This window comes from Actinacidiphila cocklensis (genome assembly GCF_907177275.1).
Taxonomy (GTDB): Bacteria; Actinomycetota; Actinomycetes; order Streptomycetales; family Streptomycetaceae; genus Actinacidiphila; species Actinacidiphila cocklensis.
Window position 1 is genome coordinate 1 of the sequence record NZ_CAJSLV010000095.1, and the last position, 40898, is coordinate 40898.

Sequence of the window (40898 nt, forward strand, 5' to 3'; positions counted from 1 at the left end):
GGCATCGGCGGCGGGGACGCCGGGCGCTGGGCGCCGGCGGCGGGGAAGGGCGCACGGGGCGGCTGCTGGTAGCCCTGCGGAGGCTGCTGGGCCTGCCCCTGGTGCGGATACGGCGGGGACTGGGCACGCCCCTGCTGGCCGTACTGGCCCTGCTGCGGTCCCTGCTGGCCCTGCTGTCCCTGCGGGAACTGGGGCTGCTGGGACTCGCTGGAGGCGAGGGTGCGGCTGCGGACCCGGTAGAGGCCGGTGTCGAGGTCGGCCGCCCGCTCCAGGTGCACCTTGATGGTGCCCATGAACGTGTAGCGCTGCTGCTTGGCGTAGTCGCGGACCATGCCGGCCAGCTCGTCGCCCAGCTGCACCGCGTAAGGGCTCAGCCGCTCGAAGTCGGGGGCGCTCAGCTCCACGATGAAGTCGTTGGGCACCACCGTGCGGTCCCGGTTCCAGATCGTGGCGTTGTTGTCGCACTCGCGCTGCAGCGCGCCCGCGATCTCGACGGGTTGCACCTCGCTCTTGAACACCTTGGCGAAGGTGCCGTTCACCATGCCTTCCAGCCGCTGCTCAAAGCGCTTCAGTACTCCCACGGGGCACCTCCCTCCTCGGGGCCTTCCTCCGAGTCGAATCCGATACTGCTTACTGATCGTATCCACGCGCGGGAAAAACCTGTGGTTCCCCGATCGCCCTGGACAGGCGGGTGTCACCCCTCACACGGCCGCGCTTCCCCTCCCGCTGCCCACTGCGATGGTAGATGCGGCCGGGGCGCCCGGCGTTCCCAGTGTCGCGCACCGCCGGGCACGCCCGTGCCGTCTCAGGCATCCTGCCCGCCCGCCGTTCCGCCACCCCTCCCTCCTGCTTCCCGGCCATGTCGGCCCCGGCCAAACGGATGTGATTCCACCCCGCGCACCGTGCTAATCTTCTGCATGTCGGAAGGCACTCACGCCACGCCGGACCGAGCAGTCCACCGGATGTGTGAGAATCGAACGGCAGCACCCATGCGCGGGTGGCGGAATAGGCAGACGCGCTGGATTCAGGTTCCAGTGCCCGAAAGGGCGTGGGGGTTCAACTCCCCCCTCGCGCACACAGGGCAGCACCGAGGTCAGGTGCTTCCGAGAAGTGAAGGAACGGCCCGCATCGTGATCACGATGCGGGCCGTTCTGCTGTGCCGTCGTGCGGGCACGGCCATGGCGCCGCCACGACGCCGATTGCGTCGGGCAGACGCGGGCGCCCCGCAGTAAGGCAGTACCGGGAAGGTGCCGCTCCCCGATGACCTTATTCATTGGGAGCGGCACCTTCCGTTTTTCTGCCGGCTCCGGCTCATTCGGGAGAATTCCGACCAGCCAAGTTCCCACCAAGTGCGGCGCCCTACAGTGCCCACCACTTCGTGGCCGAGCCGCCCCGGCACCGAACAGGTGGACGACATTATTCCGTAATCGGTTGATCGATCAGAAATCGACCAGAACAGGAAAACTCCCGCATGATGAATGATGCCCGCGCACTCGACGATGCCGCCCGGCGCAACCTGTGGCTGCACTTCACGGACCATTCGGAATTCGGTGACACCGAGGTGCCGATGATTGTGCGCGGAGAAGGCGCGTACATATACGACCAGAACGGCCGCAGATACCTGGACGGGATATCAGGGCTCCTTGTGACGCAACTGGGGCACGGCCGCACCGAGTTGGTGAGTGCGGCGGCGAAGCAGGCCCAGGAGCTGGCGTTCTTCCCCCTGTGGTCCTTCGCCCACCCGACGGCCGCGGAACTGGCGGGGCGAATCGCGGACCTGGCTCCGGGAGACCTGAACCGGGTCTTCTTCACCAGCGGGGGCAGCGAGGCGGTCGAATCCGCGTGGAAGCTTGCCAAGCTCTATTTCAAGCTGACCGGGAAGCCCTCGAAGACGAAGGTGATCAGCCGCGCCGGCGCCTACCACGGCACCACCCACGGCGCGCTGTCCATCACCGGGATCCCCAGCTACCGGCAGCCGTACGAGCCCCTGGTGCCGGGCGTGGTCAGGGCTCCGAACACCGACTTCTACCGGTCGAAGGAGGTGACGGGCGACCTCGCCGTCGCCGCCGACGAGGAGGCCTTCGGCCGCTGGGCCGCCGAGGAGGTGGGGCGGCTCATCGAGCGGGAAGGCCCGGACACCGTCGCCGCCGTGTTCGTCGAGCCGGTCCAGAACTCCGGCGGCTGCCTCACCCCGCCGGCCGGGTATTTCGCGCGGCTCCGGGAGATATGCGACACCTACGACGTATTGCTGGTCTCGGACGAGGTCATCTGCGGCTACGGCCGTCTCGGCACGATGTTCGGCTGCGAGAAGTTCGGATACGTGCCCGACATCATCACCTCCGCCAAGGGACTTACCTCGGGCTACTCGCCCATCGGCGCGATGATCGCCTCGGACCGGCTCTTCGAGCCCTTCACCCGCGACGGCACGATCTTCACCCACGGATACACCTTCGGCGGGCACCCCGTCTCGGCCGCCGTGGCGCTGGCGAATCTGGACATCTTCGAGCGCGAGGGAATCCTGGAGCATGTGACGGCGAACGAGCCCGTCTTCCGCGGAATTCTGGAACGGCTGTACGACCTCCCGATCGTGGGCGATGTGCGGGGCGCCGGATACTTCTACGGCGTCGAACTGGTGAAGGACAAGGAGAAGCGCTCGGTCTTCACCCCCGAGGAGTGCGACACGGTCCTCGGCGGGCGTTTCTCCCGGGCACTTCTCGACGCGGGGCTTTACTGCAGGACCGCGGGCGACCAGGGCGACCGGGTGGTTCAGCTGGCTCCTCCGCTGATATGCGGAGAGGAACACTTCGAGGAGATCGAGGGAGCCCTGCGGACCGTCCTGACCGAAGCCTGGAAGATGCTGTGAGGGCGGGTGCGACGAGCGCGCGGCCCGGCTGGGAGGTGCGCGACACGCTTCCCGAGCGGGTGGCACCGACCTGCCTCTTCGACTCCGAGGGCTGGCTGGGGCGGTGGGCCGCGACGCCCATCGAGACGTTCGGCACCGTCGAGTACGTGGTGGAGCGCGCCGACGGGGACGCACCCCGCCAGGCGCTGCCGCTCTACACGGTCAAGTTCTCGCCCTTCTGGCAGGGCTACGAACTGCAGACCGAGGTGGCCCCGCTGTGCCCGGGACCGATCGTGTTCGCGGGGTCGGTGTACTCGATGTACACCAAGCGCGGACATGTGCCCGAGGCCCTGGTGGCCGGCGCCTTCCAGGAGGGGATGAGCCGGATCGCACGGCAGGAGGCAAGCCTGCTGGTCGTCCCGAACCTGACGGAGGAGGGCGTCGCCGACTGGGTGCGGACGGCGGGCGAGCCGACCGGCCGGGTGCTGCTCGACCTCACCTACCACTGCTACCTCGCGGGCGATTTCGAGGAGTACGTGCGGCGCCTGGACACCAACGTCCGCAGGGACGTGGGCCGGCGGCTGCGCCGGGCGGCGGAGCGCGGACTGCGGCTGCGGCTCCTCCCGCCGGAAGAGGCCGAGCCCCTGCTCGACAGGGCACTCCAGCTCACCGTGGGCACCTCCGACCACCACAGCTGGCCGGCGCTGTACGACCTGCCGACCCTGCGGCTGCTGCTCTCGGTGCCCGGCTCCGTCACGGCGGTGGCCGAGGTCGACGGCAAGATCCTGGGCGTGTTCTTCGGCTTCCGCCACGGGGACGACGAGATCGTCTTCCTCACCGGCGGTGTCGAGTACGACAGCCTGAGCACCTACAGCACGTACGTGGCACTGATGTACCGATGTATCGAGTGGGCCCACGAGAACGGGATCCGGAGAATCGAGTGGGGCCGTGACAACTACCGCTTCAAGGAACGGCACGGCCTGACCGCCGTCGAACTGTGGGGCCTGGTCTACGGGCCTCCGGGCGACGCCGGGACGGGCCGGAAGGTCGCGCACATGCACGACTTCCTGTCCGACTACATGGAATCGTCCAGATGACGCGGCCCGCCCGGTTACGGGTCGGACTGCTCCTGGCGGGCATCCTCAGCGCGAACGCCTCGTACACGGTGCTGATCCCGTTCGTTCCTGAACTGGAGCGGCGGGTCCACATGGACGGGCTCGGCCTGGCCCTCACCTTCGCGCTGTTCGCCGCGGCCAAGGCGCTGTTCCAGCCCGTCGGCGGGGTGTGGAGCGACCGCTGGCAGGCACGTTCCGTCGCCTGGGTGGGACTTGCCGTCGTCGCCCTGTCCGTGACGTGGCTCGCGGTCGCCACCTCGCAGTGGGAGGTGCTCGGCGCGAGGATCGCCTGGGGGGCGGGGGAGGGAATCCTCACCCCGGCGCTCTACCACGGGGCGACGCTGCTGTGCAGTGCCCACGACATCCCGGACCACCGCATGATGGGGTGGTTCGGGACGGCGTCCTTCAGCGGATTCCTGCTGGGTCCCGTCGTCGCCGGAGCCGGTTCCTCGCTCGGCCTGACCACGCTGTGCGTTCTGGGGGCCTCGGTCACGGCCCTCACCGCGTTCGGTGTCTTCCGGGCGATTCCGCCGGACCACCCGGCGGACGAGGCGGTCCAGCAGGAACAGGAGACGCCCGCGCGCGGCCCGGACGACGCGCGGAGTCCGGTGCAGCGGCACTGGATGATGCTGGTCCTGGTCTTCGGCGTCCTGGACCTGGTGGCAGGACTGACCTACTCGGCGCTCGAACCCACCATCCCGCTGTACATCGCGTCCACGGGGGAGTCCGCCGTCGCGATCTCGTCGGTCTTCGCGGTCGGCCTGGCCACCTTCGCGCTGGTCTCCACCGTCCTCGGCCGTATCGCGGAGAAGTGGTCGGTGGAGACCCTGGTCACCGTCGGGCTGGTGGCGGGCACGGCCGGAACCGCCGGGCTCTCGCTGAGCAACCGGCAGATCCCGCTCATGTGCTGCTTCGTCCTCATCATGACCGGCCAGCCCAGCGTGTACATCGCCGCCCGCAAAGGGGTCGCCGCACTGCGCTCCGCGGGCGGGCGGCTGGGGATCTCCTTCGGGGTGTTCGGCGCCGTTTCGGACATCGGCGAGGTCCTCGGCCCGCTGGTCGGGTCCGGACTCTACGCGCATGGAGGCCGTCAGGGCTTCATCTGGCTGGCGGTCGTCGGCATGACTCTTCTGACCGGCGTCCTAGGTATCTACCGAAAGTGGTCGGCGGCGGCCCAGCCGGTCACCGCCTGAATTCAGAACGGGGTTCGAGCATGCCGTCAGGACAGCAGGAACAGGAGAGTCCTTCCTGGTTCACAGGAGAATCCGTCCCCTATCCGGTCGACAGTACGGTCCTGCAGCTCTTCGAGAGAGAGGCGGCCGCGGCTCCCGAGCGCGTCGCGCTGACCTTCGGCGACGCGACGCTGACGTACGGCGAGCTGAACGGGCGGGCCAACCGGCTCGCCGAGCGATTACGTGCACTGGGCGTCCGGCGCGGCGATTTCGTCCCGCTCGTCATGGGGAACTGCCTGGAGCTCCCGCTGTCGATGATCGCGCTGATGAAGCTGGCGGCTCCCTTCGTTCCCGTGGACGAGACATGGCCCAGGGAGCGCTTCGAGGAGGTGATCGAGGCGCTGGCCCCGCCGGTGGTCCTCCAGGCCGGGAAAGTCGATCCGCCGACGGACGACGCGCGGCTTTTCCTCGTGGTCGACGCCGCCTCCTTTGACGAGCTGCACTCCAACCTCCACGGACCCTCGGCGGGACTCGACGACCTCGCCTACGGCTTCTTCACCTCCGGCTCGACCGGCACACCCAAGTGCGCGCTGAACGTGCATCGCGGCCTGCTCAACCGCTTCGTCCATATGACGCGCCGCTTCGGCGGCGGCTCCGACGTCGTCCTGCAGAACAGCCGGCACGTCTTCGACTCGTCCCTGTGGCAGCTCCTGTGGCCCCTGACCAACGGCAGCCGCGTGGTGATCCCCGAGCGGTCGGGAATCCTGGACCTCACCGCGACGGTGGAGGTGATCCGCCGGCACCAGGTGACGATGACGGACTTCGTGCCCTCCATATTCAACGCGCTGGTGGACCTGCTCCGCGCCAGGCCGTCCTATGTCGAGGACCTCGCGTCGCTGCGCCAACTCCTCGTCGGCGGCGAGGAGATCAGCGTTCCCGCGGTGCACGCCTTCCGCGAGCTGCTGCCGAAGGCCGGCATCACCAACACCTACGGGCCCACCGAAGCGGCGATCGGCTCGATCTTCCACGACGTCGGCGACGACGACGTCGAGACGATCCCGATCGGGACGCCCATCGACAACACCTACGCCGTGATCGTCGACGACGACATGCGCCCGGTGGGGCCGGCCGCCGTCGGCGAGATCTGTATCGGCGGGGACTGCCTGGGCCTGGGGTACCTCGACGATCCCGCCAAGACCGACGCGGCCTTCGTGCCCAACCCCTTCGACGGGATACCGGGCTCCCGGCTGTACCGCACGGGCGATCTGGGCTTCCTACGTCCCGACGGGCTCATCCACTTCGTGGGGCGCCGGGACCAGCAGGTGAAGATCGGCGGTGTCCGTATCGAACTGTCGGAAGTGGAGCACGCGCTCGCCACGCACCCGGGTGTGCACGAGGCCAAGGTGATCGCTCTGGACAACGCGGGGAACAAGGTGCTGGGCGCCTTCGTCACCGGGCGGTCCGTGCTCACCGCGGAGATCCTGCGCGCGCACGCCGAGCAGGTGCTCTCGCCGAGCCTGCGGCCCAAGCGGTACTTCCTCGTCGACGCCTTTCCGCTGACGCCCAACGGCAAGCTCGACCGCAAGGCGCTGGCGGCCCTGGCCGCACCGGCCCGGAAGCCGGCCGGGGACGTGGCGCTGACACCGGCGGAGCGGGCGATCGCCGACATCTGGCTCAGCCTGCTGCCCTGCGACGAGGTGGACGCGGCGGACGACTTCTTCGCCTGCGGCGGAGACTCGCTGGCGGCACTGCGGCTGACGCTGGCGCTGGAGGTCGACTCGGGGGTCAAGCTCTCGGTCAAGGACATCGTCAACGCACCGACCCTGCGCGGACAGGCGGCACTCGTGTCGGGAGCAGGCCCCGCCGTCGCTCCGTCCACCGCCCCGGGCCGCGACCTCTTCGAGTCCGACCTGCGCCTGCCCGCCGACATCCAGGTGACGGGCGCGGTACGGCGGGGTCCCGTCGAGAACGTCCTGCTGACCGGCGCCACCGGATTCATCGGCGCCCACCTCCTGCACGAGTTGCTGGCGCGGACGTCCGCGACCGTCTACTGCCTGGTCCGGGGCACGGACCAGGCCTCGGCCTACGACCGCCTCATCGAGAACCTCAGGGAACAGCGGCTGTGGGACGACGGGGCCGCGGGCCGCGTCGTCGTGGTCAACGGAGATCTGGCGGAGCCCCGGTTCGGGCTGTCCGACGCGGACTACGACGCGCTCACGGAGCGGGTCGACACGATCGTCCACAACGGCGCGCTGGTGAACCTGCTGCTGTCGTACCAGGCGCATCGTGCGGTCAACGTCCTGAGCACGCGGCAGATCATCCGCTTCGCCGTCACCGGCCCGGTCAAGCGCCTGCACTACGTCTCGACGCTGGGGGTGTTCGCGCCGGAGACCGCCGCGGGCCCCGCCGTGGCCCCGGTCGGCGAGGCGTCCGCCGTCGGCTCGCCGCCGCCCGGGCGCGGCTACGACCAGTCCAAGTGGGTCGCGGAGCACCTGCTCGAAGCGGCCGCGGAGCGGGGACTGCCCACCGCGACCTACCGGCTGGGAGAGGTGATGCCGCACTCGGTGCACGGTGTCCCCAGCCGGCGCGGGCTCGCCGACGGCCTGGTGAAGGCGTGCATCCGCACCGGGCTGGCGTTCAAGAGCCCGATCAGGATGGACTACACGCCCGTCGACTACGTCAGCGCCTTCGTCGTCGCGGCCGTCCAGCGGTACGAGACCGGCTGCTTCCACGTCCTGCAGCCGCGTGCGGTCGACTTCGACGAGCTGCTGGAGGCGTTCACCGACCATTTTCCGCTCCGATGGGTCGACTACCGGGAGTTCTGGTCGGCCATCGACGGACTGCACGACGCCGGTTCGGACCCGGGCGGGCTGGTGAGGCTGCTGTCGGCCCTGCCCAGGCCGGACGAGGCCTTCGCGCCGTCGGATCTGGAGGCGCTCTTCTCGGACAGCACGGCCCACTTCTCCAGGGAGCGCACCCGGAGCTTCCTGGACCGGGAGCGGATCAGCTGGCCGGAGGTGGGGCGGGAGGTGTTCGAGCGGTACGCCGCCTACTACCGGGCGTGAGCGAGGCGGGCGCGGACCCGGTCGGGGTAGCGGGCGGTGACCAGGGCGGGGACCGTGAAGCCGGCTATCTGGAGCGGGACGGACACCGCGTCCCCGAGGTGGGCGGCGCTCGCGGCGGCGAGTAGGGCAGCGGTCACGGTGAAGGCGGCGGCCCACACCCGGGTCAGCACGACGTTGATGCGCAGGAAGACCGGGGTGTGCCACAGCTCGGGCGGGGTCTGGCGGCGGGCTATGCCCAGGGTGAAGGGGCGGCCGGCGGCCAGGCCCGCCCAGGCGGTGGCGGCGAGCCAGCCGAGCGACAGCGCACCCGTGTAGTGCTGCACCGGGCTGTCGGGGCGGGCGAAGGAGAAGGCGGTCAGCCCGGCGAACCAGACCACCGTGCTGTGCTCGAGTACCAGCGAGTCGGCGGCGACGCCCGCCCTGCGGTCCCGCACGACCAGCCACAGGCCGAGCAGCAGGCCGGCCAGCGCGCCCCACTGCCGGCCGGCCGACGACACGACGGCGAAGGCGATCCAGGGGATGAAGCCGCGCAGGTAGTTCATGGGAGTCCCTCCGTCGGCCCGGACGTGCTGCCCGGGTCTGCCGTGTTCCAACAGTGACATGTCTAGAGTGGAAGGTCAAGGATTGACCTGTCAAGAGTGGAAAGTAGGATGGCTGTCATGACACTTCGCCACGCGGTTCTGGGGCTGCTCGCCGATCGCACGGCCAGCGGCTACGACCTGATGAAGGTGTTCGACACCTCGCTCGCCAACGTCTGGCCCGCCACCCAGAGCCAGGTCTACGGGGAGCTGGGGAAGCTGGCCGGTTCGGGCCTGCTGGAGGTGTCCGCCGAGGGGCCGCGCGGCCGCAAGGAGTACACGATCACCCAGCAGGGCATCGACGAGCTGCGCAGCTGGCTGATCGACACCGAGCCGGACCGCACCCGGCGCAGCGAGACCCTGCTGAGGGTGTTCTTCCTCGGCGTCCTCACTCCGGTGGAGTCGGTCACCTACCTCAGTGTCGAGGCGGCCCGGGCGGCGGACGAGCACACCGAGCTGGAGCGGCTGGAAGCCCAGGTGGACTGGGGGGACGACGATCTGTCGGTCTACGGGCGGCTCGCCCTGGAGTACGGCCTGCGGCTGACCGCCATGCAGGAGGAGTGGGCGAGTTGGGCCAGGGACCAGGTCGCCGGGCTGACCTGACCCCGGCGGCGGCCGGCCGTGAAGGGTGGCAGCCGACCGGGAACCGGGGCAGGGTGGTGTCCGTTGGAGCCATTGGGCAAAGGAATCGTCAAGTGGCGCAGCCCGCGCCGAATTGAGCAGGGAGATCCACCATGGGTGTCAGCCTCTCCAAGGGCGGCAATGTCTCACTGACGAAGGAGGCCCCCGGACTGACGGCGGTCACCGTCGGCCTGGGCTGGGACGTCCGCACGACCACCGGTACGGACTTCGACCTCGACGCGAGCGCGCTGCTGCTCGACGCCGCGGGCAAGGTCGTTTCGGACAAGCACTTCGTGTTCTTCAACAACCTCAAGAGCCCCGACGGCTCCGTCGAGCACACCGGTGACAACCTCACCGGTGAGGGCGAGGGCGACGACGAGGCCATCAAGGTGAATCTCGCCGGAGTGCCCGTCGAGGTCGACAAGATCGTCTTCCCGGTCTCGATCTACGACGGCGAGACCCGCCAGCAGAGCTTCGGCCAGGTGCGCAACGCGTTCATCCGGGTGGTCAACCAGGCGGGCGGCACCGAGATCGCCCGCTACGACCTGTCCGAGGACGCGTCGACGGAGACCGCCATGGTCTTCGGCGAGCTGTACCGCAGCGGGGCGGAGTGGAAGTTCCGGGCTGTCGGCCAGGGCTACGCCTCCGGCCTGCGCGGCATCGCCCAGGACTTCGGCGTCAACCTCTGACGTAGCCCCGGCGCTCGTAAGCCGCCGTCCGCCTCCGTGCACCACGGCGGGCGGGGCTCACGGGCGGGCTGCGCCTTTGGACCAGGGCTGCGCCTTGGACCAGGGATGGACCGCGGATCAGGGATGGACCGCGGCGTCGGCGTTGTAGCGGACCAGGTAGCGGGCGAAGCGCTCCAGGTCCTCCGGGTCCCAGGCGGCCAGCCGGACCTGGATGGACTCCTGCCTGCGTGCCCGGGCCGCGGTCAGGATCTCGATACCTCCCGGCGCCAGATGCAGCACCTGCACCCGGTGGTCGGCCTCGTCCACCCGCCGCTCGATGAAGCCGAGCTGCTCCAGCGACGCCACCTGCCTGCTGACCGTGGACTTGTCCAGCAGGTAGTACGCCGCCAGGTCGGTGGCCCGGCAGCCCTGCTGCTCCTCCAGGTGTGCCAGGATCGTGTAGGCCACCAGCGACAACTCGGGGTGCATACGGGCCGCGGCGGCCCGCGCCCGGCGGGCGAACGCGGTCAGTTCCCGCTGGACGGTGTCCAGGGACGACTCCCGTGCGCTCATGGCTGCGACTCCTCACGCCGGTGCTCGGTCGGCCCGGGTGGGCGACCACCTGCGGAAACGTTGTGTTGTAGAGTGCAACAATATCAGCTGGGCAGTGGAAGTTCGAACCACACCACCTTGCCCACCGCCTTGCGGCTGGTCCCCCAGCGCCTCGACATGTGCGACACCAGTGCGAGGCCCCGCCCGCGGACGTCATCGGCCTCCGCACGCTGCAACTGCGGCAGGTTGTGGTTGTCGTCGCTGACCTCGACCAGTAGCTTGCCCACCCGCATCAGCCGCAGCTCCACCTCGTAGGACGCGGCCCTGAACGCATTGGTGACCAGCTCGCTGACCAGCAGTTCGGTGGTGTCGCTGAGCCGTTCAAGACCCCAGGCGGCAAGCTGCCGCCGGGTCAGGTCGCGGGCGCGGGCCACCTCGGAGTCGTCCACCCGCAGCCGCCACTGGGCGACGTCCTGCGGCGCGATGCCTTCGAAGCGTGCGACGAGCAGGGCCACGTCGTCCCGCCGGTCCTCGGAGTGCACCCGGCTGAGGATCTGCGCGCACACGTCCTCGGGAGTCTGCTGAGGCTCGATCACATGAGCGCACAGCGCGGCGAGTCCCGCGTCTATCCCCTGGCCGCGCACCTCCACCAGGCCGTCGGTGCACAGCACCAGCCAGCTGCCGTCCGGCGCCGGGATCTCCACCGTCTCGAACGGCACCCCGCCCACGCCGATCGGTGCGCCGCCGGGGATCTGCAGCAGCTCGCCCCGCCCGTCGTGGCCGGCCAGCACCGGCGGGATGTGTCCGGCGTTGGCGAGCGTGAGGGTGCGCTGGATCGGGTCGTAGACCGCGTAGACGCAGGTCGCGAGGTGGTCGGTGCCGAGCCGCTGGGCGAGGTTGTCCAGATGCCGCAGCAGCTGGGCGGGCGGCAGATCCAGCGCGGCCATGGTGATCACCGACGTACGGAACTGGCCCATCACGGCCGCCGCCTGCAGCCCGTGGCCCATCACGTCGCCGACGATCAGCGCGACCCGGCCGCCGGGCAGCTGGATCGCGTCGAACCAGTCGCCGCCGACCTGCGCCTGCCGGTCCCCCGGCATGTAGTGGTGCGCGATCTGCACGCCTGGGATGCGGGGCGGCTTGGTCGGCATCATCGAGCGCTGCAAGGTGGCGGCGGCGCGGGACTCCAGGCGGTGCAGCCGCGCGTTGTCCAGGTGGACCGCCCCGCGGGCGGCGATCTCGGCCGCGGTGGCGGCGTCCCTTGCGTCGAAGGGGCGGCGGCCGGGGCTGCGCAGGAAGCAGATCCTGCCCAGCACGGTGCCGCGCGCGGTCAGCGGCGCGAGGATCAGCGAATGCCCGGCCAGCAGTCGGCCGACCGCGGGCACGCCCAGGTCGGCGGCGATGTCGGGGGCCAGCGCGCTGTCGACGACCGGCAGCAGGACCGGGTCGCCGAGCCGCGGGATCGCCTCCTGCCCGGGCAGCGTCAGCAGCTCGCCCTCGGGCAGCGCGGCGTCCCAGCCCGCCCCCGGCCCCGACCGGTCGGCGACCGCGACCCTGCGGACCAGCACGGTGTCCGCGACCCTGTCGTCCTTGGGCGGCTCGGTGTCGGAGAAGAGCTGGTCCACGACGAGCACGGTGGCCAGGTCGGCGAACCGGGGCACGGTGACCGCGCACAGCTCGCGGGCGGTGGTGTGCAGGTCGAGGGTGGAGCCGACCACGGAGCCGGTCTCGCGCAGCAGCGACAGCTGCTCGTCCAGCGCGCTGCCGGGCAGCGGGCTGCGGGAGCCGTGGCCCGCCACGGCGGGCGCGGGACGACCGGGGTGCGCGGCCGTCTCCGGCAGGACCGGTGCGGGCGGGGTGGCGGCGGGGTGCGGAGGGAAGGCGCCGGCGGGGCCGGAGGGTCCTGCGGTTCCCGCGGGGCCGGCGGAAGGGAAGGGGACGGCGGTCAGCGAGGACGCGCTTGAACGGTCGCCACCGTGGGTAGTCGTCCGATAGCGGGGAGTGGTCGATTCGGAAGCGGGGCCGGAGGCGGGGCCGGGTGTTGCGGCGGGGTCCGGGCGGGGGCCTGGCAGCAGCTCACGGCGTGCGGAGCGGTCGGCGCGGGCCGCGGCGGCGATCTGCGCGTAGTCCTGCGGGGTGACGGGCAGCCGGACGCTGCCCTCCACTTCGAGGGCGGGGTGCCCGAGCGGGGCGATCTGCCGCACGATGCGGTCGAGGCGGCCCGGGCTGACCCCGGGCAGTACGGTGCCGAGCCGTGCGGTCAGCGCATGGCCCTGCGCGGGGTCCGGCGCCGGGGACAGCACGGCGGCGATCGCGATGTCCTGGCGCTGGGGGCCTTCCGCGGTGTACGGCAGCAGCCGGCCGCCCACCGCGATGCGCAGGCTGCCGGTCCGCAGTGGCCGGGCGTTCGCGGCGATGGCGAGCAGGCTGCGGCCGCCCGGTTCGGCGATCCGGTAGGTCCACCACAGCACGTCCTTGACCGTGCCGTCCCGGTCGGTGGCCGCGAGCGCGCCGGCCCAGGCGGAGGTGGTGAGGTCGTCGAGGACGTCGAGGGTGTCCTGATGCGCGGTGCCCGAGGCGGTGGGCACGGCGCCGGCGGGGGCGCGGGTCGGGGTGAGCAGCCCCGAGGCGGGGTGGCCGAAGACATGCTCCCAGCGGTGGCCGAACAGTTCCTCCGCGCCGCGGTTCCAGTACGAGATCCGGCCGTCCGGGTCGACGCACAGCACCGCGAGGCGGAGCAGCGCGGTCATGCCGGTGGCGTCGAGGGCCGCGGGACCGCCCGTCGCGGCGGGGCTGCCGAAGGGGAGGGCAGCCGGGCCTGGGGCGGTGGCGCCGCCGTCCGTGCCGCGACCGCCCGCGCCGAGACGGCCGGGGTCGGTACGGCCGCTGTCAGGGCGGGCGGTGCCGAGGCTGCCGGTGCCGGTGCGGCCGTCGACGGCTAACCGGGTGCGGTAGCCGGAGCCCGTTTCCGGTGTCTGCCGGGCCGCACCGAGGGCCTGTTCTTCGCGCCGTTCTTCTGGGTCGGGACGGTTCGTGTGATCATCTGCGTCGGTGGCTGCGGGATGCCGGGTGATCTCGTCCAACGTCGTGCACCTGCGGTTCGCCGCTGAGTAGGGTCCTGGGTTCAAGGCAAGCACGAATAAGTCCGCGGGGGCGACCGAATAGCCGGATTAACCCCCGCAGCGGGGTACATGACGGGATGTCCGCTGACGCGGGCTCGGGGATGGGGGGAACGACGGTGGACGCACGAGTGCCGCAGGTGGCGGGATTCGCCCGCTGGCCGCACGAGAGGTCGGCGAAGCAGGCGGGACAGGCGCTGCGCGAGAGGGTGCCGCGGGCGGTTTTCGGCCGCCCCGAGACATGGACCTGGCAGGACCGCGGCCGCGGCGGTGACGCGTCCGGCGTCGTGCCGGCGGCGGTCGCCGCCGTCGAAGAGTCGAACGCGGGCCGCATACCCGGTCTGGTCCCGCTGCGGGTCGGGCGGATGGCGGCGAGCCCCTTCGCCTTCCTGCGCGGTTCCGCGGGCCTGATGGCGGCCGACCTCGCCGACCGCCCGGTGACCGGCGTCGCCGCCCAGATATGCGGTGACGCGCACGCCGCGAACTTCGGACTCTACGGCGACGCCCGCGGCGGCCTGGTCATGGACATCAACGACTTCGACGAGACCGTACGCGGCCCCTGGGAGTGGGACCTGCTGCGGCTCGCCGCCTCGCTGGTGCTGGCCGGGCGGGAGGCGGGCGCGGCCGGTGACGTGTGCAGGGCGGCGGCGTACGACGCGGTGGGCGCCTACCGGCGCACCATGCGGCTGCTGGCGAAGCTGCCGGTGCACGAGGCGTGGAGTGCCATCGCGGACGAGCAGCTGGTCGCGCACGCCGACGCCCGCGACCTGGTCGGCACGCTCGACCAGGTGTCGGCGAAGGCAAGGCGCAACACCAGCGCGAAGTTCGCCTCGCGCTCCACCGAGCCCATCGAGGGCGGCGCCCGGCGCTTCACCGACGCCCCGCCGGTGCTGCGGCGCATCCCGGACGCGGAGGCCGCGGCGGTGGCGGGCGCACTGGACGGCTACCTGGCCACCGTCGGCGAGGACCGGCTGCCGCTGCTGGCGCGGTACGCCGTCCACGACGTCGCCTTCCGGGTGGTCGGCACCGGCAGCGTCGGCACCAGGTCGTACGTGGTGCTGCTGCTCGACCACCTGGGGGAGCCGCTGGTGCTCCAGGTGAAGGAGGCCCGCGCCTCGGCGCTGCTGCCGTACGCCGCCAAGGCCGGCTTCACCGCCGAGCCGGTGGCGCACGAGGGCCGCAGGGTGGTGCTCGGCCAGAAGCAGATGCAGGTGGTCAGCGACATCCTGCTCGGCTGGACCGAGGTCGACGGGCTGCCTTACCAGGTGCGGCAGTTCAGGAACCGCAAGGGCAGTGTGGACCCGGCGACGCTGCCGCCGGAGCTGCTCGACGACTACGGCCGGATGACCGGCGCGCTGCTGGCCAGGGCACACGCCCACAGCGCCGACCCGCGGCTGGTGGCGGGCTACTGCGGGAAGAACGAGGAGCTCGACGAGGCGATGGCGGCCTTCGCGGTGGCCTATGCGGACCGGACCGAGGCCGATCACGCCGACCTGCTGGCCGCGATACGGGCCGGGCGGCTGCCCGCGGACTTCGAGGGCCGGCCCGCGGCGGCCTGACGCCGGTCGCCTTCCGCGCCGGGGCGGCCGGGCCGTGAGCCCCCCGGGAACGGGTCCTGCGTACCCCGTGCGCCGGGTCGCCCGCAGGCCGGCGCTCGGCGCGATCACCCGGACAGGGCCTACGCTGTCCGGGTGACGAACACCTTCGGAACCGAGTCCGCCGCCGCGTCCGGCGCTGCCGCGGCGTCCGTGCCCGGTTCGCAGGAGCGGCTGGCCAACGCGGTGCGGGCGGCCGAGCAGGCGCTGATCGAGTTCGAGATCGCCGTGGAGACCTTCCGGGTCGAGGTGGAGAACTTCTCCCGGCTGCACCACCAGCGGCTCGGCCCGATGTACGCGCGGCTCGACGAGCTGGACGCGCTGGTCGCGGAAGCCGTCGCGGCGCACAGCGGCGACCGGGCGGACATCGAGCGGGCCTGGGAGGCCCGCGCCCTGGTGATGCCGATGCCGGGCGTCGAGGAGCTGTTCGGCGGGCTGCTGGGCTCCGACGGGGTACGCCCGGTGGAGGACCCGAACCCGCCGCGCCGGGTCAGGCCCGGCAAGGAGGCCCAGCGCCTCTACCGCGAGCTGGCCCGCAAGGCGCACCCCGACCTCGCCCAGGACGACGAGGAGAAGGAGCGCCGCAGCGCCTTCATCGCCCGGGTCAACGAGGCCTACGCCTACGCCGACGAGGAGGCCCTGCAGGCCCTGGCCGCCGAGTGGGAGGCAGGCCCTGTGCCACTGGCCGACCTGCCCAGCGAGGCGGAGGTGCTCTACGCCCGGCTGGAGTGGCTGGCGGAGCGCAAGGAGAACCTGTCGGCCATCGCGGCGGAGCTGGACGAGAGCGCGATCGGCCAGATGATGCGGCTGGCCCCCGACGACCCGGACGCGCTGCTCAACGAGATCGCCGAGCAGCTGCTCACCCAGGTCGCGCAGCGCGAGGCCAGGCTGGCGGAGTTGGTCAGGGACGCCTCGGACGGACGCTGAGGTAGTTTTGCGGTGTCGCACCAGGGCCGCCGCAACGCGTCCCGAGTGCGGCGTGCGTACGCGGACAAGCGCGTACGCACCCGTGTGAGCGGTGCCGCCGGTGCGCGGACCGCGTTCCCCGTGTCCCAGGAGGCCGCGCCCGATGTTCCGTTCCCAGCTGCCCGCGGTGGACGCCACCGCCGTACCGGCCGACGCGGTCCTGCTCGACGTCCGCGAGCACGACGAGTGGGCGGCGGGGCACGCGGAGGGCGCGCTGCACATCCCGATGGGCGAGGTCGTCGCCCGGATCGGTGAGCTGCCGGAGAGCGGCACCGTCCACGTCGTCTGCCGGGTCGGCGGCCGGTCCGCGCAGGTCACGCAGTACCTGATCGCGCAGGGCAGGGACGCGGTCAACGTCAGCGGCGGCATGCTCGACTGGGAGGCCGCGGGCCGCCCGGTCGTCGCCGACGGCGCCGAGGGCTACGTCCTCTGATCCCGGCGGCGGCTCCGCCGCCCCCGCATCGCCGGAACCGCTCGGCGCACCGTCCGCACCGCCTGCCGTACGCCGTCACACCGGCTGCGCCAGGGCATTCCTTCACCTGTGGATAACTCGGTAAGGTCACCGCCGGACCCCGGGGTGGGTAGCGTGCTGCCCTGCAGGCGCGCCCGTGCGGAGAGCGGAGAGACGATGCAGTCAGAGCAACGGCCATCGCGCCAGGTGGCGGCACTGTCGTTGCCCGCCCGAATATCGGTGGCCGTGACCGTGGGCGTGGTCGCCGTGGGAGCGCTCTTCCACCTCGGCATGGTCTTCCTGCACGTGGCGCCGTCCAACACGCTCAGCAAGCAGCACGCCTCGGCGGTCAGCGACTACGTCTACCCCGAGTTCGAGCAGAACTGGAAGCTCTTCGCGCCCGACCCGCTGCAGCAGAACATCCACGTCCAGGCCCGCGCGGAGGTCCGCAAGCCGGACGGCGGCACGGAGACCACCGGCTGGGTGGACATGACGGCGATGGACGTCGCGGACATGCGGCACAACCTTCTGCCCAGCCACAGCCAGCAGAACGAACTGCGCCGGGCCTGGGGCTACTACACCGACACGCACAACGACCAGAACCAGCCGACCTCGGGCAACGGCAGCGACCTGAGCAGCACCTACCTCAGCAACATCCTCGCCGAGCGCCTCGGCCCGCGGCTCAACGGCGGCGCCGTCGTCCGTATCCAGGCAAGGGCGGCCACCACCACGGTGGCCAGGCCGTCCTGGAGCGGCGAGTCGGTCGACACCACCACCCAATACCGCGAGCTGCCCTGGTGGATCGTCCCCACCGCGCCGGCAGGGCAGGAGAACGCCTCGTGAGCGACCCCCGCACCCCGGCCGCGCCCGCCGAGGACCCCGGTACCCCCGCTGAGCCCGACACCTCCGCCGGCGAACCCGCGGCCGAACCCGCCCCCGAACCCGTCGCCGCTGCCGTCGGGAGCCACGCCGGGAACCCCGCTCCGGCCCCCTCGCCCTTCGCCGGGCTGGGACGGGCCATGGACCGGGGCATGAGCCGCGGCCTGGCGAGGGTCACCGGCAGCGCCCTGGCCCCGTACCAGGCCGCGATCATCCGGATCGGCTTCTCGCTGACCTGGCTGCTCTTCCTGCTGCGGGAGTGGCCGCACCGTGCGGAGCTGTACGGCCCGGACAGCCCGTGGAGCTTCGACCTGGGCAAACGGCTGGTCACCGGGAACCACGCCTTCACCGCGCTGCTGTGGAGCGACAGCCGCGGCTGGTTCGAGCTGGTCTACGCGCTCGCCCTGGTCAGCAGCGTCATGCTGCTGGTCGGCTGGCGCACCAGGACCGCGTCGGTGCTCTTCATGCTGGGCGTGCTGTCGCTGCAGAACCGCAGCGTCTTCATGGGCGACGGCGGCGACAACGTCATCCATCTGATGGCGATCTACCTGGTCTTCACCCGCTGCGGGCAGGTCTGGTCGCTCGACCGCCGGTTCGCGGCCAGGGCGGAGGCCGAGGCGGAGGCGCGGGCGCAGGCCGAAGGGGCCGAAGGGGCCTCGGAGTCCTCGGGGGCCGACCCGGTGGGGATCGCGCTGTGGGTGCTGCTGGGCGCCTCGCTGGCGGTGGCCACCGCGGCGGACAAGCTCAGCACCGAGTGGGAGGTGGCCCTGTGGGCGGGGCTGCTGGTCCAGGCGCTGTGGTGGGCGGTACGCCGCTATGCGCCCGGTGAGCCGCGCACGGTCCTCGACATCATGGCCGACGTCATCCACAACGGCGCCATGCTGGTCGTCGTCGTGGAGGTCTGCCTGATCTACTCCACGGCCGGCTGGTACAAGATCCAGGGCAGCCGCTGGGAGGACGGCACCGCGCTCTACTATCCGCTCCACCTTGACGACTTCACCCCGTGGCCCAGCCTGTCGCACACCCTGGCGGGCAACTCGCTGATGGTCATGCTGATCACCTACGGCACGGTCATGGTGCAGGTCGCCTTCCCCTTCACCCTGTTCAACCGCCGGGTGAAGAACGTGCTGCTGGTGGCGATGATGCTGGAGCACGCCTCGATCGCGATCGTGCTGGGCCTGCCCTTCTTCTCGATGGCGATGATCGCCGCCGACGCCGTCTTCCTGCCCACCGGCTTCCTGCGCTGGCTCGGTGAGCAACTCGTCCGCCCGCTGCGGCGCTCGGCGCTGCCCGGGGCCGCGGCGGTCCCCGGGCCCCGCGTAGGGGACGGTGGTGCCGCGCAGCCCGCGGCAGGAGCGCCGTCCACCGAGGTCGCCACCTGACCCGCTGCCCGCTGACCCCGCCCCGCGGGGAAGCGGGGCGGGCGGGGCCGGGCCTCGCCGTAGGCTGGCGCCATGAGCGATGAGCAGGCCGCACTCCGGCTGCCCGGGGTACGGTCCGCCGTGCTGAGCTGGCACGAGCACGCCGGCGACGCGGACACGGTCGTGCTCGACGGCTTCCACGCCCTCAAGCACGCGCTGCGCTTCGGCGCCGACGTCCATGTCGCGGTCAGCAGCGACAAGGACGCCGTGCTGCGGCTGGCCGCCGACCTCGCACCCGACCTGGCCGCGGACCTCGCCGCCCGCGTCGCCGAGGTCCCGGCCGCCGCGCTGCGCGAGCTGGTGGCCCGCGTCCACCCCACCGCGGTGGCCGCGCTCGCCGCCCGCCCGGACCGGGAAGGCCGCAAAGCCGCGCTGAGCGCACGGCCGCGGCAGGCCCCGGTCGTGGTCCTCGACCGCCCGCGCAACCTCGGCAACGTCGGCGCCGTGGTCAGGCTCGCCGCCGGTTTCGGCGTGACCGGCGTCGTCACCACCGGCGACCTGGACCCCTGGCACCCCAACGCCGTACGGGCCGGCGCCGGGCTGCACTACGCGACGGCGGTGGACCGCACGACCCCGGACGGGCTGCCGCCGGGACCGCTGTACGTCCTCGATCCGGAGGGCGAGGACATCCGTGCCGCGGAGCTGCCGGACGACGCGCTGATCGTCTTCGGCTCCGAGCGGCACGGCGTGTCCGACGAGCTGCGCGCCCGGGCGACGGCGCTGGTGTCGCTGCCGATGCGGCCCCAGGTGTCGAGCTACAACCTGGCCACCAGCGTCGGCATGACGCTCTACCACTGGTCGGCGACGTCCGGCTCCCCGCTGGTCCCCGGACGCCCCTGACGGCCCGCCGGCCGGTCAGGCCTGCCTGCGCACCTCCACCGTCCGGAAGCGGCTCGCGACGAACGCGCTGTCGCACAGCGCCGCGTTGGCCGCGGGATTGCCGCCCGACCCGTGGAAGTCGGAGAAGGCGGCGGTCTGGTTGACGTACACCCCGCCGGTCAGGTTGAGCGACAGCTGCGCGCACTCCTCCTGGCAGACCTCCACCAACTGCCGCTCCACCTCGGGCGCCGTCGTGTAGCCGCCCACCGTCATGGCGCCCTGGTCGCGGATCGTCCGGCGCAGCAGCTCGACCGCCGCGTCGGTGGAGTCCACGGCCACGGCGAAGGCGACCGGGCCGAAGCACTCGGCCATGAAGGCCGCCTCCGCGTCCGGCTTGGCGGTGTCCAGCCTGATCAGGGCCGGGGTGCGGACGACCGCGTCGGGGAAGTCGGGGTGGTCCACGGCGCGGGAGGCCAGTGCGACCTCGCCCATACCGGGGGCCGCGTCGAGCCGCGCCTTGACGTCCGGGTTGACCAGCGCGCCGAGCAGCGCGTTGGCCCGGGCGTCGTCGCCGAGCAGCTTGTCCACCGCGGCGGCGAGGTCGGCGACCACCTCGTCGTACGTCCGCGGGCCGGATTCGGTGCCGATGCCGTTTCGCGGGATCAGCAGGTTCTGCGGGGTGGTGCACATCTGCCCGCTGTACAGCGACAGGGAGAAGGCGAGGTTGGCGAGCATGCCGCGGTAGTCGTCCGTGGAGTCCAGCACCACGGTGTTGACCCCGGCCTTCTCGGTGAAGACCTGTGCCTGGCGGGCGTTGGCCTCCAGCCAGTCGCCGAACGCGGTCGACCCGGTGTAGTCGACGATGCGGACCTCGGGGCGTACGGCCAGGGTCCTGGCCAGTCCCTCGCCGGGGCGGTCGACCGCGAGGCAGACCAGATCGGGGGAGAAGCCCGCCTCGGCCAGCACGTCACGGGCCGCGCCGACGGTCATCGCGAGCGGCAGTACGGCCCGCGGGTGCGGTTTGACCAGCACCGCGTTGCCGGTGGCCAGCGACGCGAACAGGCCCGGGTAGCCGTTCCAGGTCGGGAAGGTGTTGCAGCCGATGACCAGCCCGATGCCGCGCGGGACGGTGGTGAAGGACTTCCGCAGGCTCAGCGGGTCCCGCTTGCCCTGCGGTTTCACCCACTCGGCGGTGCCGGGGGTGCGCACCTGCTCGGCGTACGCGTACGCCACCGCTTCGAGGCCGCGGTCCTGGGCGTGCGGGCCGCCTGCCTGGAAGGCCATCGTGAAGGCCTGGCCGGAGGTGTGCATCACCGCGTGCGCGAACTCGTGCGTCCGCGCGTTGATCCGGGCCAGGATCTCCAGGCACACCATCGCGCGCGCCTCGGGTCCTGCGTCCCGCCAGGCGGGCATCGCGGCCCGCATCGCGGGCAGCAGCACGTCGGGGTCCGGGTGCGGATACTCCACGCCCAGCTCGATGCCGTAAGGCGACTGCTCGGTGCCGGTCCACCCGTCCGTCCCCGGCTGCTCCGACGCGAAGGGGAAGCGCCCGTCGAGCAGCGCCTCGAAGGCGGCCCTGCCCTCGTCGGCGTCCCCGTAGGCCTTGGGGTGCTCGGGGTAGGGCGACCAGTAGGCGCGGGTCCTTATGGTGTCCAGCGCCTTGTCGAGGGTGTCGCGATGGCGCTCGGCCAGGGACAGGGGGGAGAGATCGGCGGACAATGGGACCAACTCCTCGTCGAGCTGGGCTGGGTCAGGGGAACACCGCTAGATTAACCGAATGTTCGGTCGGGACAAGGGCGGGAAACCCGACCTGTGGACAACTCGGCCGGAGTCGCGCCAGGCCCGGACGGGGCGGCGGGCACCGGCAGGAACCGCCGGCACCGGCAAGGAGTCGTGGACAGCGTGACCGCACTTGACCGCACCAGCACCGTGGCCGTCGTCGGCACGGGGACCATGGGGCAGGGAATCGCACAGGTGGCGCTGCTCGCCGGCCACCGGGTGCTGCTGCACGACGCGGCCCCCGGCCGGGCGCAGGTCGCGGCCGACGCCGTGGCGGGCCGCCTGGACCGGCTCGTCGCCAAGGGCAGGCTCGGCGCGACCGACCTCAAGGAGGCGCTGGCCCGGCTGGTTCCTGTGGAGAGCACCCCGGACCTGGCCGGGGCCGCACTGGTGGTGGAGGCCGTGGTCGAGGACCTGGCCGTCAAGCAGGCGCTGTTCGCCGAACTGGAGGCGGTCGTCGGCGACGACTGCCTGCTGGCGACCAACACCTCCTCGCTGCCGGTGACCGCCGTCGCCGGTGCCCTTCGGCTGCCGGGCCGCCTGGTCGGGCTGCACTTCTTCAACCCGGCCCCGCTGCTGCCGCTGGTCGAGGTGGTCGCGGGTGCCGCCACCGGCGCCGCTGCCGTCACCACCGCCTACGACACCGCCGCCGCCTGGGGCAAGACGCCGGTGCGCTGCACCGACACCCCCGGCTTCGTCGTCAACCGCATCGCCCGCCCCTTCTACGCGGAGGCGCTGCGGGTGTACGAGGAGCGCGTCGCCGACCCCGCGACCATCGACGCGGTGCTGCGCGAATGCGGCGGCTTCGCCATGGGGCCGTTCGAGCTGATGGACCTGATCGGCCAGGACGTCAACGAGGCCGTCACCCGGTCGGTCTGGGAGGCCTTCTTCCACGACCCGAAGTTCACCCCGTCGCTGGCCCAGCGCCGTCTGGTCGAGTCGGGGCGGCTCGGCCGGAAGACCGGCCGCGGCTGGTTCGGCTACTCCCCTGACTCCGGCGGCGCGCGCGGTGCACGGGACGGCGGCGGCGTATCGGCGCCGGAATTCCCACCGCATACTGCCGAGCCCGCCGTCGGGCCGCCGTCCATCGTGCTGCGCGGCGACCTCGGCCCCGCGCGGGCGCTCGCCGGGCTCTTCGGCGAGTCGGGGATCGAGGTGCGCGAGGAGCCGGCTGACGGCCCTGGCGCGATCATGCTGCCCGGCGGTGTGCCGCTGCGGCTGGCCGACGGTCTTCCCATGCCCGCACCCGGTGTCCGCTTCGACCTGGCCCTGGACTACCGCACGGCCACCCGGGTCGCCGTCGCCCCCTGCGCGGGGGTGCACGCCGGCGCGGTGGACCACGCGGTGGGGCTCTTCCAGGCGCTGGGCAAGGATGTCAGCGTCATCGCGGAGGTGCCCGGTCTGATCGTGGCGCGCACCGTCGCCATGCTGGTCGACCTCGCGACCGACGCGGTCGCCCGGCAGGTCGCCTCCGCCCGGGACATCGACACCGCGATGCGGCAGGGCGTCAGCTATCCGCTGGGTCCGCTGGAGTGGGGCGAGCTGATTTCCGCGGCATATGTGCGGGATCTGCTGGACGCGCTGCACCGCGACTCCCCCACCGGCCGCTACGCCCCCTGCCGGGAGCTGAGGCGACGTGCGGACGCGGCCGGAGGTGTGATCTCCTCATGACCATGCCCAAGCGCGACACCTATACGCCGGACTCGCTGCTCGCCGTGGCCGTGGAGGTCTTCAACGAGCGCGGCTACGACGGCACGTCCATGGAGGACCTCTCGCGCGCGGCGGGCATCTCGAAATCCTCGATCTACCACCATGTGCGCGGCAAGGAGGAACTGCTCAACCGGGCGGTCGGCCGCGCCCTCGACGGGCTGTTCGGCATCCTCGACCAGCCGGAGGCCGGAAACGGCCGCGCGGTGCAGCGGCTGGAGTACGTCATCCGGCGTACGGCCGTCGTCCTCATGGACGAACTTCCCTACGTCACGCTGCTGCTGCGGGTCCGCGGGAACACCACGACCGAGCGGTGGGCGATGGAGCGCAGGCGGGAGTTCGACCAGCAGGTGGCCAAGCTGCTCAAGGCGGCGGTGGCGGAGGGCGATCTGCGGGTGGACGTCGAGGTCAGGCTGGCCACCAGGCTGCTGTTCGGGATGATCAACTCCATAGTCGAGTGGTACCGCCCCGCCGTGAAGGGGGCGCTCGACCGGGACCAGGTCGCCGACGCCGTGGTGCGGCTGGCCTTCGACGGACTGCGTGCGTAGACCGGTCCGGCCGCGGGCGGGGCAGCGGTCCGCGTATTGGTACAGACCATTGACTCAGGGCGTCGATCACCGCCACGATCCAGCCATGCTGACGGCCGACCGCTCCTTTGTGCGAACCCTGGCGCCGCTGCGTGCGGCCGGTGCCTCGGCGCTCGCGGTGTCCCTGCTGCTGCTCGCCGGCTGCGGCGGCTCCTCGGACGGTGCCGACGCCGCGTCGGCCCCGAGCGCCTCGGTCAACGACTTCGGCTGCCTGTCACCCGAACAGGCCAATGCCGGCTATGTGACCTTCCCCAGCTCGGAGAACCAGGACGTCGAGGCCTACGCGGCCGGCAAGGGCGGTACCGCGCTGATCCTGGCGCACCAGGCCGACGGCGACGTCTGCCAGTGGGTGCCGGACGCCGACGAGCTGGCCGCGGACGGCTACCGGGTCATCGCGGTGGACTCCGCGGGCAGCGAGGTCGCGGAGATCACCGCGGCCGTCACCTACGCCCGGGCCAGGGGCGCGCACAAAGTGCTGCTGATCGGCGCCTCCAAGGGCGGCACCGCGGTGCTGGCCTCGGCCGGCTCGATCACGCCGCCGGTCGACGCGGTGGTCTCGCTGTCGGCGCCCGCGGACTACAGCGGCATGGACGCGGCGGGCACCGTACCGAACCTGGCGATGCCGGTCTTCTACATGGCCGCGGAGGGCGACACGGACTTCGCCGCCTCGACCAGGGATCTCAGCAAGGCCACCACGAAGGCCGCGGAGAACCGGTTGAGCATCGTGGACGGCCCCAACCACGGGGTGAGCATGCTGGACGACGCCGCCAACTTCGCGAAGGTCAAGGCCTTCGTACGGAAGTACGGCAGCTGAGCCGCCGGGTCAGTCCCCGACCACCAGGTCGGTCTCCTCGAAGACCAGCAGCGTCCTGCTGCTCAGCACCTCCTCGATGGACTGCAGCCGGGTGAGGACCAGCTCGCGCAGGCTGCGGTTGTCGGCGGTGTGCACGAGCAGCAGGACGTCGAAGTCGCCGCTCACCAGTGCGATGTGGGCGACACCCGGAAGGGTGACGAGCTTCTCCCGCACCGTCCGCCAGGAGTTCTGGACGATCTTGAGGGTGATGTACGCGGAAGCGCCGTGCCCGGCCCGTTCGTGGTCGACCCGGGCGGTGAAACCCCGTATCACCCCGTCCTCGATGAGCCGGTTGATCCGGGCGTAGGCGTTCGCCCTGGACACGTGCACCCGCTCGGCCGCCGAGCGTATCGACGCCCTGCCGTCCTCCTGCAGCAGCCGCACAATGGTGCGGTCGATCGAGTCCAGAGGTCGGACCGTCGGGTCTTCGTCAGCCATCTGTTCTCTCGCCATCCCCCGCAAGCTCCCTACCATGGACGTACTGGCTCCATCTCAGGCTGTGCAGAACCGTTTGTCCACAGGCGGAACCACCCCGTAGCCAAAATGCCTCCGGCGACCGAACAATCGGTAGGGAGAGCGGAACCCGCTCGCGCTACCGATTACTCAGGCCACCGACCACAAGGAGGTGCTCGCGATGACCGTGCTGGACACCCCTGCCTGGCGGCCTCGCGCCGACGCCGCGCCGCTGCTGCCCGACCCGGAGCCGTACCGGCTGCTCGGCACCCCCGCCGCGGCGGACCTGGACCCGGCGCTGCTCGGCCTGCTGTACGGCCAGCTCGTCCGCGGCCGCCGCTACAACGTGCAGGCCACCGCCCTGACCAAACAGGGCCGCCTCGCCGTCTACCCGTCCAGCACCGGCCAGGAGGCCTGCGAGATCGCCGCCGCCCTCGCGCTGCGCCCCCGCGACTGGCTCTTTCCCAGCTACCGCGACACCCTCGCCGTCGTCGCCCGCGGGGTCGACCCCGTCGAGGCGCTGACGCTGCTGCGCGGCGACTGGCACACCGGCTACGACTCGCGCGAGCACCGCGTCGCACCCCTCAGCACCCCGCTGGCCACCCAGCTGCCGCACGCCGTGGGCCTCGCGCACGCGGCCCGGCTCAGCGGCGACCCGGTGGCCGCGCTGGCCATGGTCGGCGACGGCGGGACCAGCGAGGGCGACTTCCACGAGGCGCTCAACTTCGCGGCCGTCTGGAAGGCCCCCGTGGTCTTCCTGGTGCAGAACAACGGCTTCGCCATCTCCGTCCCGCTGGCCAAGCAGACCGCGGCCCCTACTTTCGCCCACAAGGCGGTCGGCTACGGCATGCCGGGCCGGCTGGTGGACGGCAACGACGTGGCAGCCGTCCACGAGGTGCTCACCGAGGCGGTCGAGCGCGCCCGCGACGGCGGCGGACCCACCCTGGTCGAGGCCGTCACCTACCGGATCGACGCGCACACCAACGCCGACGACGCCACCCGCTACCGGGAGGAGTCCGAGGTCGCGGCCTGGCGCGCGCACGACCCCGTCGAGCTGCTGGAAAGAGAGCTGACGGCCCGCGGGCTGCTCGACGACGCCGCACGGCAGCGCGCGCTCGACGACGCCGAGGCGATGGCCGCCGACCTGCGCGAGCGGATGCACGCCGAGCCGCAGCTCGACCCGATGGAGCTGTTCGAGCACGTCTACGCCGACCTGACACCGCAACTGCGCGAGCAGGCCGCGCAGCTGCGGGCGGAAATGGCAGCGGAGCGTCAGTCATGACGACGGCCACCAGCGCGGCGGACCGGGCCGCGGCTCCCACCCGCAGACCCGCGACCATGGCGCAGGCGCTCAACCAGGCGCTGCGTGACGCCCTCACCGCCGACCCCGCGGTGCACGTGATGGGCGAGGACGTCGGCACCCTCGGCGGCGTCTTCCGCATCACCGACGGGCTCACCAGGGACTTCGGCGAGGACCGCTGCACGGACACCCCGCTGGCCGAGGCGGGCATCCTCGGCGCCGCCGTCGGCATGGCGATGTACGGGCTGCGGCCCGTGGTGGAGATGCAGTTCGACGCCTTCGCCTACCCGGCGTTCGAGCAGCTCGTCAGCCATGTCTCGCGGATGCGCAACCGCACCCGGGGGGCGCTGCCGATGCCCATCACCGTGCGGATCCCCTACGGCGGCGGCATCGGCGGCGTCGAGCACCACAGCGACTCCTCCGAGGCGTACTACCTGCACACCCCCGGCCTGCACGTGGTCACCCCGGCGACCGTCGAGGACGCCTACGGGCTGCTGCGGGCGGCCATCGCCTCCGACGACCCGGTGATCTTCCTCGAACCCAAGCGGCTGTACTGGTCGAAGGCCGACTGGTCGCCGCAGGAGCCGTCCACGGTGCCGCCGATCGGCCGGGCCGTGGTGCGCCGCCCCGGGCGTACGGCGACGCTGATCACCTACGGCCCCTCGCTGCCGGTGTGCCTGGAGGCGGCGGAGGCGGCCACGGAGGAAGGGTGGGACCTGGGCGTGGTCGACCTGCGCAGCCTGGTGCCCTTCGACGAGGAGACGGTCGCCGAGGCCGTCCGCGGCACCGGGCGGGCGGTCGTCGTCCACGAGTCGTCGGGCTTCGGCGGTGCGGGGGCCGAGATCGCGGCGCGTATCACCGAGCGCTGCTTCCACCACCTTGAGGCGCCCGTACTGCGGGTCGCCGGATTCGACATCCCCTACCCGCCGCCGATGCTCGAACGGCACCATCTGCCGGGCGTGGACCGCATCCTCGACGCCGTCGGCCGGTTGCAGTGGGAGGAGCGCTGATGGCCGTCGTGCGCGAATTCACCCTCCCCGACCTGGGGGAAGGGCTCACCGAGGCGGAGATCGTCCGCTGGCTGGTGCAGGTCGGCGAGGTCGTCGCCGTCGACCAGCCGGTGGTCGAGATGGAGACGGCCAAGGCGGTCGTCGAGGTGCCGTGCCCGTACGGCGGCGTGGTGACCGCGCGCTTCGGCGAGGAGGGCGAGTCGCTCGCCGTGGGGCGCCCGCTGGTCACGGTGGCCGTGGGCTCGGCCGCCGACAGCGCGCACCCCGCGGACGGTGACGCCGGAGGAGACGGGCAGGGCTCGGGCAACGTCCTGGTCGGTTACGGCACCGGCGCTGCCGTCGCCCGGCGGCGGCAGCGCGTACGGGCGACCGCCCGCCCGGCGGGCGGTGCCGGCATCTCGGACGGGGCGGTCGCGGCCCCGGAGCGGCCCGCGGCAGGGCAGGGCGCCCCCGCGGGCAGTGCCGCGGCGGACGCCGACGGCGGCCCGGTGGCCGTCATCTCGCCGCTGGTCAGGCGCCTCGCCCGGGAGCACGGCCTGGATCTGCGCCGGCTGGCGGGAAGCGGTCCCGAGGGGCTGATCCTGCGCTCTGACGTCGAGCGCGCGATCGCCGCCCCGGCCCCCTCCGAGGCCACGGACGGCGCGGAACGGGTGCCGCTGCGCGGGATACGCCGGGCCGTCGCGGAGAAGCTGACCCGCAGCCGCCGGGAGATCCCCGACGCCACCTGCTGGGTGGACGCCGACGCCACGGAACTGCTCGCCGCCCGGGCCGCGATGAACGCCTCGGGGGAGCGGCGGATCTCCGTCCTGGCGCTGCTCGCCCGGGTGGTGACGGCCGCTCTCGCCCGCTACCCGGACCTCAACTCCACGGTGGACACCGAGCGTTCCGAGATCGTCCGGCTGCCCGCGGTGCACCTCGGCTTCGCGGCGCAGACCGACCGCGGCCTGGTGGTGCCGGTGCTGCGCGACGCGCACACCATGACCACGACCGCGCTCGCCGCCGAGATCGCACGGCTCACCGAGGCGGCGAGGACCGGGTCGCTGACCCCCGCGGAGCTGACCGGCGGCACGTTCACGCTGAACAACTACGGGGTCTTCGGCGTCGACGGCTCCACGCCGATCATCAACCACCCCGAGGCCGCGATGCTGGGCGTCGGCCGGATCGCCGCCAAGCCGTGGGTGCACGAGGGCGAGCTGGCGGTACGGGAGGTGGTGCAGCTGTCCTTCACCTTCGACCACCGGGTGTGCGACGGCGGCACCGCGGGCGGTTTCCTGCGGCTGGTGGCGGACTGCGTGGAGCAGCCCGCGGTGCTGCTCGCCGGGGTGTGACGCGGACCCCGGCCGGGGAAGTCCCTGACCGGGGACTTCCCCGGCCGGGGGATACTCGCGGGCATGACGACGAGCTACGACGCGGTGGTACTCGCGGGCGGCGCGGCCAGACGGCTCGGCGGCACCGACAAGCCCGCGCTCGCGGTCGGCGGCCGGATGCTGCTCGACCGGGTGCTCACCGCCTGCGCGGGCGCCGACCGTACCGTCGTGGTGGGGCCGCGCAGGCCGACCGCCCTGCCGGTGCGGTGGACCAGGGAGCGGCCCGCGGGCGGCGGCCCGCTGCCCGCGCTCGCCGCCGGCCTTGCCGCCCTCACCGGTGACGGCCGCCCGGATGCGGTCGTCGTGCTCGCCGCCGACCTGCCGTTCCTGACGGCGCCCACCGTGGCGGCGCTCACCGAGGCCCTGGCCGCCGCGGCCGGGACCTGCGAGGGCGTCCTGCTCAGCGATCCCGGCGGGCGCGACCAGCCGCTGGCGGCGGCGTATCTGACGGAGCCGCTGCGCCGCGAACTCGCCCTGCTCGGCACCGAGCACGGCACCCTGAACGGTCTGCCGCTGCGCCTGCTGACCGGCGAGCTGACGCTGCGCCGGATCGCCGACCCGACGGGCGATGCCAGCTTCGACTGCGACACCTGGGACGACGTGGCCGCCGCACGGGCCAGGCTGGACGGCGACCCCGGCCGCTGAGCAGGCGCGGCGCCGCCCCCGCCCGGCTTCGTACGTCCACCCGCGCGGCCCGGTGCGAATCCGAGGGGTGAGCCTGGGTGGCTTGCGGGGGCGGATCGGGGACCATGGGCGTGTGGTGGACGAATGGATCGCAGCAGCCAAGACCGAACTGGGCATCGACCTCGACGTGGACACCGGCGTCCTGCTGGACCTGGCGCGTGACGCGGCGCACGGGGTCGCGCGGCCCGCCGCCCCGCTGACCACCTTTCTGGTGGGGTACGCGGCGGCTCAGGCGGGCGGCGGACCCGAGGCCGTACGGGAGGCGGCGCGGAAGGCCGCGGACCTGGCGCTGCGCTGGACGCAGGAGTCGGGCGGATGAACGGCCCACGTGAGCAGGGCCGTCCGGGAGGTGACGCCGCCGACCGGGCACTCGACGACGCCCTCGCGCTGGCCAACGGTCCCCGCGGATCGGGACCCGCCTCACGGCCGCCGGGCAACGATCCGCTGGCCGTCGCGCTCGGACACGAGCCGGACGATCGCCCGGAAGTCCGGCCCCGGCCGCACGGCGACACCGTCTCCTGGCCCGAGGCGCGGCGGATCGCGCGCCGGGTCGGCCGCCGGCTCGACGCGCGGGCGCTGCCGCTCGGCGACGAGCTGCTCGGCATGGCGCTGGCGCGCGCCCTGGTGGCGCTGACGGATCTGCCGTCGTTCGACTCCTCCGCCATGGACGGCTGGGCGGTCGCGGGAACCGGCCCGTGGCGGCTGAAGGGCCAGGCGCTGGCCGGGCAGCGGGGTTCTGCCGAGGCGCTGCTCGGCGGCCACGCCGTCCGTATCGCCACCGGGGCCGTGCTGCCCGCCGGCACCACAGCGGTGCTGCGCAGCGAGTACGGCAGCGTCCGGAGCAGGACCGACGGGGAGTGGCTGCACGTCCTGGCCCCGCACCCCGCGCCCCGCCCTGGCCAGGAGATACGGCGCAGGGGACAGGAGTGCCGCGGCGGCGACGAGCTGCTGCCCGCGGGCGCGGTGGTGACCCCCGCGGTGCTGGGCCTGGCCGCGGCGGCGGGATACGACGAACTGACCGTCACCATGCGCCCCCGGGTGGAGATCCTGGTGCTCGGCGACGAGTTGCTCGACCACGGGCCGCCGCGGGCCGGCCGGGTGCGTGACGCGCTCGGCCCGATGCTGCCGTCCTGGCTGCGCGCCCTGGGTGCGGACGTCACCGGGGTGCGGCGGCTGGCGGACGACGCCGAGGTGCTGTACGCCGCCGTCGCAGCGAGCACCGCGGACCTGGTCGTGACGACCGGCGGTACGGCGGGCGGCCCGGTCGACCATGTGCACCCCGTGCTGGCGGCGTCGGGCGCGAGGCTGCTGGTCGACGGGGTGGCGGTGCGGCCGGGGCACCCGATGCTGCTGGCCGAACTTCCCGCCGGGGGGCTGCTGGCGGGGCTCCCGGGCAATCCGCTCGCGGCGGTCTCCGGGGTGCTGACCCTGGTGGCTCCCGTGCTGCGCACGCTCGCCGGCCGCCCGGTGCCCGCTCCGTACGCGGCTCCGCTGACCGCGGACGTGACGGGGCATCCGGTGGACACCCGGCTGGTGCCCGTCGTCTTCGACGACGAGTCGGCGGCGCGGCCGCTGCACTTCGCCGGCCCGGCGATGCTGCGCGGCCTGGCCGCCGCCGACGGCATGGCGGTGATCCCGCCGGGTGGCGCGAGGGCAGGTCAGGAGACGGCGGTGCTGGACACCGGGGCGCTGGCCCCGGCGTGGGGGAGCGGCACGTGACGTCGCGGTACGGCGGCGGGGCGCCGGACGCCGGGGACTCGCCGCCGGGTCCGCCCAGCGGCTCCCGGGTCGCCTTCCCGCGGCCTTCGATCGGCCCGCTGGTGCAGGTCGGGCGGCGTCTGCTGCTGGCGCTGCTGGTGCTCGCCATCACGGTGCTCATCGTCTACGCGGACCGCAGCGGCTACCACGACAACGCCGACGACTCGGTGTCCTTCCTCGACTCCCTCTACTACGCGACAGTGACGCTGTCGACGACCGGCTACGGCGACATCGTCCCGTACAGCACGGGGCGCGGCTGAGCAACACCTTCCTGGTGACGCCGCTGCGGGTGATCTTCCTGATCATCCTGGTCGGCACCACCCTCGAAGTGCTGACCGAGCGGACCAGGGAGCAGTTCCGCCTGACCCGCTGGAGGAGAACGTTGCAGGACCATGTCGTCATCGTGGGCTACGGCACCAAGGGCCGGTCGGCGGCGCGGACGCTGCTGGGGCACGGGGTGCCGCCGGAGCGGATCGTGGTCGTCGACCCCGACCCGAAGGTGGTGGAGGGCGCGACCGAGGAGGGTTACGTGGCGGTCGCGGGCGACGCGACCCGCAGCGATGTGCTGTGGCGGGCCGAGGCGCAGCGCGCGCGGCAGATCGTCGTCGCGGCCCAGCGGGACGACACCGCGGTCCTGGTGACCCTGACGGCCCGGCAGGTGAACCCGGGCGCGCACATCGTGGCGTCGGTGCGCGAGGAGGAGAACGCGCCGCTGGTGCGCCAGTCGGGCGCCGACTCCGTCATCACCAGTTCGGGCGCCGCCGGGCGGCTGCTCGGGCAGTCCGTGCTCAGCCCGAGTGTGGGGCGGGTGATGGACGACCCGATCACGTACGGCAGCGGGCTCGACCTCATCGAGCGGCCGGTTGACCCCTCCGAGGCGGGACTTGCCCCGCGGGAGGTTCGCGACCTGGTGGTTTCGGTGATGCGCGACGCGCGGCTGCTCGACCACGACGACCCCGAGGCGAACCCGCTGCGGGCCACCGACCGGCTGATCACGATCTGCCGGGCGAGCGACGGCCCGGCCGCGGCACGGCTGGGCTGAACTGCCGCCGCCTGCACTGCCGGTCGCCGCACTGCGCGACCGAATCTGACGCTCCGTGACCAATTGACGCATCGTCACATCACCACATGCCACCGATACTTGCTCGGCGCACGATCGATCAGTGGTGATATGATCACGCCGCTTGTCGGCGCCAGCCAAAGCGAGTAAGACGGACGGCAATCCGGTCGAGAGCGTTAACCACTCCGAGGAGCACCATGCCGCAGTCGGGCATATGGAGCCGTTTCGATTTATCGACGCCTCGGTGCCGCTGCCGACAGGACGTGTGTGATGCCCCCGGACCCCGCGGGCGCCGTACGGCGCCATCGCTTCTCGGGACATTCCGGACGCAAAAGCACAGTACCCCCATTCAGTCCTTGGTGGTCGTCTAGTCGTTTAAAGAGAGTCTCATGACGCATTACATACAGGATCCAGCGCTCTGGGCTCTGATCGCTGGCACGCCGCTCGCTGCCACCGTCATCCTCCGCGAGCGCAGAGCCCGAAGCAAGACACGCAGGGAAAAGGCGGCCATCGAGAGCCGCTACGCGGAACTCGAAAACAGCTACGCCGGTTCCGTGCACGAGGCGAGGATCCGTGCGGAGGACGCCACCAAGAGTGCGCTGAAATCCGCGATGCGGACGCTGCAGGGTCTCGCCAACGAACAGCAGCTGGCCATCTCCAAGGCGCAGGGGAAATACGGCGAGCACTATGTGCTGCAGGATCTCCTGGAAATCGACCACATGAACTCGCAGTTCGGCCGGCGAGCCCAGGCGATCGCCGTTCTCTGTGACGGCTGGCTCGGCAGGCAGCGGGCCGACGCCTCGGTCTACGACGTGGTGCGCAGCGCAAAGGGAAGAATCCGCCACTACACCCGGGTCGAGATCCGCTCGCAGAGCAACTTCGCGATGACCGGCCGGGCGGTGGAACCGGTCGCCCTGGCACTCGCGGAACTGCTCGACAACGCGACCAGTTACTCCGCGCCGGACTCCCCCATCGACATCACCACCCGCACCGTGCCCAAGGGTGTCTGCATCATCATCGACGATGCAGGTGTCGGTATGAACGAGGAGGAGAAGAAGCGGGCCGACTATCTGCTGTCGCCGCAGGGTCCCACCGACATCACAGCACTGGGAAATCCGCCGCAGTTCGGTTTCGCGGTCATCGGAGTGCTGGCCGCACGCTACGGATTCAGCGTTTCCGTCGATTCGTCCTCTCCGTACGGTGGTGTACGTGCGGTGGTGCTGATTCCCGAGGAGCTTCTGACCAGCATGCCAGAGCCGGAAGAAGCACCCACGCCCTCCCGCCCGTTGGAGGCAGCAGCGCCAGAGAACAGCACTTCCACCCCCGGTGGCCTGCCGAAACGTAGTCGAAAGGGCTCGATTTCCATCGTGCCGACAGCAGATTCCACGCGTGCCCCGGCTCGGACGGAAGCGGAAACTGCCTCGATTATGGCCGCCTTCCAGCTCGGCACGCAGTCCGGGCGCTCCGCAAACACGGAAGGGCACGATCCGCAGTGAACAACGACCTGTCATGGATGCTTGACAGCGCCCTGGAAGTACCAGGGGCACGTCATGCCATCCTGATCTCCGCCGACGGCCTTCTCATGGCCAGGTCCCAGGAGATCAGGAAGGACGACGCCGACACCGTCGCCGCTGCCATGAGCGGTATCCAGTCGCTGAGCCGCACCATGGCGAGCTTCTGCGGCGGTTCCCATATGCAGTGGCGGCAGACTCTGGTCGAGTTCGATGGCGGATGGGTCTTCCTCATCGCCGCGGGGGCGGGCGCGTATCTGGCCGTCTCGTCCGCGCCCGACGTCGACATGGGCGCCATCACCTTCCGGATGCAGCAACTCGTCGGGCAACTCGGCAAGGCGCTGACCAGTCCGGTGCGAGAAAACACGGGCACCCAGGCATGAACACACCTGGGGAGCCCGAGGAAATGTCAGCGGATTTAGTGCGCCCGTACGTCATCACGAACGGGCGCGGGCTGCCGGACAACGACCAGTTCAACCTCATCACCCTGGTCACCACGTCCGACCAGCCACGCCCGAGCCAACTCGACCCCGAAAAGCGCAGTGTCCTCGACCTGTGCTCTGGCGGGCTTCTCTCGGTCGCCGAGATCGCGGGGCACATGAAGCTCCCGATCGGCATCGTGAAGGTCCTGCTGTCCGACCTGTCGTCGGACGGATATCTCGTCGTACGCGCCCCCGTGCCACCCGCGCAACTTGTCGACGTATCACTCCTCCAGGAGGTGCTGAATGGGCTCCAAGCTCGATTCGGCTGATGGCGTCTATCTGGACGACGCGGTGCAGATCGCGGCCAAGATTCTGGTCGTGGGGCACTTCGCCGTCGGAAAGACGACGTTCATCGGCACCATGTCCGAGATTCCTCCGCTGCGCACCGAGGAGCGGATGACGCAGGCCGGCGCCCACATCGACGACCTCAAGGGAGTCCGCGGGAAGTCCACGACCACCGTGGCGATGGACTTCGGCCGTATCACGCTCAGTAACAAGCTGGTGCTGTACCTCTTCGGGACACCCGGGCAGGAGCGGTTCGTCCAGGTGTGGGAGGACATGACCAGGGGCGCCCTCGGTGCGCTGATCCTGGTCGACCCCGAGCGGCTCAAAGAGTCCTTCCCCGTGATCGACCTGGTGGAGCAGTACGGACTTCCCTATGCGATCTCCGTCAACCACTTCGACGAAACGCCGGTCCGCCCCGAAAGCGAGCTGCGTGAAGCCCTCGATCTGCTGCCTGAAACACCCGTCATCAGCTGTGACGCCCGTGATCAGAAGTCATCCGCCGACGCGTTGATCGCTCTGGTCCGGTATCTGCAGACGCGTACCGATAGGAGCACGACGTGAGCATCGATTCAGAACTTCCCTCGCCGCCTCCCGGCTGCCCCGCCCACGGGCGGGTGCCGATGTACGGCCCGGAGTTCGCGGCGGACCCGAATGCCTACTACGAGTGGATGCGCAACTTCGGGGCCACCGCGCCGGTCGAGTTGGCGCCCGGCGTGAACGCGACCCTCGTGACGGACTATCTGGCGTCGCTTCAACTGCTGCAGAATCCGGACACCTTCCGCAAGGACTCGCGCCACTGGCGGGACTTCAACCACGGCCTGATCAGTCCGAACAGCCCGGTGGTGCCGCTGCTCGCCTACCGGCCGAACTGCATGTTCAGCGACGGCTCGGACCACCTGCGGCTGCGGCAGGCGGTGACGGACACGATGGCCAGGGTGGACGCGCACCAGCTCAACCGGAATGTCGACCGCGTATCGACCTACCTCATCGAGCAGTTCCACTCCCGCGGCTCCGTCGACCTGCTCAACGACTACGCCAAGCTGCTGCCGCTCTTCGTTTTCAGCGAACTCTTCGGCTGCCCCGCCGACATCGGCGACCGGATCATCTTCGGTATCAACGGAATATTCGACGGTATCAACGCGGAAAAGGCCAACGAGGTACTCGCGCAGAGCGTTGCCGAACTTGTCGCGCTGCGGCGGGCAAAGCCGGGGGACGATGTCACGTCCTGGCTCATGGAGCACCCGGCGAAGCTTACCGACGAAGAAATGGCCCACCAGCTCGTTCTGCTTCTCGGGGCGGGAGCGGAACCGCTGCGGAATCTTATCGGGAACGGGCTCTGCCTCATTCTGTCCGACGAGCGGTATTCGGGCGGCGGCATGCTGGTCGAGGACGCCATCGACGAGGTGCTGTGGAACAACCCGCCCATGTCGAACTACGCGCCCCACTACCCGGTGGCCGACGTCGACTTCGCCGGGACCAGGCTGAACGCGGGTGACCTGGTACTGGTCAGCTTCGCGGCGGCCAACCGGGACCCGGCCTTCTCCGGGTCGCGCCAGCTGCTCAGCAAGCGCGCCCACCTGGCGTGGAGCACCGGCCCGCACGGCTGCCCGGCCAAGGACCCCGCCCAGCTCATCACGGTCGCGGCCATCGAGAACCTGCTCAATCGGCTGCCCGACATCGAGCTCGCGGTGCCCGAGGACAGCCTGACCTGGCGCCCCGGCCCCTTCAACCGTGCGCTGGCCGCGCTGCCCGCCCGGTTTACTCCGGTTCGTGCCGAGAAGCCGCAGGCCGCGTCACAGGCACAGGCCCAGCCGGGTGGTAACCAGGCGCGACCGCAGGGCAAGCCGGAAAAGGGTGGCTTGTGGAGTTCGTTCCTGACCTGGTGGAAGGTGTGATTCACGCCACATCTGGAATATGCCAGCAGATCGCATGACCGTCAGGTGGGACGGGTAGTCAACGAGGCGAATTTCGCGTTGGCCAAAAACCATAAGGAGCAGCGTGGTGCATGTCGCCCCCGGCGCACCCGTCCACCGACGTTCCGCGGTTCCAGCGGCATCACTACTACTACGTAAGTCCCGGCCCAAGGTGGACAATTTACTGATAGGCAATAGAACCCGTGTGCTAGGTGATTCCATACCCGCCCCTCGGGGCGGGTATCTTAACGCCCGCATGACGGATAATTCGGCTTTCCGTGTCGTATTGCGGGGGGTGCGATGAGGAGCCGGACTCCGGAAGCGGAGGAACTCCCGGGCCGCGTCGCGTCGTCGGCAGGGGGTACGCGACTGGGCGACCTCGTCGCCAGGCAGCTGACCGGGCTGTGCGAGGTGGCCGCCCTGGACAAGGCCGACGCGGAGACCTACGCCGATGTGCTGACCGGCAGTCTGGGGCCGGTGGCCGAAAGGCCGTTGGCGCTGCCGCCGCCCTCGCGGAGCTTCCTGTCCGACGACCACACCCCGGTCGAGTTCTCGCTGTCCTTCCTGCCGGGCGCGGCTCCCGCACTCCGGGTGCTGCTCGAACCGGGCTGCGGCAGCGACGACATGGTGGAGAACGGCCGCACCGGACTGCGGGCGATCCGGGAGATGGCGGAGCGCTGGCGCTTCGACACCGGTCATCTCGACCGGCTCGAGGACCTGTTCTTCCCGGCGTCCGCCGAAGGCCCGCTGGCCCTGTGGTGCGCTCTGGAGCTGCGGCCCGGTGGAGTCCCGCGGGTCAAGATCTACCTCAACCCGGCGGCATCCGGGCAGGACCGGGCTGCCGAGACGGTCCAGGAGGCGCTGGCCAGGCTCGGCCACCGCAAGGCCTTCGCCGCCCTGCCCAAGGCCGACAACCTGCTCTTCGTCGGCCTGGACCTCGGCGACTGGAAGGCACCCCGGGTCAAGGTCTACCTCACCCACAACGGCCTCTCCGCCGAGGAGGCCGGCTCCCTGCCCGCCATGACGCCCGCGGGAGGCCGCGAGCAGATGGCCGGCTTCGTGCGCGCCGCCGGCGGCTACACCGCGGCGGAGGACAGCGAACTGCCCCTCAGGCGCCGCACCCTGACCTGCCACTCCTTCACGGAGACCGCGACCGGCCTGCCCAGCGGCTACACCGTGCACGTGCCCGTCCGGGCCTACGTCCAGCACGACGGGCAGGCGCGGGAGCGCGCCGCCGCCGTGCTGCGCAGCCACGGCATGGACAGCGACGCACTCGACCGGGCACTGGCCGCCGTGACCCCGCGCCCGCTGAGCGACGGCCGCGGCCTCATCGCCTATGTGTCGCTGGTCCACCAGCGGGGCCACCCGCCCCGGGCGACCGTGTACGTCTCCTCGGAGGCGTACCAGGTACAGCCGCCCCACCTGGGGCCCGGGGCCGGCCGCTAAGCACTTCTCCGAACCACAGCACCGCAGAAAGACAGGAGCACGTTCAGCATGGAGCCGTACAGGATCAAGGTCGTCGAGCCCATCCCGCAACTGACGCGGCAGCAGCGCGAGGAGGCGCTGAAACGCGTGCACTACAACCTCTTCGACCTGCGGGCCGAGGAGGTGACCATCGACCTGCTGACGGACTCCGGAACCGGTGCGCTGTCGGCCGCGCAGCTGGCCGCCGGCATGGCGGGCGACGAGTCCTACTCGGGCTCCCGCTCCTTCTACCGCTTCCACGAGGCCGTCACTGAGCTGACCGGATACGCGCACATCCTGCCGGCCCACCAGGGCCGCGCGGCCGAGCGCATCCTCTTCAACACCCTGCTGGAACCCGGCCGCATCGTGCTGGCCAACACCCATTTCGACACCACCAGGGCGAACGTGGAGCTCTCCGGTGCCGAGGCCCGCGACCTGCCCTGCGCCGAGGCCCGGAACCTCGACAGCGCCGAGCACTTCAAGGGGAACATCGACCTCGACGCGCTCAGCCGGACGCTGGACGGCCCCGACGGCTCCCGGGTCGCCATGGTCGTCATGACCATCACCAACAACGGCGGCGGCGGGCAGCCCGTCTCCATGGACAACCTCAAGCGGACCTCCGCCCTGTGCCGCCGGCACGGTGTCCCCTTCTTCCTGGACGCCGCCCGCTTCGCCGAGAACGCCTGGCTGGTGACCCGCCACGAGCCCGAATACCGCGACCGCACCCCCCGCCAGGTCGCCGAGGAGGCCTTCCGGCTGGCCGACGGCTGCATGATGAGCGCCAAGAAGGACGCCATCGTCCACATCGGCGGATTCATCGGGCTCAACGACCCCGAACTCGCCCAGCGCTGCGAACTGCTGCTCATCGCCACCGAGGGCTTCGCGACCTACGGCGGTCTGGCCGGGCGCGACCTCGACATGATGGCCCAGGGACTGACCGAGGTCACCGAGCCCGCCTACCTCGCCGAGCGGGCCGACGTGGCCGCCCACCTCGCCCACCGGGTGCGCTCCGCCGGCGTCGACATCATCGAGCCGCCCGGCATGCACGCCCTCTACCTCAACGCCGGCCGCCTGCTCCCGCACATACCGGCGCACCACTTCCCCGGCCACGCCCTCGCCTGCCAGCTCTATCTGGAGGGCGGCATCCGGTCGGCCGAACTCGGCTCCCTCTACCTCGGCGAGGAGGACGAGGACGGCAACCCGACCAAGAGCGCGCCCTACGAGCTGGTCAGGCTCGCGCTGCCGCGCCGGGTCTACACCCGCAGCCACTACGACCACGTCGGCGAGACCCTGGCCGAGATCGCCAAGCGGGCGGACAGCGTGTACGGCTTCCGCATCGTCGAACAGTCGCCGATCCTGCGGCACTTCCGCGCCACGCTCGAACCCGTGCCCGTCCACGGCTGACCGCATCACCCGGCACCCCGCCCGCCCCGGCCCCCGCCGGGGCGGGCGGGGTGCCGCTCCGTCCGGCCTGCGCGGGTCCCTTAGGGTCGAGCCATGCGTGCGATCACGATTTCCGAACCGGGCGGCCCCGATGCGCTGGTCCTGGCGGACGTCCCCGATCCCGTGCCCGCCTCCGGCGAGGTACTGGTCGAGGTCTCCGCCTCGGCCGTGAACCGTGCCGACGTCCTCCAGCGGATGGGCTTCTACGATCCGCCGCCCGGGGCCTCCCGCTACCCCGGACTGGAGTGCTCCGGGCGGATCGCGGCCCTCGGCCCCGGCGTCACCGGCTGGGCGGTCGGCGACCAGGTGTGCGCACTGCTCTCCGGCGGCGGCTACGCGGAGAAGGTCGCCGTCCCCGTCGGCCAGCTGCTGCCTGTCCCCAGGGGCGTCGACCTCGTGACGGCGGCCGCGCTGCCCGAGGTGACCGCGACGGTCTGGTCCAACGTCTTCCAGGTCGCCCACCTGCGACCGGGCGAGACCCTGCTCGTCCACGGCGGGTCCAGCGGCATCGGCACCATGGCGATCCAGCTGGGCAAGGCGGTCGGCGCGACCGTGGTGACGACCGCGGGCAGCGAGCGGAAACTGGCCGCCTGCCGGGACCTGGGCGCCGACGTCCTGGTCAACTACCGGGAGCAGGACTTCGTCGAGGTGCTGGGTCGCCGCGGCGCCGACGTCATCCTGGACGTGGTCGGTGCCGCATACCTGGACCGCAACATCGACGCCCTGGCCGTGAACGGCAGGCTCGTCGTGATCGGCATGCAGGGCGGGGTGAAGGCCGAACTCAACCTCGGCAAGCTGCTCGCCAAGCGCGCCGCCGTCGTGGCGACCAGCCTGCGGGCCAGGCCGGTCGAGGAGAAGACGGCGATCATCGCCGCCGTGCTCGAACACGTCTGGCCGCTCGTCGAGGCGGGCACCGTCCACCCGGTCGTGGACCGCGCGCTGCCGCTGGGCTCGGCCGCAGAAGCCCACCGCCTGATGGAGAGCAGCGAGCACATCGGCAAGATCCTGCTCACGGTCTGACCGCTGCCGCACCACCGCGTCGCCGTCCCGGCCCCGATGACGGCCCCGATGCCGCCCGGGATGCCGGAAATGTCGCTTCGTGTGACGCTGGGACCACCGAGAGTCCGGCGGAGAGGCGATATGCGTGCGGTGGGCAACGGGCAGGCGGGCGATGCTGCGGATCGCGGCACACCCGACCCGGCCGACCCGCATCGCCGCCGCCCGGGTCGCGGCCCCCATCGTCCTCGCGGCGGCCCTGATCGCACCGGCCGGCGCCGCCTGGGCCACTGAGCCGACGCCCACCGCCCCGGCCGCACCCTTTCCGCGTGCGGCCGGCGGCGCTCCCGCGCCGGGGGGAGCCGCCGCCCCCGGTGCGGTCC

33 protein-coding genes, 1 tRNA gene and 4 pseudogenes are annotated in these 40898 nt (G+C 71.7%); 32 read left to right on the forward strand and 6 right to left on the reverse strand.

What is annotated here, in order from left to right:
• A partial coding sequence (locus NFU81_RS33885) for a DUF3662 domain-containing protein (protein WP_251498962.1) occupies positions 1 to 581 on the reverse strand: 581 nt, incomplete at its 3' end.
• Positions 582 to 991: 410 nt separating this feature from the next.
• On the opposite strand from NFU81_RS33885, the gene NFU81_RS33890 reads away from it, so the two are divergent.
• The 5 genes from NFU81_RS33890 (at position 992) to NFU81_RS33910 (ending at position 8194) form a co-directional block, all read left to right on the forward strand.
• Positions 992 to 1075: transfer RNA gene (locus tag NFU81_RS33890), tRNA-Leu, on the forward strand.
• 396 nt (positions 1076 to 1471) lie between these two features.
• Complete coding sequence (locus NFU81_RS33895) at positions 1472 to 2863, forward strand: aspartate aminotransferase family protein (RefSeq protein WP_251498964.1); 1392 nt, start codon at positions 1472 to 1474, stop codon at positions 2861 to 2863.
• The gene (locus NFU81_RS33900; RefSeq protein WP_251498966.1) at positions 2860 to 3939 is read left to right on the forward strand and encodes a GNAT family N-acetyltransferase; all 1080 of its coding nucleotides are present in this window, start codon (positions 2860 to 2862) and stop codon (positions 3937 to 3939) included. The genes NFU81_RS33895 and NFU81_RS33900 overlap by 4 nt, the downstream gene beginning before the upstream one ends.
• Positions 3936 to 5150, forward strand: coding sequence for an MFS transporter (locus NFU81_RS33905; protein ID WP_251498968.1), 1215 nt, complete (start codon positions 3936 to 3938; stop codon positions 5148 to 5150). Before NFU81_RS33900 ends, NFU81_RS33905 begins: the two co-directional genes overlap by 4 nt.
• 20 nt (positions 5151 to 5170) lie before the next feature.
• A complete protein-coding gene (locus tag NFU81_RS33910; RefSeq protein WP_251498970.1) occupies positions 5171 to 8194 on the forward strand; it encodes a non-ribosomal peptide synthetase in 3024 nt (1007 codons plus the stop codon).
• Here the strand turns inward: NFU81_RS33910 and NFU81_RS33915 are convergent.
• Positions 8182 to 8736 (reverse strand): hypothetical protein, encoded by a 555-nt coding sequence (locus NFU81_RS33915; protein ID WP_251498972.1) that lies wholly within the window; start codon positions 8734 to 8736, stop codon positions 8182 to 8184. The genes NFU81_RS33910 and NFU81_RS33915 overlap by 13 nt on opposite strands.
• Before the next feature lie 117 nt (positions 8737 to 8853).
• Here NFU81_RS33915 and NFU81_RS33920 point away from each other — a divergent pair, with 117 nt between their 5' ends.
• On the forward strand, positions 8854 to 9375 hold the full coding sequence (locus NFU81_RS33920; RefSeq protein ID WP_251498974.1) for a PadR family transcriptional regulator: 522 nt from the start codon (positions 8854 to 8856) through the stop codon (positions 9373 to 9375).
• 131 nt (positions 9376 to 9506) lie between these two features.
• The gene (locus tag NFU81_RS33925) at positions 9507 to 10082 is read left to right on the forward strand and encodes a TerD family protein (protein ID WP_251498976.1); all 576 of its coding nucleotides are present in this window, start codon (positions 9507 to 9509) and stop codon (positions 10080 to 10082) included.
• Positions 10083 to 10199: 117 nt separating this feature from the next.
• Here NFU81_RS33925 and NFU81_RS33930 read toward each other — a convergent pair whose 3' ends face one another.
• Together NFU81_RS33930 and NFU81_RS33935 are read right to left on the reverse strand one after the other, a co-directional pair.
• The gene (locus NFU81_RS33930; protein WP_251498978.1) at positions 10200 to 10634 is read right to left on the reverse strand and encodes a MarR family winged helix-turn-helix transcriptional regulator; all 435 of its coding nucleotides are present in this window, start codon (positions 10632 to 10634) and stop codon (positions 10200 to 10202) included.
• Between the two features lie 83 nt (positions 10635 to 10717).
• The gene (locus NFU81_RS33935) at positions 10718 to 13696 is read right to left on the reverse strand and encodes an ATP-binding SpoIIE family protein phosphatase (protein ID WP_251498980.1); all 2979 of its coding nucleotides are present in this window, start codon (positions 13694 to 13696) and stop codon (positions 10718 to 10720) included.
• 116 nt (positions 13697 to 13812) lie between these two features.
• Here NFU81_RS33935 and NFU81_RS33940 point away from each other — a divergent pair, with 116 nt between their 5' ends.
• From NFU81_RS33940 to NFU81_RS33965, 6 genes are all read left to right on the forward strand, one after another.
• A complete protein-coding gene (locus tag NFU81_RS33940) occupies positions 13813 to 15291 on the forward strand; it encodes a DUF2252 domain-containing protein (RefSeq protein ID WP_251498982.1) in 1479 nt (492 codons plus the stop codon).
• A gap of 132 nt (positions 15292 to 15423) precedes the next feature.
• Positions 15424 to 16254: a hypothetical protein gene (locus NFU81_RS33945; protein ID WP_422665362.1), complete on the forward strand. Its 831-nt coding sequence runs from the start codon at positions 15424 to 15426 to the stop codon at positions 16252 to 16254.
• Between the two features lie 142 nt (positions 16255 to 16396).
• Positions 16397 to 16726 carry a rhodanese-like domain-containing protein gene (locus NFU81_RS33950; RefSeq protein ID WP_251498984.1) on the forward strand — a complete coding sequence of 110 codons (330 nt, stop codon included), beginning with the start codon at positions 16397 to 16399 and terminating at the stop codon, positions 16724 to 16726.
• A gap of 264 nt (positions 16727 to 16990) precedes the next feature.
• Positions 16991 to 17587, forward strand: a complete 597-nt coding sequence (locus NFU81_RS33955; RefSeq protein WP_251498986.1) for a DUF5819 family protein — start codon at positions 16991 to 16993, stop codon at positions 17585 to 17587.
• The gene (locus tag NFU81_RS33960) at positions 17584 to 19005 is read left to right on the forward strand and encodes an HTTM domain-containing protein (protein ID WP_422665363.1); all 1422 of its coding nucleotides are present in this window, start codon (positions 17584 to 17586) and stop codon (positions 19003 to 19005) included. Before NFU81_RS33955 ends, NFU81_RS33960 begins: the two co-directional genes overlap by 4 nt.
• A 72-nt stretch (positions 19006 to 19077) precedes the next feature.
• Positions 19078 to 19884, forward strand: coding sequence for a TrmH family RNA methyltransferase (locus NFU81_RS33965; protein WP_251498988.1), 807 nt, complete (start codon positions 19078 to 19080; stop codon positions 19882 to 19884).
• A gap of 15 nt (positions 19885 to 19899) precedes the next feature.
• Here NFU81_RS33965 and paaN read toward each other — a convergent pair whose 3' ends face one another.
• On the reverse strand, positions 19900 to 21561 hold the full coding sequence (gene paaN, locus NFU81_RS33970) for a phenylacetic acid degradation protein PaaN (protein ID WP_422665364.1): 1662 nt from the start codon (positions 21559 to 21561) through the stop codon (positions 19900 to 19902).
• A gap of 204 nt (positions 21562 to 21765) precedes the next feature.
• Between paaN and NFU81_RS33975 the strand changes: the two genes are divergently transcribed.
• The 3 genes from NFU81_RS33975 (at position 21766) to NFU81_RS33985 (ending at position 24750) form a co-directional block, all read left to right on the forward strand.
• Positions 21766 to 23313, forward strand: a complete 1548-nt coding sequence (locus NFU81_RS33975; protein ID WP_251498991.1) for a 3-hydroxyacyl-CoA dehydrogenase — start codon at positions 21766 to 21768, stop codon at positions 23311 to 23313.
• Positions 23310 to 23897 (forward strand): TetR/AcrR family transcriptional regulator, encoded by a 588-nt coding sequence (locus tag NFU81_RS33980; protein ID WP_251498993.1) that lies wholly within the window; start codon positions 23310 to 23312, stop codon positions 23895 to 23897. The genes NFU81_RS33975 and NFU81_RS33980 overlap by 4 nt, the downstream gene beginning before the upstream one ends.
• A gap of 85 nt (positions 23898 to 23982) precedes the next feature.
• Positions 23983 to 24750, forward strand: coding sequence for an alpha/beta hydrolase family protein (locus NFU81_RS33985; RefSeq protein ID WP_251498995.1), 768 nt, complete (start codon positions 23983 to 23985; stop codon positions 24748 to 24750).
• Positions 24751 to 24759: 9 nt separating this feature from the next.
• Here the strand turns inward: NFU81_RS33985 and NFU81_RS33990 are convergent, their stop codons facing one another.
• A complete protein-coding gene (locus NFU81_RS33990) occupies positions 24760 to 25242 on the reverse strand; it encodes an Lrp/AsnC family transcriptional regulator (protein WP_251498996.1) in 483 nt (160 codons plus the stop codon).
• A gap of 181 nt (positions 25243 to 25423) precedes the next feature.
• On the opposite strand from NFU81_RS33990, the gene pdhA reads away from it, so the two are divergent.
• From pdhA to NFU81_RS34070, 16 genes and pseudogenes are all read left to right on the forward strand, one after another.
• On the forward strand, positions 25424 to 26524 hold the full coding sequence (pdhA, locus tag NFU81_RS33995) for a pyruvate dehydrogenase (acetyl-transferring) E1 component subunit alpha (protein WP_251498998.1): 1101 nt from the start codon (positions 25424 to 25426) through the stop codon (positions 26522 to 26524).
• A complete protein-coding gene (locus tag NFU81_RS34000) occupies positions 26521 to 27552 on the forward strand; it encodes an alpha-ketoacid dehydrogenase subunit beta (protein WP_251498999.1) in 1032 nt (343 codons plus the stop codon). Before pdhA ends, NFU81_RS34000 begins: the two co-directional genes overlap by 4 nt.
• Positions 27552 to 28880 carry a dihydrolipoamide acetyltransferase family protein gene (locus NFU81_RS34005; protein WP_251499001.1) on the forward strand — a complete coding sequence of 443 codons (1329 nt, stop codon included), beginning with the start codon at positions 27552 to 27554 and terminating at the stop codon, positions 28878 to 28880. The genes NFU81_RS34000 and NFU81_RS34005 overlap by 1 nt, the downstream gene beginning before the upstream one ends.
• A 63-nt stretch (positions 28881 to 28943) precedes the next feature.
• A pseudogene (gene mobA / locus NFU81_RS34010) lies at positions 28944 to 29537 on the forward strand (molybdenum cofactor guanylyltransferase); the annotation flags it as partial.
• Between the two features lie 118 nt (positions 29538 to 29655).
• Positions 29656 to 29922, forward strand: a pseudogene (locus NFU81_RS34015) (DUF6457 domain-containing protein); the annotation flags it as partial.
• Positions 29919 to 31322, forward strand: a complete 1404-nt coding sequence (locus NFU81_RS34020) for a molybdopterin molybdotransferase MoeA (RefSeq protein WP_251499002.1) — start codon at positions 29919 to 29921, stop codon at positions 31320 to 31322. The pseudogene NFU81_RS34015 and the gene NFU81_RS34020, both read left to right, overlap by 4 nt.
• An 89-nt stretch (positions 31323 to 31411) precedes the next feature.
• Positions 31412 to 32403: pseudogene (locus NFU81_RS34025) on the forward strand (potassium channel family protein).
• Positions 32404 to 32810: 407 nt separating this feature from the next.
• Positions 32811 to 33917 (forward strand): ATP-binding protein, encoded by a 1107-nt coding sequence (locus NFU81_RS34030; RefSeq protein ID WP_251499004.1) that lies wholly within the window; start codon positions 32811 to 32813, stop codon positions 33915 to 33917.
• The gene (locus NFU81_RS34035) at positions 33914 to 34315 is read left to right on the forward strand and encodes a roadblock/LC7 domain-containing protein (RefSeq protein ID WP_033175494.1); all 402 of its coding nucleotides are present in this window, start codon (positions 33914 to 33916) and stop codon (positions 34313 to 34315) included. The genes NFU81_RS34030 and NFU81_RS34035 overlap by 4 nt, the downstream gene beginning before the upstream one ends.
• Positions 34312 to 34683 (forward strand): DUF742 domain-containing protein, encoded by a 372-nt coding sequence (locus NFU81_RS34040; RefSeq protein ID WP_251499006.1) that lies wholly within the window; start codon positions 34312 to 34314, stop codon positions 34681 to 34683. Before NFU81_RS34035 ends, NFU81_RS34040 begins: the two co-directional genes overlap by 4 nt.
• A complete protein-coding gene (locus NFU81_RS34045; RefSeq protein WP_251499008.1) occupies positions 34658 to 35260 on the forward strand; it encodes a GTP-binding protein in 603 nt (200 codons plus the stop codon). Before NFU81_RS34040 ends, NFU81_RS34045 begins: the two co-directional genes overlap by 26 nt.
• Positions 35257 to 36594 (forward strand): cytochrome P450, encoded by a 1338-nt coding sequence (locus tag NFU81_RS34050; protein ID WP_251499010.1) that lies wholly within the window; start codon positions 35257 to 35259, stop codon positions 36592 to 36594. The genes NFU81_RS34045 and NFU81_RS34050 overlap by 4 nt, the downstream gene beginning before the upstream one ends.
• 318 nt (positions 36595 to 36912) lie before the next feature.
• A complete protein-coding gene (locus tag NFU81_RS34055; protein ID WP_251499012.1) occupies positions 36913 to 38058 on the forward strand; it encodes a tryptophan dimethylallyltransferase family protein in 1146 nt (381 codons plus the stop codon).
• 48 nt (positions 38059 to 38106) lie between these two features.
• Positions 38107 to 39480, forward strand: coding sequence for a tryptophanase (locus tag NFU81_RS34060; protein WP_251499014.1), 1374 nt, complete (start codon positions 38107 to 38109; stop codon positions 39478 to 39480).
• A 93-nt stretch (positions 39481 to 39573) separates the two neighbouring features.
• The gene (locus NFU81_RS34065) at positions 39574 to 40539 is read left to right on the forward strand and encodes an NAD(P)H-quinone oxidoreductase (RefSeq protein WP_251499016.1); all 966 of its coding nucleotides are present in this window, start codon (positions 39574 to 39576) and stop codon (positions 40537 to 40539) included.
• A gap of 124 nt (positions 40540 to 40663) precedes the next feature.
• A pseudogene (locus NFU81_RS34070) lies at positions 40664 to 40898 on the forward strand (hypothetical protein); the annotation flags it as partial.

Excerpts from the sequence above, each read along its gene's own strand:
- NFU81_RS34040 (WP_251499006.1), top strand. The coding sequence starts at position 34,312 with ATGAACACACCTGGGGAGCCCGAGGAAATGTCAGCGGATTTAGTGCGC.
- pdhA (WP_251498998.1), top strand. The coding sequence starts at position 25,424 with ATGACCGTGCTGGACACCCCTGCCTGGCGGCCTCGCGCCGACGCCGCG.
- NFU81_RS33915 (WP_251498972.1), bottom strand. The coding sequence starts at position 8,736 with ATGAACTACCTGCGCGGCTTCATCCCCTGGATCGCCTTCGCCGTCGTG.
- NFU81_RS34055 (WP_251499012.1), top strand. The coding sequence starts at position 36,913 with ATGAGGAGCCGGACTCCGGAAGCGGAGGAACTCCCGGGCCGCGTCGCG.
- NFU81_RS34060 (WP_251499014.1), top strand. The coding sequence starts at position 38,107 with ATGGAGCCGTACAGGATCAAGGTCGTCGAGCCCATCCCGCAACTGACG.
- NFU81_RS34000 (WP_251498999.1), top strand. The coding sequence starts at position 26,521 with ATGACGACGGCCACCAGCGCGGCGGACCGGGCCGCGGCTCCCACCCGC.
- NFU81_RS33940 (WP_251498982.1), top strand. The coding sequence starts at position 13,813 with ATGTCCGCTGACGCGGGCTCGGGGATGGGGGGAACGACGGTGGACGCA.
- NFU81_RS33930 (WP_251498978.1), bottom strand. The coding sequence starts at position 10,634 with ATGAGCGCACGGGAGTCGTCCCTGGACACCGTCCAGCGGGAACTGACC.
- NFU81_RS34045 (WP_251499008.1), top strand. The coding sequence starts at position 34,658 with ATGGGCTCCAAGCTCGATTCGGCTGATGGCGTCTATCTGGACGACGCG.
- NFU81_RS33920 (WP_251498974.1), top strand. The coding sequence starts at position 8,854 with ATGACACTTCGCCACGCGGTTCTGGGGCTGCTCGCCGATCGCACGGCC.
- NFU81_RS33950 (WP_251498984.1), top strand. The coding sequence starts at position 16,397 with ATGTTCCGTTCCCAGCTGCCCGCGGTGGACGCCACCGCCGTACCGGCC.
- NFU81_RS34005 (WP_251499001.1), top strand. The coding sequence starts at position 27,552 with ATGGCCGTCGTGCGCGAATTCACCCTCCCCGACCTGGGGGAAGGGCTC.
- NFU81_RS33990 (WP_251498996.1), bottom strand. The coding sequence starts at position 25,242 with ATGGCGAGAGAACAGATGGCTGACGAAGACCCGACGGTCCGACCTCTG.
- NFU81_RS34030 (WP_251499004.1), top strand. The coding sequence starts at position 32,811 with ATGACGCATTACATACAGGATCCAGCGCTCTGGGCTCTGATCGCTGGC.
- NFU81_RS33895 (WP_251498964.1), top strand. The coding sequence starts at position 1,472 with ATGATGAATGATGCCCGCGCACTCGACGATGCCGCCCGGCGCAACCTG.
- NFU81_RS34020 (WP_251499002.1), top strand. The coding sequence starts at position 29,919 with ATGAACGGCCCACGTGAGCAGGGCCGTCCGGGAGGTGACGCCGCCGAC.
- NFU81_RS33905 (WP_251498968.1), top strand. The coding sequence starts at position 3,936 with ATGACGCGGCCCGCCCGGTTACGGGTCGGACTGCTCCTGGCGGGCATC.
- NFU81_RS33965 (WP_251498988.1), top strand. The coding sequence starts at position 19,078 with ATGAGCGATGAGCAGGCCGCACTCCGGCTGCCCGGGGTACGGTCCGCC.
- NFU81_RS33910 (WP_251498970.1), top strand. The coding sequence starts at position 5,171 with ATGCCGTCAGGACAGCAGGAACAGGAGAGTCCTTCCTGGTTCACAGGA.
- NFU81_RS33985 (WP_251498995.1), top strand. The coding sequence starts at position 23,983 with ATGCTGACGGCCGACCGCTCCTTTGTGCGAACCCTGGCGCCGCTGCGT.
- NFU81_RS33925 (WP_251498976.1), top strand. The coding sequence starts at position 9,507 with ATGGGTGTCAGCCTCTCCAAGGGCGGCAATGTCTCACTGACGAAGGAG.
- NFU81_RS34065 (WP_251499016.1), top strand. The coding sequence starts at position 39,574 with ATGCGTGCGATCACGATTTCCGAACCGGGCGGCCCCGATGCGCTGGTC.
- NFU81_RS33980 (WP_251498993.1), top strand. The coding sequence starts at position 23,310 with ATGACCATGCCCAAGCGCGACACCTATACGCCGGACTCGCTGCTCGCC.